Annotated in this window: 66 protein-coding genes and 1 pseudogene (2 of these 67 running past the window's edge); 18 read left to right on the top strand and 49 right to left on the bottom strand. The window is 45.9% G+C overall.

The window, feature by feature from the left end; translation table 11 throughout:
* From ACI77B_RS08440 to eno, 3 genes are all read right to left on the bottom strand, one after another.
* Positions 1–1,096: the 5' portion of an IS1634 family transposase gene (locus ACI77B_RS08440; RefSeq protein WP_409336407.1), read on the bottom strand. It extends 617 nt beyond the left edge of the window; the window shows 1,096 of its 1,713 coding nt (coding positions 1–1,096); the start codon lies at positions 1,094–1,096; the stop codon falls past the left edge of the window.
* A gap of 536 nt (positions 1,097–1,632) precedes the next feature.
* Positions 1,633–1,944, bottom strand: coding sequence for a hypothetical protein (locus ACI77B_RS08435; protein ID WP_409336406.1), 312 nt, complete (start codon positions 1,942–1,944; stop codon positions 1,633–1,635).
* A 348-nt stretch (positions 1,945–2,292) separates the two neighbouring features.
* Positions 2,293–3,594, bottom strand: a complete 1,302-nt coding sequence (eno, locus tag ACI77B_RS08430) for a phosphopyruvate hydratase (protein ID WP_409336405.1) — start codon at positions 3,592–3,594, stop codon at positions 2,293–2,295.
* A gap of 142 nt (positions 3,595–3,736) precedes the next feature.
* Between eno and ACI77B_RS08425 the strand changes: the two genes are divergently transcribed.
* Positions 3,737–4,048 (top strand): hypothetical protein, encoded by a 312-nt coding sequence (locus ACI77B_RS08425; RefSeq protein WP_409336404.1) that lies wholly within the window; start codon positions 3,737–3,739, stop codon positions 4,046–4,048.
* Here the strand turns inward: ACI77B_RS08425 and ACI77B_RS08420 are convergent.
* The 3 genes from ACI77B_RS08420 to ACI77B_RS08410 form a co-directional block, all read right to left on the bottom strand.
* Positions 3,970–4,494 (bottom strand): flavodoxin family protein, encoded by a 525-nt coding sequence (locus ACI77B_RS08420; protein WP_409336403.1) that lies wholly within the window; start codon positions 4,492–4,494, stop codon positions 3,970–3,972. The genes ACI77B_RS08425 and ACI77B_RS08420 overlap by 79 nt on opposite strands.
* A 76-nt stretch (positions 4,495–4,570) precedes the next feature.
* Positions 4,571–5,917, bottom strand: coding sequence for a sensor domain-containing diguanylate cyclase (locus ACI77B_RS08415; protein WP_409336402.1), 1,347 nt, complete (start codon positions 5,915–5,917; stop codon positions 4,571–4,573).
* Entirely contained in the window at positions 5,901–7,745 is a 1,845-nt protein-coding gene (locus ACI77B_RS08410) for an EAL domain-containing protein (protein ID WP_409336401.1), read from the bottom strand. Before ACI77B_RS08410 ends, ACI77B_RS08415 begins: the two co-directional genes overlap by 17 nt.
* A 369-nt stretch (positions 7,746–8,114) precedes the next feature.
* Here ACI77B_RS08410 and ACI77B_RS08405 point away from each other — a divergent pair, with 369 nt between their 5' ends.
* Positions 8,115–8,720: a class I SAM-dependent methyltransferase gene (locus tag ACI77B_RS08405; protein WP_409336400.1), complete on the top strand. Its 606-nt coding sequence runs from the start codon at positions 8,115–8,117 to the stop codon at positions 8,718–8,720.
* Positions 8,721–9,129: 409 nt separating this feature from the next.
* On the opposite strand, the gene ACI77B_RS08400 is transcribed toward ACI77B_RS08405, so the two are convergent.
* Together ACI77B_RS08400 and ACI77B_RS08395 are read right to left on the bottom strand one after the other, a co-directional pair.
* On the bottom strand, positions 9,130–9,717 hold the full coding sequence (locus ACI77B_RS08400; RefSeq protein WP_409336399.1) for a DNA-3-methyladenine glycosylase I: 588 nt from the start codon (positions 9,715–9,717) through the stop codon (positions 9,130–9,132).
* A 205-nt stretch (positions 9,718–9,922) separates the two neighbouring features.
* A complete protein-coding gene (locus tag ACI77B_RS08395; protein ID WP_409336398.1) occupies positions 9,923–10,057 on the bottom strand; it encodes a hypothetical protein in 135 nt (44 codons plus the stop codon).
* A gap of 247 nt (positions 10,058–10,304) precedes the next feature.
* On the opposite strand from ACI77B_RS08395, the gene ACI77B_RS08390 reads away from it, so the two are divergent.
* Together ACI77B_RS08390 and ACI77B_RS08385 are read left to right on the top strand one after the other, a co-directional pair.
* Positions 10,305–10,811 carry a DUF2798 domain-containing protein gene (locus tag ACI77B_RS08390; protein ID WP_409336397.1) on the top strand — a complete coding sequence of 169 codons (507 nt, stop codon included), beginning with the start codon at positions 10,305–10,307 and terminating at the stop codon, positions 10,809–10,811.
* A gap of 535 nt (positions 10,812–11,346) precedes the next feature.
* Entirely contained in the window at positions 11,347–11,967 is a 621-nt protein-coding gene (locus ACI77B_RS08385) for a DsbA family protein (RefSeq protein ID WP_409336396.1), read from the top strand.
* A gap of 96 nt (positions 11,968–12,063) precedes the next feature.
* Here the strand turns inward: ACI77B_RS08385 and ACI77B_RS08380 are convergent, their stop codons facing one another.
* From ACI77B_RS08380 to ACI77B_RS08365, 4 genes are all read right to left on the bottom strand, one after another.
* Positions 12,064–13,215: a DUF362 domain-containing protein gene (locus tag ACI77B_RS08380; protein ID WP_409336395.1), complete on the bottom strand. Its 1,152-nt coding sequence runs from the start codon at positions 13,213–13,215 to the stop codon at positions 12,064–12,066.
* A gap of 131 nt (positions 13,216–13,346) precedes the next feature.
* Entirely contained in the window at positions 13,347–14,030 is a 684-nt protein-coding gene (locus ACI77B_RS08375; protein WP_409336394.1) for a dihydrofolate reductase family protein, read from the bottom strand.
* A 44-nt stretch (positions 14,031–14,074) separates the two neighbouring features.
* On the bottom strand, positions 14,075–15,073 hold the full coding sequence (locus ACI77B_RS08370; RefSeq protein ID WP_409337718.1) for an alpha/beta hydrolase: 999 nt from the start codon (positions 15,071–15,073) through the stop codon (positions 14,075–14,077).
* On the bottom strand, positions 15,073–15,327 hold the full coding sequence (locus ACI77B_RS08365; RefSeq protein ID WP_409336393.1) for a hypothetical protein: 255 nt from the start codon (positions 15,325–15,327) through the stop codon (positions 15,073–15,075). The genes ACI77B_RS08370 and ACI77B_RS08365 overlap by 1 nt, the downstream gene beginning before the upstream one ends.
* A 148-nt stretch (positions 15,328–15,475) precedes the next feature.
* On the opposite strand from ACI77B_RS08365, the gene ACI77B_RS08360 reads away from it, so the two are divergent.
* Positions 15,476–16,369, top strand: a complete 894-nt coding sequence (locus ACI77B_RS08360) for a LysR family transcriptional regulator (RefSeq protein WP_409336392.1) — start codon at positions 15,476–15,478, stop codon at positions 16,367–16,369.
* A gap of 138 nt (positions 16,370–16,507) precedes the next feature.
* On the opposite strand, the gene ACI77B_RS08355 is transcribed toward ACI77B_RS08360, so the two are convergent.
* From ACI77B_RS08355 to ACI77B_RS08305, 11 genes and pseudogenes are all read right to left on the bottom strand, one after another.
* Positions 16,508–17,161 carry a vWA domain-containing protein gene (locus ACI77B_RS08355; RefSeq protein ID WP_409337717.1) on the bottom strand — a complete coding sequence of 218 codons (654 nt, stop codon included), beginning with the start codon at positions 17,159–17,161 and terminating at the stop codon, positions 16,508–16,510.
* 128 nt (positions 17,162–17,289) lie between these two features.
* Positions 17,290–17,670 (bottom strand): annotated as a pseudogene (locus ACI77B_RS08350) (RNase III inhibitor); the annotation flags it as partial.
* A gap of 164 nt (positions 17,671–17,834) precedes the next feature.
* A complete protein-coding gene (locus ACI77B_RS08345; RefSeq protein WP_409336391.1) occupies positions 17,835–18,767 on the bottom strand; it encodes a GNAT family N-acetyltransferase in 933 nt (310 codons plus the stop codon).
* A gap of 214 nt (positions 18,768–18,981) precedes the next feature.
* Positions 18,982–19,683, bottom strand: a complete 702-nt coding sequence (locus tag ACI77B_RS08340; protein WP_409336390.1) for a DUF4116 domain-containing protein — start codon at positions 19,681–19,683, stop codon at positions 18,982–18,984.
* 419 nt (positions 19,684–20,102) lie between these two features.
* Positions 20,103–20,444, bottom strand: a complete 342-nt coding sequence (locus ACI77B_RS08335; RefSeq protein WP_409336389.1) for a hypothetical protein — start codon at positions 20,442–20,444, stop codon at positions 20,103–20,105.
* A gap of 8 nt (positions 20,445–20,452) precedes the next feature.
* Positions 20,453–21,025 carry a hypothetical protein gene (locus ACI77B_RS08330; protein WP_409336388.1) on the bottom strand — a complete coding sequence of 191 codons (573 nt, stop codon included), beginning with the start codon at positions 21,023–21,025 and terminating at the stop codon, positions 20,453–20,455.
* A 294-nt stretch (positions 21,026–21,319) separates the two neighbouring features.
* Positions 21,320–21,712, bottom strand: a complete 393-nt coding sequence (locus tag ACI77B_RS08325; RefSeq protein ID WP_178263615.1) for a hypothetical protein — start codon at positions 21,710–21,712, stop codon at positions 21,320–21,322.
* 72 nt (positions 21,713–21,784) lie between these two features.
* Positions 21,785–22,141 (bottom strand): hypothetical protein, encoded by a 357-nt coding sequence (locus ACI77B_RS08320; RefSeq protein ID WP_409336387.1) that lies wholly within the window; start codon positions 22,139–22,141, stop codon positions 21,785–21,787.
* Between the two features lie 88 nt (positions 22,142–22,229).
* Positions 22,230–22,373, bottom strand: a complete 144-nt coding sequence (locus tag ACI77B_RS08315) for a hypothetical protein (protein WP_409336386.1) — start codon at positions 22,371–22,373, stop codon at positions 22,230–22,232.
* Positions 22,374–22,390: 17 nt separating this feature from the next.
* Complete coding sequence (locus ACI77B_RS08310) at positions 22,391–22,816, bottom strand: pyridoxamine 5'-phosphate oxidase family protein (protein ID WP_409336385.1); 426 nt, start codon at positions 22,814–22,816, stop codon at positions 22,391–22,393.
* 293 nt (positions 22,817–23,109) lie between these two features.
* On the bottom strand, positions 23,110–23,748 hold the full coding sequence (locus tag ACI77B_RS08305) for a fibronectin type III domain-containing protein (protein WP_409336384.1): 639 nt from the start codon (positions 23,746–23,748) through the stop codon (positions 23,110–23,112).
* Positions 23,749–23,751: 3 nt separating this feature from the next.
* Here ACI77B_RS08305 and ACI77B_RS08300 point away from each other — a divergent pair, with 3 nt between their 5' ends.
* On the top strand, positions 23,752–24,039 hold the full coding sequence (locus ACI77B_RS08300; RefSeq protein WP_409337716.1) for a hypothetical protein: 288 nt from the start codon (positions 23,752–23,754) through the stop codon (positions 24,037–24,039).
* Here the strand turns inward: ACI77B_RS08300 and ACI77B_RS08295 are convergent.
* From ACI77B_RS08295 to ACI77B_RS08260, 8 genes are all read right to left on the bottom strand, one after another.
* Complete coding sequence (locus ACI77B_RS08295; protein ID WP_409336383.1) at positions 23,964–24,317, bottom strand: SIMPL domain-containing protein; 354 nt, start codon at positions 24,315–24,317, stop codon at positions 23,964–23,966. The genes ACI77B_RS08300 and ACI77B_RS08295 overlap by 76 nt on opposite strands.
* Positions 24,318–24,445: 128 nt before the next feature.
* A complete protein-coding gene (locus ACI77B_RS08290; RefSeq protein ID WP_409336382.1) occupies positions 24,446–24,829 on the bottom strand; it encodes a hypothetical protein in 384 nt (127 codons plus the stop codon).
* 519 nt (positions 24,830–25,348) lie between these two features.
* Positions 25,349–27,046, bottom strand: coding sequence for a GNAT family N-acetyltransferase (locus tag ACI77B_RS08285; protein ID WP_409336381.1), 1,698 nt, complete (start codon positions 27,044–27,046; stop codon positions 25,349–25,351).
* A 53-nt stretch (positions 27,047–27,099) separates the two neighbouring features.
* On the bottom strand, positions 27,100–27,729 hold the full coding sequence (locus ACI77B_RS08280) for an esterase (protein ID WP_409336380.1): 630 nt from the start codon (positions 27,727–27,729) through the stop codon (positions 27,100–27,102).
* Positions 27,730–27,865: 136 nt separating this feature from the next.
* Positions 27,866–28,828, bottom strand: a complete 963-nt coding sequence (locus ACI77B_RS08275) for a hypothetical protein (RefSeq protein ID WP_409336379.1) — start codon at positions 28,826–28,828, stop codon at positions 27,866–27,868.
* A gap of 263 nt (positions 28,829–29,091) precedes the next feature.
* Positions 29,092–29,625, bottom strand: a complete 534-nt coding sequence (locus ACI77B_RS08270; RefSeq protein WP_409336378.1) for a GNAT family N-acetyltransferase — start codon at positions 29,623–29,625, stop codon at positions 29,092–29,094.
* 32 nt (positions 29,626–29,657) lie between these two features.
* A complete protein-coding gene (locus ACI77B_RS08265) occupies positions 29,658–30,212 on the bottom strand; it encodes a flavin reductase (protein ID WP_409336377.1) in 555 nt (184 codons plus the stop codon).
* A 219-nt stretch (positions 30,213–30,431) separates the two neighbouring features.
* Positions 30,432–30,854 (bottom strand): transposase, encoded by a 423-nt coding sequence (locus ACI77B_RS08260; RefSeq protein WP_409336376.1) that lies wholly within the window; start codon positions 30,852–30,854, stop codon positions 30,432–30,434.
* 207 nt (positions 30,855–31,061) lie between these two features.
* On the opposite strand from ACI77B_RS08260, the gene tnpA (ACI77B_RS08255) reads away from it, so the two are divergent.
* The 7 genes from tnpA (ACI77B_RS08255) to ACI77B_RS08225 all read left to right on the top strand — a co-directional run bounded on the left by tnpA (ACI77B_RS08255) (position 31,062) and on the right by ACI77B_RS08225 (position 34,169).
* Complete coding sequence (gene tnpA, locus ACI77B_RS08255; RefSeq protein WP_409336375.1) at positions 31,062–31,436, top strand: IS66 family insertion sequence element accessory protein TnpA; 375 nt, start codon at positions 31,062–31,064, stop codon at positions 31,434–31,436.
* Positions 31,426–31,620: an IS66 family insertion sequence element accessory protein TnpB gene (gene tnpB / locus ACI77B_RS08250; protein WP_409336374.1), complete on the top strand. Its 195-nt coding sequence runs from the start codon at positions 31,426–31,428 to the stop codon at positions 31,618–31,620. Before tnpA (ACI77B_RS08255) ends, tnpB (ACI77B_RS08250) begins: the two co-directional genes overlap by 11 nt.
* A gap of 191 nt (positions 31,621–31,811) precedes the next feature.
* Positions 31,812–32,084, top strand: coding sequence for a type II toxin-antitoxin system RelB/DinJ family antitoxin (locus ACI77B_RS08245; RefSeq protein ID WP_409336373.1), 273 nt, complete (start codon positions 31,812–31,814; stop codon positions 32,082–32,084).
* Positions 32,081–32,362 (top strand): type II toxin-antitoxin system YafQ family toxin, encoded by a 282-nt coding sequence (locus ACI77B_RS08240; RefSeq protein WP_227102574.1) that lies wholly within the window; start codon positions 32,081–32,083, stop codon positions 32,360–32,362. Before ACI77B_RS08245 ends, ACI77B_RS08240 begins: the two co-directional genes overlap by 4 nt.
* A gap of 213 nt (positions 32,363–32,575) precedes the next feature.
* Positions 32,576–32,950, top strand: a complete 375-nt coding sequence (gene tnpA, locus ACI77B_RS08235) for an IS66 family insertion sequence element accessory protein TnpA (protein ID WP_409336372.1) — start codon at positions 32,576–32,578, stop codon at positions 32,948–32,950.
* Positions 32,940–33,914 (top strand): IS66 family insertion sequence element accessory protein TnpB, encoded by a 975-nt coding sequence (gene tnpB / locus ACI77B_RS08230; RefSeq protein WP_409336371.1) that lies wholly within the window; start codon positions 32,940–32,942, stop codon positions 33,912–33,914. Before tnpA (ACI77B_RS08235) ends, tnpB (ACI77B_RS08230) begins: the two co-directional genes overlap by 11 nt.
* A 120-nt stretch (positions 33,915–34,034) precedes the next feature.
* Positions 34,035–34,169, top strand: coding sequence for an integrase (locus ACI77B_RS08225; RefSeq protein ID WP_409336370.1), 135 nt, complete (start codon positions 34,035–34,037; stop codon positions 34,167–34,169).
* A 56-nt stretch (positions 34,170–34,225) separates the two neighbouring features.
* Here ACI77B_RS08225 and ACI77B_RS08220 read toward each other — a convergent pair whose 3' ends face one another.
* The 4 genes from ACI77B_RS08220 to ACI77B_RS08205 form a co-directional block, all read right to left on the bottom strand.
* Positions 34,226–34,492 carry a hypothetical protein gene (locus tag ACI77B_RS08220; RefSeq protein ID WP_409336369.1) on the bottom strand — a complete coding sequence of 89 codons (267 nt, stop codon included), beginning with the start codon at positions 34,490–34,492 and terminating at the stop codon, positions 34,226–34,228.
* A 645-nt stretch (positions 34,493–35,137) separates the two neighbouring features.
* A complete protein-coding gene (locus ACI77B_RS08215) occupies positions 35,138–36,082 on the bottom strand; it encodes a Fic family protein (protein WP_409336368.1) in 945 nt (314 codons plus the stop codon).
* Between the two features lie 25 nt (positions 36,083–36,107).
* Entirely contained in the window at positions 36,108–36,800 is a 693-nt protein-coding gene (locus ACI77B_RS08210; protein ID WP_409336367.1) for a hypothetical protein, read from the bottom strand.
* Positions 36,801–36,816: 16 nt separating this feature from the next.
* Positions 36,817–37,809 carry an NAD-dependent protein deacetylase gene (locus ACI77B_RS08205; protein ID WP_409336366.1) on the bottom strand — a complete coding sequence of 331 codons (993 nt, stop codon included), beginning with the start codon at positions 37,807–37,809 and terminating at the stop codon, positions 36,817–36,819.
* 206 nt (positions 37,810–38,015) lie between these two features.
* Between ACI77B_RS08205 and ACI77B_RS08200 the strand changes: the two genes are divergently transcribed.
* On the top strand, positions 38,016–38,612 hold the full coding sequence (locus ACI77B_RS08200; protein ID WP_409336365.1) for a TetR/AcrR family transcriptional regulator: 597 nt from the start codon (positions 38,016–38,018) through the stop codon (positions 38,610–38,612).
* Here the strand turns inward: ACI77B_RS08200 and ACI77B_RS08195 are convergent, their stop codons facing one another.
* From ACI77B_RS08195 to ACI77B_RS08130, 14 genes are all read right to left on the bottom strand, one after another.
* Positions 38,613–38,969 (bottom strand): hypothetical protein, encoded by a 357-nt coding sequence (locus ACI77B_RS08195; RefSeq protein ID WP_409336364.1) that lies wholly within the window; start codon positions 38,967–38,969, stop codon positions 38,613–38,615.
* Between the two features lie 524 nt (positions 38,970–39,493).
* Positions 39,494–40,402, bottom strand: a complete 909-nt coding sequence (locus tag ACI77B_RS08190; protein ID WP_409336363.1) for a radical SAM mobile pair protein B — start codon at positions 40,400–40,402, stop codon at positions 39,494–39,496.
* On the bottom strand, positions 40,390–41,079 hold the full coding sequence (locus tag ACI77B_RS08185) for a radical SAM mobile pair protein A (protein ID WP_409336362.1): 690 nt from the start codon (positions 41,077–41,079) through the stop codon (positions 40,390–40,392). Before ACI77B_RS08185 ends, ACI77B_RS08190 begins: the two co-directional genes overlap by 13 nt.
* Entirely contained in the window at positions 41,076–41,513 is a 438-nt protein-coding gene (locus ACI77B_RS08180) for a radical SAM mobile pair system MarR family transcriptional regulator (RefSeq protein WP_409336361.1), read from the bottom strand. Before ACI77B_RS08180 ends, ACI77B_RS08185 begins: the two co-directional genes overlap by 4 nt.
* Positions 41,514–42,081: 568 nt before the next feature.
* The gene (locus ACI77B_RS08175) at positions 42,082–42,900 is read right to left on the bottom strand and encodes an ExeA family protein (RefSeq protein WP_409336356.1); all 819 of its coding nucleotides are present in this window, start codon (positions 42,898–42,900) and stop codon (positions 42,082–42,084) included.
* A complete protein-coding gene (locus tag ACI77B_RS08170) occupies positions 42,897–44,300 on the bottom strand; it encodes a DDE-type integrase/transposase/recombinase (RefSeq protein WP_409336355.1) in 1,404 nt (467 codons plus the stop codon). Before ACI77B_RS08170 ends, ACI77B_RS08175 begins: the two co-directional genes overlap by 4 nt.
* Positions 44,218–44,919, bottom strand: coding sequence for a DUF6431 domain-containing protein (locus ACI77B_RS08165; protein ID WP_409336360.1), 702 nt, complete (start codon positions 44,917–44,919; stop codon positions 44,218–44,220). Before ACI77B_RS08165 ends, ACI77B_RS08170 begins: the two co-directional genes overlap by 83 nt.
* 460 nt (positions 44,920–45,379) lie before the next feature.
* Entirely contained in the window at positions 45,380–46,138 is a 759-nt protein-coding gene (locus ACI77B_RS08160; RefSeq protein ID WP_409336359.1) for an ABC transporter ATP-binding protein, read from the bottom strand.
* Positions 46,139–46,298: 160 nt separating this feature from the next.
* Positions 46,299–48,260: a hypothetical protein gene (locus ACI77B_RS08155; protein WP_409336358.1), complete on the bottom strand. Its 1,962-nt coding sequence runs from the start codon at positions 48,258–48,260 to the stop codon at positions 46,299–46,301.
* 234 nt (positions 48,261–48,494) lie between these two features.
* A complete protein-coding gene (locus ACI77B_RS08150; RefSeq protein ID WP_409336357.1) occupies positions 48,495–48,701 on the bottom strand; it encodes a hypothetical protein in 207 nt (68 codons plus the stop codon).
* A gap of 347 nt (positions 48,702–49,048) precedes the next feature.
* On the bottom strand, positions 49,049–49,867 hold the full coding sequence (locus tag ACI77B_RS08145; protein ID WP_409336356.1) for an ExeA family protein: 819 nt from the start codon (positions 49,865–49,867) through the stop codon (positions 49,049–49,051).
* Positions 49,864–51,267 carry a DDE-type integrase/transposase/recombinase gene (locus tag ACI77B_RS08140; RefSeq protein WP_409336355.1) on the bottom strand — a complete coding sequence of 468 codons (1,404 nt, stop codon included), beginning with the start codon at positions 51,265–51,267 and terminating at the stop codon, positions 49,864–49,866. The genes ACI77B_RS08145 and ACI77B_RS08140 overlap by 4 nt, the downstream gene beginning before the upstream one ends.
* Entirely contained in the window at positions 51,185–51,886 is a 702-nt protein-coding gene (locus tag ACI77B_RS08135) for a DUF6431 domain-containing protein (protein ID WP_409336354.1), read from the bottom strand. Before ACI77B_RS08135 ends, ACI77B_RS08140 begins: the two co-directional genes overlap by 83 nt.
* 213 nt (positions 51,887–52,099) lie before the next feature.
* Complete coding sequence (locus ACI77B_RS08130) at positions 52,100–52,471, bottom strand: hypothetical protein (RefSeq protein WP_409336353.1); 372 nt, start codon at positions 52,469–52,471, stop codon at positions 52,100–52,102.
* Positions 52,472–52,711: 240 nt separating this feature from the next.
* Between ACI77B_RS08130 and ACI77B_RS08125 the strand changes: the two genes are divergently transcribed.
* The 4 genes from ACI77B_RS08125 to ACI77B_RS08110 all read left to right on the top strand — a co-directional run.
* The gene (locus ACI77B_RS08125; RefSeq protein ID WP_409336352.1) at positions 52,712–53,407 is read left to right on the top strand and encodes a MerR family transcriptional regulator; all 696 of its coding nucleotides are present in this window, start codon (positions 52,712–52,714) and stop codon (positions 53,405–53,407) included.
* Positions 53,408–53,758: 351 nt separating this feature from the next.
* Complete coding sequence (locus tag ACI77B_RS08120; RefSeq protein ID WP_409336351.1) at positions 53,759–54,763, top strand: recombinase family protein; 1,005 nt, start codon at positions 53,759–53,761, stop codon at positions 54,761–54,763.
* Positions 54,764–54,767: 4 nt separating this feature from the next.
* Entirely contained in the window at positions 54,768–55,184 is a 417-nt protein-coding gene (locus ACI77B_RS08115) for an integrase (protein ID WP_409336350.1), read from the top strand.
* A gap of 3 nt (positions 55,185–55,187) precedes the next feature.
* Positions 55,188–55,281, top strand: the beginning of a protein-coding gene (locus ACI77B_RS08110; protein ID WP_409336349.1) for a recombinase family protein. It continues 1,475 nt past the right edge of the window; the window shows 94 of its 1,569 coding nt (coding positions 1–94); its start codon is at positions 55,188–55,190; the stop codon falls past the right edge of the window.

Below are 55,281 nucleotides of genomic sequence, written 5' to 3'. Positions count from 1 at the left end.
TGTATTTCAGAGAGTAGGAGACGATCAGTCTCTGCTCGAGTCCGTTCTCATTGATCCATCTTTCCTTAAAGAAAATATCGTGGAAATGGCTTTTCTCGTCCAGTTCCTCCAGATTGTATTCTTTTGGGTCGTCCATACGTCTCCATCCGGAAGGATCAAGTGCCCACTCTTTCAGGTGCTTTTTCAGGCTTTTCAGAGACTGCGTCACGATGAAGGAGCGGCCGCTGATGTTATTGAAATGGCGGTTTGTCCGGGAAGCAAGCCCGGCATCTGTGCATACGATGAACCGGGAAAGGTTAAAATCGGACAGAACCGTTTTCTCTAACGGGATCAGAGATGGCTGCTCGTTCTGGTTCCCGGGAAAAACGGTGAGTGCAAGAGGCAGTCCGTTTTCATCCATGAAAAGTCCCATCTGAACGATTGGATTAGGACGATGTTCCTTGCTTCTTCCATATTGACGCAGTCCGTCTGCCTCTTCTGTTTCGAAAAAGAAATTGGTGCAGTCGTAATAGAGAACGGATGTGTTGTGCATGCCCTGATTGTTGTTATACAGGGAGGCCTGGATGAAAGAGGACTCCTTTTGGAGAACATCCAGAGCACGGTAAACATCATGCAGTTCATATCCGGGAGTTTCCAACAGACTTCTGCAGTATTCCAGCGTGGATCGCTTGGAGCAGGGATCCAGAATTCTGGCGTAGAGCAGATCACGGACGATTTCACACAGGTCAAACTTGAAACGGTACTTTTTCTGTATTCTGCGGCAGGTCTTATCGATCCCAAGTTCGTAAAATGCTTTCTGAAGGAAGAGATATCCACCATTGAATGTTGTCATCTTGTCCGGCTCCAACTGCCTGCTTCCGGAAAGGTCAATGGAAACATCAAGAGTGCCCTGTTTCTCTGCTTCCGTATATTTGCGTGCCTGCTCCTTGGCCCAGGCAATAACAGCGTCACGGTCGTTGTTGTGCTCCGGAAGCCGTTCCTGCATCGTACCGAGCTTTTTAAAAATCCGGGTTGTTGATTTGCCGTCCTCCTTGCGATAGGACTTGATGATGTACAGCTGTTCAGCATTCTTGGACTTGACGATATTGAGGCGCATAATATCTCTCCTGTGTACTGGAATTGCAACGTTCTCAAGTGGTTACACTTAAGACTATTATATCACACAATACCGAACAATACCACAACTATTTTTACGAAATTTGACAAAAAAGAAAGCCATTGCAAGGCTTCCAGCGATTTTTGTGCTTTGAAACTGTCAAACTCCCGGGCAGAATGATTTTTCCAGAGAGATGACGGTGAATGTGGAATTATTCTGGTTGCGGCGGAGCCGATAGTTTGATACAATAATCATGGTTTGAGGAGATCTCAGAGAGAAACGATGGGTTTAGAATGTTACTCTCTGGGGTCTTTTCTTTTTTGAAAAATGAAGTTCAGGTTTCTATGGACATTGTATCGGGCAGTTCCTGGACATGCAAGCAAATCAGATCATGGACGTTTTAATAGAGGCGAAACACTTGGATGCCAGAAGATATAGTCTTTTTGCTTCTGCGACAGTTCCTGGTAAACTTTCCTGGCAGTATTTCTTATAAATCCCTCTTCAACTTCCCTGTTCATTTTACTTCACTCCGCCAGTTACTTTATTTGATGCTTCTCCATCTTCTCCCTGAAGATATCTGTGATAATCTTCCGCAGCTCTTCCTTTTCTTTTTCCGGAATATCGCCTTTCTTCCTGGCGGCGGCGTAAAGCTCCGGATACTGCTTCGCGATGCGTTCGATGGTCTTGATCGTGGCATGCTTTCTCACGAAGAATGGAATTTTCTTAATCCAGCCTTCCGGCAGCAGCGCCAGGATCTTGTCAGCGGCTTCTTTGTCGCTGATTTCAGCGGTGGAAAGCCCCCTGCTGATCTGCTTTTGTTCGTTCTCTGTAAAGTCTTTTAATTCCATGATTTTCCCTCCTATCGCTTTTGCACAATTCAATTCCGTGAAATGTATTTTACACCAAAATTACAGCAAGTCAACCAGGATTTACGCCCCGAAAAATCTCCCCGGATTCTTTTCCGGGAAAGTGTCGATCAGATCTTGTGTTTCCGCACATGTGTCCGATTGCAGCTTTCGACGGGTCGCCCCTTGCTCAATTAAGATTTTTGCCTGCTGAGTCTGTTACACGTGTTCCTCTTCGCTTCAGGAAAATAAAATATTATAGCACTTCAAACTTATGTAAAAATAAGCAGAAGGCCGCCCTCCGACCCGCAGAAACAGATCAGAGAACGGCCATCCTGAAACAGAATCCTGTTATTTATTAAAGTTAAACGCACCCTTTCCCGGATATACCGCAGCATTTCCGAGAGACTCTTCGATTCTCAGAAGCTGGTTGTACTTCGCGGTACGCTCGGATCTGGACGGTGCGCCGGACTTGATTTCTCCCGCATTCAGCGCAACGACAAGATCGGCGATGGTTGTGTCAGCCGTTTCACCAGAACGGTGGGATACGATCGCGCGCATTCCCGCATTTTGCGCCATCTTGATGGCATTCAGCGTTTCGCTGACAGAGCCGATCTGATTCAGCTTGATCAGAATCGCATTTCCTGCGCCGAGTTCAATGCCCTTCTGAAGACGCTCTGTGTTGGTGACGAAGAGGTCATCCCCGACCAGCTGCACCTTGTTTCCTAGTTTCGCTGTCATTTTCTGCCAGCCTTCCCAGTCTTCCTCATCCAGACCGTCTTCAATGGAATAAATCGGATACTTATCGATCAGACTCTCCCAGTGGGCGATCAGTTCATCGCTGGTATAATCCTTTCCGGATTTTGGCTGATGGTAGAAGCCCTTTCCTTTCTCACTTTTCCATTCTGATGCTGCCGCGTCAATCGCCAGGACAAAATCCTTTCCCGGTTCATAGCCGGCATTCTGGATGGCCTTAAGAATGTGTTCAATCGTATCTTCTTCGCTCTTAAGATCCGGAGCAAAGCCGCCTTCATCACCAACAGCCGTGGTCAGCCCTTCCTCTTTCAGCAGTTTCTGCAGTGCATGGAAGACCTCAGACGCCCACTGAAGACCTTCCTTAAAGCTCTCTGCGCCCGCCGGCATAATCATGAATTCCTGTGTATCCACAGAATTCCCTGCGTGCGCACCGCCATTTAAGATGTTCATCATCGGAACCGGCAGGGTGTTCGCGTTTACCCCGCCGAGAAAGCGGTAGAGCGGGATATCCAGAGATTTCGATGCCGCGCGGGCTGCTGCAATGGATACCGCCAGAATCGCATTGGCGCCCAGATTGGACTTATCTTTCGTTCCGTCCAGATCCAGCATAATCTGATCCACTGCATAAGTATCTGACGCATCCGCACCCTTCAGGGCCTCTGAAATCTTCTCATTGATGTTAGAAACTGCTTTGGAAACGCCTTTTCCTCCGAATCTGTTCTTGTCACCGTCGCGGAGTTCCAGGGCCTCAAACTCTCCCGTAGAGGCACCGGATGGAGATGCGCCCCTTCCGACCGTTCCATCCGCCAGTGTCACTTCTGCCTCAACCGTCGGATTTCCGCGGGAATCCAGAATCTCACGGCCGTAAACATCTGCTATTTTCAAATATTCATTCATTGCTGTTCTCCCTTCTTATCTTGCTTTGTCCCCTTTGTCCAAAACATCATGTCTAATATTTACCCCGATTTCCGTCTCAATTGATACGTTTCTGTAAATTTCCGGTATAATATTGGCAGATGTTTAATGAAGGAGGCAGAACATGATTAAGAAACAATCGAAAACTCTTATTTTTCTCTTGTCGGCGGCGATGATTCTGGTCTTCATGCCGCAGCTGGTGCTCCCTTCCGACGCAGCAGTGAAGCCGGGCCGGGTAACAGGCCTTCGGATCGTGAAACAGACCCGCACTTCCGTTTCCCTCTCCTGGACAAAAGCCAGAGCCGCAAGGAAATACCAGGTCAGCTGCACATCCGGCAGCAGCGGCACCGGCTTTGATTACAGATTCCGTCCGAGTGTTTCCAGTTCTTCCATGGCATCCGCATTTTTTTCCATCTCGTCCCTGGCATTTGCATAGTAGGATTTCATAAAGCGCATGTCCCAGGATAAATAAGCGGCCATGAATTCAAACTGTCTTCCGATCAGTTTATATTCCTCATTATCAGTTGGCGCGCCGCCCACAATAATAACTCCGGTCTTCTTATTCTTCAGCTGCATTCCACGGCAGTAGCATTTATCGATCACCTGTTTCAGCTGCGCAGTCATTCCCCACCAGTATACAGGAGTTGCAAACAGAATCATGTCTGCTGCCGCGATTTTGTCGATTGTCGGGTTAGTGTCGTCCTTATCGACGCAGCCTTTATAGCGCTGACAGGCGCCGCAGCCCTTGCACGGAGCGATCTTCAGCTGATCCGGCTGGATGATTTCGATCTCATTTTTCACCGATGCGCCTTTGCAGAAGGCATGAATTGCGGTCAGCGTATTCCCTTTTCTTGCACTTCCATTGATGATTACGATTTTCATTTATGGTCCTCCTTAATTGATATTTTATCGACAAATATAGCCCGTTCAAGACCGAAAATCGGATCCGACGACCTGCCTAATTCCGCCTCCGGTCATGGACCTTGTAATACTCTGCTTTATTCATGTACATCTGCTGTTCCGCCCGGTGGATGGTCTGTTTCAGATGGCCTGCATCTTCATCCCAGGCGGACCCGGCAGCAATACAGGTATCGCTCTGCGCCTTAATGCGGGTCAGCAGCAGCTGGTATTTCTCTTCAAACTGCTGCCTGGAGATTCCCGGAAGAAGAACGGTAAATTCGTCTCCTCCTTCCCGGTAAACATGATCCGGGCCGAAGACTTCTGACATGGTTTCTGCGGCAAAACAGATGGCCTGGTCGCCTGCGTGATGACCCTGCTCGTCATTAATTTTCTTAAGATCATTGACATCTGCATAGACAACGCCGATGCTTTCCTTCTGCGCGGCGATCTCACCGGAAGCTTCGATCATAGCATTTCGGTTGTGCACACCGGTCAGCATGTCGTAGTGACTCATATGCTCCAGTTTCAGGATGAGCCTCTGGTCCATGATTTTTGCCCCGACGAAAAAGGACACCATCTCAAGGATTCTCTGGGTGTTGATCCGGTCGCTTTCTTCGTAATTATCCGCTGCGAGATAGCCGATAAGACGCCCTTTCTGATGCATTGGAACAGCAATCAGACGTTTGATTCCCTGTCGCTGCAAAATCTCGTAGTTCTGCGGATCCTTTTCACGAAGCACGGTGATGTCCGGAAGAACAACACTAGCCTGATCTGCAGAAAACTTCTCCCAGCCCTGAATCGATGTCCTGTAATCCATATTCTGCAGGGTCATGATTTCCGGATTAACGCCCGGTGCGCACCACTCGAAGGTATTGCTTGCGGTAACCTGATCGGTCTCCAGAATATAAATACGGTCCGGGTGAATGATATGGGAAAGTTCACGCAGTACATGATTCAGGCTGGTCTCATAATCCTCTTCTCCATTCAGAATTCTAGACATGCGGAGTATAATCTGCCCGGTCTGTCTGTCTCTTCTTTCTGCTGCCAGCAATTCCTGTTCTCTGTCTACAACGGTAAAGGTATACGCTACACAGTCTGGTTTTGCCACCGGTGCAACCGTAAAATCCAGCCAGTGACCAATCAGGGGCTCATACAGACGGTCATGGACAGTCTCTCCCCTGACCGCACGGTAACAATAGTCAAACCAGTGGTCTCCTGCGTCCGGATAAACGGATTTAAATGTCCTGCCAAGGAACTCTTCCCGCCGCTTTCCACCTATTTCACAGTATTTCTCGTTGACGAAAATATATCTTGTATTAACAATCCGGTTTCCGTCTTCACTCATGATGATTTCAAAAACAGCGTACGGAACCGGTATTTCATGAAAATCATCGGGATGATACATCGCCCTGCTCCCCTGTAAATTTCCCAATATCCTCGCATTCCTTCCTTACATGCATAAATATCTCTATATATGTATTATAACTGTTATCTTTAATATTCTGAAGAGGATATTTTTTCTGTTCAGTCCAAGCAGGCAGTCTGATTCTTGCCCTGTTTTTTTCCATGTACATTGCACGGTCCGCCTGTGTATATATCTCCCATGTCTCGTCAATTTTCCGGCGGAGCCGTTCTTTTTCCGCCCGGTCCTGCCGGCGCTCTTTTTCAAGCTCTTCGATATGGGTCTGTTCTTTTGAGATATCAACCCCGTAAATTATGCTTTCCACATGATCCGTATTTGGATTTTCTATGATGTGGGCGGTGATTCTGGACCAGCGTATGGTCCGGTCATCGTAATAGGATTCGGTTTCCAGAACGATCTGCCGCTTATTCACTGCATAGGCACGCACCTGAGATTCCCTGCTGAAGGTGCGGAAAAACCGCTCCTGTCCTTCTTTATCCGGCACGAAGGATCCGATCTTCCGGATCAGTGTATCGACATCCGGAAGATCCTGGATATCCCTGGCGTTCTGCGCAGCACCTCCTGAACTGATCCATTTATCCGCAGTCAGGTCCATATGGAACACGCCCTGACCTTCCGGAATATTTTCCAGAATACCCCGGATCTGATCCGCATAACGGCGCTGACCCGCTTTAGTATCTGTAATATCACGTCCGTATTCGATAAATACTCTGATGCCATTCCAGGTCGTATATCTCGCCTTGAGAGAAAATATGTGAGAACCGTCATCCACTTCAATGACTTTCTCGTCCTCACCGTCTATAAGTTTCATCGGACAGTGCCCGCAGGGAGCATCCAGGCCAAGCATGTAGTGGTAACAGCGTTCCCCCTCATAAGGCAGGTCCGGGTGGCCGGAGATGTCCAGCGTCATTTCATTCGCATACACCATGCTGTAATCTTCCGGACGGCAGACCTGAATGAACTGGCCGGAGTGGTCGACAAGATCCATGATATTGTCAACATCCACTTCCTTCGGACGTTTCTGTGTACTAATCGAAAAGCCGTGGGCATCCGCAATATGAGACTGCGTCAGGAACTCCCGAAAATCCTCTTCCGGCATCGGACGGGCGTAATAATATCCCTGGATGCAGTCACAGCCGCATTTTCTCAGGAAATCCAGCTGTACACGGGTTTCAACACCTTCTGCAATGGTACGCAGACCGATATTATGACACATGCTGATTGTTGACTCGATGACCGCTCTTACTGCCGGTTTCGTCTCCATCTGACTGATGATGGACTTATCGATTTTCACCGCATCAAAAGAATAATCTCCGATCATGGCAAGCGAAGAATATCCGCTTCCGAAATCGTCGAGAAGAACCTTTGCGCCGATCTGACGGAGCTGCTGAAACAGATATTCACAGTTTTCCCGGAGCACAGCGACTGCCGTCTCCGTAACTTCATAGTTAATACAGGATGTCGGCAAAGGACACTCCTGCGCAAGGCTGAAAATTTCATTCATAAACGTGTCGCTGTAAAAATCCTGCCGGGAAAGGTTCACCGACACCGGAACAAGCGGGAAGTCCGCTTCCTGCAGAGAACGCTGAAACTGATAGACGTGCTTTAAGACATAAAGATCCAGCCGGGTGATAAACCCGCCGGACTCCAGTGCCGGAATAAAGCGGTCCGGTCCGATAAACCCCTGCTCAGGATGATTCCAGCGGACCAGGGCCTCAGCAGCGCATACTTTCCCGGATCCCGCATCAATGATCGGCTGATACCAGACCTTGAATTCTTCTTTTTTCAGACTGTTGTTAAAGCTTGACACAATTTCTGCCTGGTCGATGTAGGCCTCTCGCATCGCCGGTTCAAACACGGCATAGCTGTCACGATCGACTTTCTCCGCATAGACGATCCATTCAACTCTCGCAAACCGCTGCCGCGGCAGATTTCTTTCTTAATAATCGTGATAATATCATTATAGTAATCTGAAGTTCAGCCGTCAAACAGAGAAATGCCAGGGATGGTGCCAAGAGCTAGTGGGAGTTTTGGTTGACAGATCTTCAGGTTATTTTGTGATCTGCATTTATTGAAATTATCGTCAGATTATACTTTACAAGAGAGATGGAACAAAGGTATATTGTAGTTAGATATAACTAACATCCGCGCTATCATTATAATATTATGGAGGTACGACATGTCATTTTGGGATAATACCCGCAGGCCGGAAGGTCAGGGCGGGAAAATTATGGCCGCAATGATGAATCTCTGCCACAGCCCTGTCGCGCGCTGGGCGCTTCAATTTCTGGATGTTTCAGAATATGCTGCAATTCTGGATTGCGGATGTGGCGGCGGAGCCAACATTAAACGGCTGTTGAAAAAATGCCCCCGCGGCATCGTTAAAGGCATCGACTATTCTCCCGTCAGCGTAGAGAAAGCGCTGGATCTGAATAAGGAAGCCGTATCTTCTGGCCGCTGCGCCGTGATTCAGGGCAGCGTGGCGGACATAAAATTTAAAGATGCCTGCTTCGATGCGGCAACAGCCTTCGAAACCGTCTACTTCTGGCCGGACCTGCCCCAGTGCTTCAGCGAAGTCCGCAGAGTGCTCCGCCCTGGCGGCACATTCTTTATCTGCAATGAAAGTAACGGCGACAGCGATAAGGATGATAAGTGGACAAAAATCATCAGCGGCATGAAAATCTACAAGGATACTGACCTGAAAGCCCTTCTGGAAGAAGCCGGATTCCATGATATAAAAATCCATAAAACAAAACGCTGGCTATGCATGACAGCAAAGAAATAACTAATCCTATTGTCTTAAAGCTGATGGGTTCCGCCCCTTTATCTGCGGTATGAGCTTTTGGGGCTTTCGATGTGATAAAGACGGAAATTAGAATCAGGCAGACCACCGGTCTTTTTCGTCTGATCGAACATAAATGTTCCTTTCCTGTCTTTAAGGCGCTGTTTTATTTCTCCTTCCGATATCTTCCAGACAAATACAACACGCCAAGGGTAAAACCTGCACTGATAAGAAATACTGTCGAATGTACCAGCAGATTTCCTTCATCCCCGCTTGAAAGCCGTAACAGACCATCAACGAGTGCGCCAATTATGATACTAAGTATGATATTCATTTTATTCATCTTGCAGCGCTTCCTTTCTCTGACATGATACAATCTGAAAACCGCAAATGCAGCAGACCATTTTCCCAACTATCGGGAAAGTGCCTGCCCCTGCATAATTTCTTTATAGCAGAAGCAATCCTTCGTGTGAGAATTGATCACCCCGACTGCCTGAAGATAAGAGAAGAGGCTGACCGATCCGGCAAACTTCATCCCGCGTTTCTTCAGGTCAGCTGACATCTGGTCGCTGTATGCATCAGTCGTGACTCCCGGTCCCTCATAAACGGTCTTCCCGTCCGTGAAATGCCAGACATAGGAGTCGAAGGAGCCGAACTCCGGCAGAATCTGGTCGCGGATAATCCGTGAATTGATGATGCTTCCCCTGATTTTCCGCTCTGAACGGATAATTCCCTTATCCTGCATCAGAGAATTGATTTTCTCTTCACCATAGTCCGCGACCTTCATCAGGTCGAAATGATCATAGGCTTTTCTGAAATTCTCCCGCTTGTGCAGAAGGGTCCTCCATGAAAGGCCGGCCTGAAAAAGCTCGATGACGAACATCTCATAGAGCTGCCGCTCATCGTGGCAGGGTCTTCCCCATTCTTCATCGTGATATTTCAGATAGAGCGGATCTTTCTGATAGTCTCCCGGGCAGCGGATTATTGTATTTTTATTCATCTTGCTGCGGCTCCTTTCTGAACTGTCCCCGGCATTACGCAGTCACTTTTTCCAGCAAAGCCATCATCGCACGCTTTTCACAGACAGCATCTTCCAGATGAAAGACGGCGAAGTGATTTCCGCTGCCCTCCCATTACATGAGCACAGTGTACCACAAGAAATGTAAATCTGACAATTACTAAAGCAAATCCGATGGTGTCAAGAACTAGTGGGAGTTTTTGTTGACCGATCTCCAAGTGGTTTCGTGGGCTGTACGCAGCCTGATGCCTGGAACGCCTTCCGGCTCTACAGTCGCATTCCGATGGGTACCGATCGAACGGATCCCTTCTGTTACGTTCACTAGTGGAACAATCCTGCTCCACTTTCCTGGCTTCCTGCCTGCTTTCTTCTTACGGTATAATACAGAGTGGAAATAGGATAACCAGAAAAAAATCATAATTGATTGTTCGCAATTAAAAACAGCTTGCACGCGCGAATTTTCTTGTGTATAATGGGTAGGAATTTTGAATTTCATACTGGTTTTATTGGAAACGCACACTCCCCGTAGTGATAACGAACAACACAGTCATCACGAAGGGAGTTTTTTTATGCCAGAAAATAAGCTGGAAAATATTGTATTTACTGTACTGATGACCTTTGCAATGGTCTACGCGATGATCTGTTATAATATCGCACTGAATATTGGCAGGCTGCACGATGGTGTATTTGCCATAGCTCTTGGAAAAGAGCTGTGGATCATGTGGCCGCTTGCCATCGTCCTGGAAATGTTCGTTTTTGAGCGCCTGATTATGTTCCTCACCCGTCGTCTGGTAACCAGGGAGATGCCGGTACTCTGGATAATTCTGATCCGCAGTTCACTCACGGTCTGCCTGATGTGCCCAGCGATGAGCTTTGCCGCATCCTTACTCTTCAAGGACTTTAGTGCGGCAGGTTTGATCAGCACCTGGCTGCAGACCGCAGCGATGAATTTCCCAATGGCACTTGCCTGGCAGATCTTTTTCGCAGGCCCTCTGGTCAGACTGATCTTCCGTCTGGTTTTCCGCAGAAAGTCAGCAGAAGCTGAAAAGTCGTCCCGATCTGCCGAAGCAGCATAAGTCATCCCTGACGCAGACAAGTACAAATAAAAACAGCCGCAGGAATTGTATTCACTTACATTCCTGCGGCTGTTTTTTTGTCTGCCCGTCAGACGACAACAAGGTTCCCGGGCACCCGCCCGAAGCTTCAGCGTCGTGGAAGGGTGAGGTTCTTATAATCTCGGCTCATCAAAGTATGAACTGTCTTTATGGCATACCGGGCATAAAGACCGCAGATTGCAACTGTTTCTTTATTCGAAGCTTTTGCTAGTCATATTTTAAGTATAGTATTCTCCTTACGAATTTATCAACTGTTTTTTCCCTGTTTTCCGCATGATACCCAGCAGAAGCCCTCATTACGATGATTGAATCCTGCGCCGCTGCGGCTCCTTCCGCACAGTATCTTTCTCTTGACTAAGTCGCATGAAAAAACCTTCTTGTAAATATTTTCTATTCTGATAAGATAAGGATACTTCAAGATGATAACTTTTTAATTGGAGAGGAATCATTTTCAGAGTGGACAAATTACAACGTTCAAGAAGAAAAGAGGTATGATATGAAATTAACATTAATATGGGATGCCTACTGCGGATGGTGCTACGGGTTCGACTCCGTTTTTCATAAATTCATGGCCAGACACCCGGAAATCGAGCTTTCCATCGTTTCCGGCGGCCTGTTCGTAGAAAATAACAGTAAGCCAGCTAATTCCTATGGCTTTTTTGAGCAGGGTAACCAGCAGATTGAAAAATACTATGGCGTTGAATTCGGTTCCGCCTATAATGCCGTTCTCAAGAGCGATATGCAGCTGAATTCTGTTCATCCGGCAATCGCCTGGTCCGTCATCCGCAAGGAGCTGAAGGCGGAGCAGCTTGCCGAGTGTGCCTTTGCCATCCAGAAACAGTTCTTCTACTACGGCAAAAGTCTTAGCGATATCGATACTTATACAGAACTTGCTCCACAGTTCGGACTGGATGCTCAGGAACTGGAAAACAGCCTTAAGGAGGTCTGGAATAAAGAAGATGCGGCTTACGAGGATTTCCGCGAAGCCGGCCGGCTGGGCGCGCACAGTTTCCCGACTCTGCTTGCTGAACATAAAGGAAAAGTATACGACTTTAAAGGCTCTGCCAGAACCGTAGAAGATCTGGAGCAGAATTACCAGATTCTGTTATCCAGGTAAGTAAGGGGGCTGCTGCCCCCTTCATTTCCTGAATGCCTTCCATTTCCAGCCAGATCGAAACGTTCCTCTTCGGAAGCAGCTGCCACCCATCCCTTCTTATTTCATTGTTACAAGCTCATACGCGCGGCTTCCCAGCCCGATCTTTTCCGCGTGTTCCAGGGTTTCCTTCCAGGCCACATTCGGATTATTGTTCAGCCAGACATCATGATGATCATGGAAATCCGAAGCTGCCATATTATCACCAAGCTGGGAGTTTCTGATTGGAACGGCCTTTTCACAGAGATCCACGCAGGCCTGGTCCAGAGCAACCGGATCGAAAGAGGCGAGCATGCCGATATCCGGCAGGATAGGCGCATCGTTTTCACCGTGACAGTCACAGTTCGGTGACACATCGGTAATGAGACTGATATGGAAACATGGTCTGCCATAACATACGGCCTGTGTGTATTCTGCCATACGACAGCCCAGAAGCTGCGGAGCATCCCAGTTTTCATTTTCTATGGCATCAAAGGCGCAGGCTCCTATGCAGCGTCCACAGCCCTTGCAGATATCCGGATCAATCCAGGCCTTTCTGACCGTTCTGCCATCGACCTCCTTCTCAGGATAAGAAATAGCATCGGATCCGCACTCCTTTGCGCATCTCATACAGCCGCGGCAATTTTCCTCTATGACATGTGGATGACCTGACTGATGCTGCTGCATCTTTCCGGCCCGGGATCCACATCCCATTCCGATGTTCTTAATAGTCCCTCCGAAGCCGGCCTGCTCATGCCCCTTGAAATGCGTCAGGGAGATAAGAATATCCGCATCCATTACAGCCCGTCCGATAAAGGCCGTTTTACAGTATTCTCCGTTATGAACGTCCACCTCTATATCATCTGTTCCCCGGAGGCCGTCGCCGATAATGATCTGACATCCGGTCGTAGTCGGGTTAAATCCGTTTAAATTGGCGCAGTCCAGGTGCTCCAGGGCATGCTTTCTTGAGCCCGGGTAGAGGGTATTACAGTCCGTAAGGAAAGGCAGGCCGCCATTTTCCTTTACTACATCAGCCACTGCTTTAGCGTAATTCGGCCGGAGATAGGCCAGATTTCCCAGCTCTCCGAAGTGCATTTTTATCGCGACGAACTTGCCGTCCATATCCATATCTCCGATTCCCGCATTCTTAATGAGCTTCTGGAGCTTCATCGTAAGCGGCACACCCAGCTCCGTCCTGAAATCTGTAAAATATACCTTTGATTTCTCTGTCATATGTTCAAACCTCCCTGACCTGCAGCAAAGCAGTCAAATAATGATATTTTGTTAATAGATTTATTATATAGCGCGGTTTGAAACAGCGCCAAGCAGTGGGTCAAGTCCTTCTATTGGTGTATAATGAAATGTTATTTTACCTGATAACGAATCACCACGTCTCCGTTATCATAAGACTTTACATGTTTAAGCCGGAGCGGAAGCGGACTGGCGTCTTCTCTTCCCTCAAATACAGATGGCATCTCTGTCCTTCCGTCGATTCCCGGACCGATCAGAAGAGCCACTTCATCGAGAAGTCCTGCTGTTAGAAAGCCTGTATTGATCGCGGCACCGCCGACAATGCCCATGCGCTGAACACCGAACTCCGTATTCAGAATTTCGGATGCCCTCTTCAGGTCGATGTGCTCATTTCCGCAGGCAATCCAGGAGATATTCTGCCGGTCCAGATAATCGAGGTATTCCTGCGGGGCGCTGGTGCTGGTAAGAATCAGCAGAGGCTTCTCTGTATCGGTTTCCTTATTCCAAAGCAGCGTACCGTGGGTATCTGCAACGATCACATAACCGGCAGCATCGGTTTTCCTTGAAAAGTTTTCTTTGCCGCAGTCCGTATGATCTTCTGCCTGGAATTTTCCTGGCAGGGACATCTCCAATTCAGCGGTGTGCCGGCCCGTTACAGTTGTCGGGATATCAAGTTCATCCAGGACCTGATAATAGACATCCGATCTGGATGAGCCTCCCGGAAGCTGCGCCGTCATCCCACAGTCGATTCTTCCATCTGCCGATGTCATCATGTAACAAATGATATAGGGTTTCATAACTTAACTCCTATTCGTATATGATATTTTCTCTGATAACCGTACTATTTCAGGTACTCGGTAAAGAAGGCTTCCAGCTTGTCAAACGGGATATAGTCCTTATCTCCGCCATCATACAGATCGGTATGAACTGCCCCTGGAATGCTTAAAAACTCCTTATTTCCCGTATATTTGCTGTCTTTAACCATTGCTTCATAGGCATCTTTGCCAAAGTAATAGCTGTGCGCCTTATCTCCATGCATGATCAGAACCGCACTTCTGATCTCATTGCTGTATTTAAGAATTGGCTGATTCATAAAGGATTCGCAGCCGATCACATTCCAGCCGCCGTTAGAATTCAGCGATCTTGCGTGATAACCGCGGTCCGTCTTATAATAGTCGTAATAATCTTTAACAAAGAATGGCGCATCGTCCGGAAGCGGATCGACTACGCCTCCGCCGAGAGTATATTCACCGGCTGCATAATCTTTCGTTCTCTGCGCGCACATGGCAGCTTTCTTCTCGTAGCGCGCTTCTTCACTGTCTTCAGCATCAAAATATCCATTCGCATTGACTCTGGTCATGTCATACATGGTTGAGGCCACAGTCGCCTTGATTCTGGTATCAAGAGCCGCCGCATTGAGGGCCATGCCTCCCCAGCCGCAGATTCCGATGATGCCGATGCGGTCTGGATCTGCCTTCTCATTCAGAGAAAGAAAATCTACCGCTGCCATGAAATCTTCTGTATTGATGTCAGGAGAAGCCATGTATCTCGGCGTTCCTCCACTTTCACCGGTAAAGGACGGATCAAAAGCAAGGGTAAGGAAGCCCCTCTCTGCCATCGTCTGTGCATACAGGCCGGAGCACTGTTCTTTCACCGCACCGAAAGGTCCGCATACCGCAATTGCCGGAAGCCTGCCCTCTGCCTTCTTCGTAATATACATATCCGCTGCCAGCGTAATGCCATAACGGTTTACAAAGGCTACTTTGCTGTGATCAACCTTATCGCTCTGCGGGAAGGTCTTGTCCCACTCCTTCACGAGCTTCAGTTCTGCTGTTTTCATCATAATGTGTAATTCCTTTCTTTATGCGTCTTGCTCTGTTCAGCTTTACTTTTGCGGATAAGATAGTCCAGGCAGTCGATCCTGCGCTGTCCCTCATGCAGACTTTCCATCAATTTGCAGCGATGGCAGCGAAGGAAGTGCAGAAATTCGCCATCTTGACCCGAAACATAAAGCTGTTCTGCTCTTTGGATTGAACGCTCATCACATCCTGCATCCCTGAGGTTTTCCAGAACACTTTTCCATTCCATTGTCATTCTATTACTCCATAAACAATTTTTCCTCAGCGCTGCTTCTTTCTTCTGACAATATGTAGTATAATCGACGGAAAGAGTTATCGCTAATTGCTATAATTCATATCATGTTATTACTTTTCGTCATATCTTTTGCATAAGGGGTATTATCATGGAAATAAGAACATTGCGCTATTTCCTGGCGATTGCCAGAGAAGAGAATATGAGTCGGGCTGCGGAGTATCTGCATGTATCCCAGCCCACGCTGTCGAAGCAGCTGAAAAAACTTGAAGAAGAGCTTGGAAAAAAGCTGTTTATCCGTCACAGCTTCAGCATCACACTCACCGATGAAGGAGTACTGCTCAGAAAGCGTGCGGAAGACCTGGTATCCATGGCCGATAAGATCGAACAGGAATTCCTGACTCTTGATGATGTGACCGGCGGCGATATCTATTTTGGCCTCGCTGAGTCCTATCAGATCCGCTATCTGGCAAGAGGAATCAAACGATTTAAGGAGAGTTATCCCGACATGCACTATCACATTATGAGCGGCGATACCGAGCAGGTAACTGAGAAGCTGGATAAGGGCTTACTGGATTTCGGAGTCATCTGTGAGACTCCGGACAGCCGTAAGTACGCCTACCTGACCTTCCCGAAGGCAGATATTTTTGGTGCGGTCATGCGTGAAGACGCGCCGCTCGCAAAAAAAGACTCCATATCTGCAGCAGATCTTGCTGGCCTTCCCCTGTTCGTATCCGAACAGAGCTGGGAAAATGACATCCGCCCCTGGGCAGGAAGTCTGTTTGATCAGCTGCAGTTAGAGGGAACCTTTCGTCTCTCCTATAATGCTTCCATGTTTGCCCTGGAAGGCCTGGGGTATTCACTGACCTTTAAGGACCTCTCCAATACCTCCGTCGGAAGCAGCCTAGTCTTCCGCCCTCTGAATCCGGAATTATCCGTGAAACAGTATCTGATCTGGCATAAATACCAGAGCTTCACACCGATTGCAGAGCGGTTTCTGAATCACATCAGGAAGGTCTTTCGGACTACCCCGAACGGAGAATGACGGAATTTCGGAGAAATTAACGACTGAAGGAAGATATATCGACAGTAAAAAAGGGCCATTGCCCTATACCCATTTGAGCTTAGTGCAACGGTCCCGCAGTCCCGCACATGTTCATTACACAGGATTTCTCCTTGCCCCCTATTTCTTTTGTCCGCGCTTCTGATAGTCCTCGTCAATCCGCTTCTTCCAGCCCTTATCGAGAGGTCTGCTCTTCCGGACCGATCGGATCGCTTCACCAAGCACGTGATAGTTGAGGGCGGTTCCTTCACTGTCACAGTTGTAATTAACAGCCCGGTCCTCATCGATTCCGATGTGTCTCGCGGTTTCCACGGCATCAATGTTGGCTCCGAGGAAGAGGAACTCCCAGCCGGATTCCTCTTTCTTCCGCTCGATCATCCGCTTCACTTCGCCGCTGGAATAGCGGCAGCTGGCGTTCTCCATTCCGTCCGTTGTGATCACGAACATCGTATGCTCCGGAATATCCTCTTCCCTCGCGTATTTATAGATGTTATCGATGTGGTGAATCGCCCCGCCGATGGCATCGATCAGGGCCGTGCAGCCGCCCACAGAATACTCTTTCTCCGTAAGATCATTCAGCTTCTGCACATTCACACGGTCGTGAATAACCTCGCTGCTGTTGTTGAAGAGTACGGTAGAAATCAGTGCCTGTCCATCTTCCTTCTTCTGCTTCCGGATCATGGAATTGAAGCCGCCAATGGTGTCGGATTCCAGTCCGCTCATAGATCCGCTTCGATCAAGGATAAATACGATTTCTGTTAAATTCTTCTTCATCATGCTGCCTCCTGGATTTTCCTTCTGACAAATTACAAACTGCAAGTGATTTCTTTTTTCAACTTACAGCCATATTGTAGAAGTTTCCGGCCTCCATCTGGTCGCATGCGAAGCGACATTTCATTTTCTTATCCGCCGATCAGCTTCTGATCAAAAGCGAATAAGGCCTCATTGATTTCAAAGAGATTGTAATTCCCATGCGCGAGGAAATATTCCACGATGATGTCGAATTTACTGGAGTGAGACAGGGCAAAGCCTGCCTTCATCAGCATCTCCTTCACTTCCGGCAAGGGAAGTTCCAGGGCAATGGCAAAAGCCAGAACCGTGGCCTTGGACGGCCTGTAGTTTTTATCCGTACGGATCTTAGAGAAGAGCTTGCGGTCGATATTCGCCTTTTTATAGCACTGGGCATCCGTCATCCCGGATTCATCGATTTTCCGGAGAAGCATTTCAGAAAAACTCTCATCGATCTGGCCCAGGGCGTCTTCAAGCGTTGCGGCCGGTTTTTCTCCTGGGGCTTTTCCCACTGGTGCCTGATCCCGGATGAGAAAATCCTCCAGATCACCCTGCAGTTCTGCAGCCAGATAGTGTTCATCAATGTAATTCTGGATATCTTCATAGAGCTTCAAACTGATCATGCTTTCCCCTTTTCCATTCATATTCTTCCTGCCGATTACAGCTTCTTTTCCAGCAGCACCAGACTCACATCCGGAATTCCATTAAAGACACAAGGTACGATATCCGCTTCCCGGTAACCCAGCCGGGTATAAAAACTCCGCGCATTCCGGTTGCGCTCATTCGTGTCCATTCGAAGATAATTACAGCCATGCTCTTCCGCATACTGTTCGTAAAACTGCACGAAGGCTTTCCCATATCCATGTCCCCTTACCGCAGGATCAATCACCAGAGTATGCAGGACCATGACCTGACTCTCAGGAGCATCATACTGCCAGTCAGCGCCGTCATAGACATCCACCTGCGTCTGATTGATAATCGCCGTACCCACAATCCGGCCGCTATCCGCCATATCCTTCTCCACGAATAAATCCTGCCTGCGCAAGGCCGCTTCCGCCGTAGCGCGAACCGGGTATACCGACCGGATCCAGCCCGTTGTGACTTCTCCTTTTTCCTCCGCATCATGAATTCGGTTATAAACAGACTCTATTGCATCCAGATCAGACGCGGATGCACATCTGATAGTAAGAGTTTTCCATTTTTCAATCTCTTCTCTTACCTCATCATACAGCCATTCAGAATCAGTGTAATTCCCAATTCCATCCTCTTCACTCGCCCTGGTGAGATCATCAGTCAGCATCTCCAGCATCTTTTCCTGCTCGTCCGCATTTTTGAATCTTTTCGCACGTTCAAAACACAGCTCAGAAACGTCTCTAAGAAGAACTGCTCCAAGATCTGATCTCTGATGTTCATATTCCAGAGCCTGATAATAAGAACACTCCCATAGGTCTTTTATATCATCTGCTGTAAAGGCATAATCCGCTGTCAGAATAAACAGCTCCAGCGGGAAATATCCGCTGTCACTGTATTCCAATATCAGATCAACCAGTTCCTCCTTACTCAGACTTTCTAATACTTCTTTTTCTTTCATTAACAGTCCACCTTCCTGGATCCGACACGCCTTCTTTTATCTATATGCACATCACTTTCCGGTGCACACACCCATGCCGCCTCAAGATTTCGGTACGAGGAAACGCGTCGAGATGCTGACGACTCGAACTGAAATAGCGAGCTATTATATCCATGTGTTTAGCCAAGAAACATCTGATCCCACGCATAGATCGGATTCCATCTGGTAATCGACTTCATTTTTTATAGCCAAAAATCCTTTTTATCCGATCACTCATGTATTTTAAACACCAATCATCTGCTCCGTGCACTTCTATTAATTTCTTCGCCACTGTCTTATTATCCTTCAGACTATCGGAATAATATTCAACATCCGGCCTATCAGTGGCAGCATCCAGCAAAGCCAAAGACTGATCATTTTTCAAGCGTTCGCTTAGATATGAATAAACATGATCATATGGATTTCGGTTATCTGCTATCACGATTTTGGCCAGATTATAATCATCCTGAAATTTCTCATCAACGTAAGCAAAGTTTTGTTTATCAACTTTGCAGGCTCGATAAACAATTTCTTTATCCGTTCTGTACGGCATCATACAATCCAGAGACAGGATTGCTCCATCATCTGAATGATCGATAGCGAACATTACCCAATCACGGCTGTCCGAGTATTTCTTATCAACATACTCAATTACAGTACCATCCCTTTCCATAGCATACAGAACCATATCATCATCAGCCTGATATTCTGGTAAGTACTGCATATTATCTGGATACGACAAAACTGCCTTTGCAATTTCACGATCCCGATAATATCTGTAATCAAACTGTTTTGCTAACCAAGGTGTTTCTTCAAGTGCGGTGCAAAGGCTATCCCGGATTACTTTATATTTTTCTTCATCAATCTCTTTTCTATAAGGCAGAAGCACTGATGACATAGGTACTTTTCCCTATATGCCTTCCGCATTGCGATAAACTTACGATCATCAAACAGCCACTCAATAAACCTGTCACCGTAGATATATTCACCAGGCAGCAGCAATGAAAAAATATACGTCATAATATCCGATGACAATTGATCTGGCTCATATGCAAAGTCAAGTTTAGACCCTTCATCATAAATATAATGGTTACGAATATACAAGGCATAACCAAAATGATATTCTATGGAATACGGATTTTCTCTTATATATGCCTTATCCTCTGGCTTCATATGCAGAACACAGTCCTCTGCAACACTTCGTATAAATTTTTTCTTTCCTGATCGATGGCTCATTTTCTTGCTCCTAAATCGATAATCATAATAATGCAGCATATATCCTCTTTTATGGATTCTTTTGTCATTCGCACCCGAAAATCAGGCATAGACCACATAGACCTTCGGCTGCATGGAAACTTCTATCGTCTCATCGAACTCATCTTTATCTTCCCAGTACATGGTCAGTGCCACCGTGTCTTCCGTGCTGTCCGGGTTAATTTCTATATCGACTTCATCAAATATATTATCCCATAGCTGTCCGAATTTACCAGTAAAATTAAAATCCCGTATTCCCTGACCGATCATGGCTTCCGCAAATTCACGGATCTGCTGCTCATCGCTGAGATGATCCGCAATGATGAAAAGCTCCGATTCCACCGGAAGCTGCGGGATGGCATCTGTTTGTGTAAAGGGAATCTCGAGCATCTGCTGTTCCATCATTTCCCCTCCTAATTCTTTCCGGCCTGTACTGCGGGCGGCCTGTCCAGCAGAACAATCCCATCGTAATCGATCTCATAATAACTGCCGAGCCAGTCGTACAGGCAGATGCGGTCTGTTTTCATTTCGAACGCCGGCCCCGGTCTATCATCGGATCGGACAAAGATATCCCGTCCAAGGAAAGACCATTTTACAACGAGATCCTTCGTAACCCTGCAGATTTCCAGTTCGCCATAGAAAATGAAATCCTCCTCAAAAGGTACGATCTTAAAGACATCTCCTAAAATATCCAGTCGCCCGGCAGCGGTATCATCTTCATCGAGAAACAGGAGACGCCCGAAAACAGGAAGATGATCCTCAGAGCATAGAACCAATCTCATTTTCCCGCTCTGAAATATCGAAGCGGTGTCCTGACTGCTGATTTGCTTTAAGGCGTCTATCCGATATTCGACGCTTTGTATGTCATACAGCTTATCATTCAGGTGTAATTTTTCAATGCCGTTTCCTGTAACATCATAATAGGTTCTGTCGTCTGAAATCCGAAGGACAGTTGTTATGATGAAATATGGAAATTTCCTTTCCATAGGACAGACATCCTTTCTCTAGTCGTAAATTAACTAGTAATTTTAACCTCATACCTCATACTTCAAGTGCTTTCTTTAATGCCTCCATCCTAATACAACTCCGATATACATTTTTACAAAAGAACGCCTTTTTTATTATGCTTAGGAACGGCCGCAAGATCAAGCATTCACTGAAACGGCCGCAAGCGTCCATACGCCATATGCAAAAACGGACAAACCCATTGTAATCACATGGTTTTGCCCGTTTTACTTCAAAATAGTTATTCAGAATACTGAGATCAAATACATCTTGAATTATCTCTTTTTCATCCTGTATATGACATGGCCTGCTCCCATTCCGATGAGCGACAGAACTGTGCCTGCTGCAAAAGCAGCTGCATCCGGCATATTCATTCTGCCTGCTGCAATATTATTGGCCAGTTTATAGGTCACATAATCTGCCATCATATACATGAAACCAAATCCAAGTATCCCCAGCCATTTTATATAACTGCCGCAAGCATTCTTACTGAGCAGGAGTGAAAGAACAAACGTGCTGACGGGAAGAACGATCCAGAATACCAGGAATCCGTACGCCATTGCATCTGAATCTCCCGTAAAGCCCCAGAACAATAAAACCGATGCTGTCCAGATTCCGACATACACAGAAATCAGGATATTTCTTGTCCGTTTCCTTTTGTCCTGCATAAGAACAACCTCCCCGTTCTTATTTCCATATCTGAAAACATTCAATACGGCTCTCTATCCTCCGTCTTTCTCTCAAGGCTTAATCAAATCATTCATATCAATGTCTTCCGGTCCTACGATATTCTTCGCCCATTCATCATATTCTGAATGACCATCGTACCCCAGACGAATGAGACTCGTCAGATGATGAACGGTTCTCTCCAATTCTGGGTCATCGGCTGCTTCGTCCAGTGAATCCAGGTCATCGGCTGCTTCGCCCAGTGAATCCGTGGCGTTGTCTTCGAAGTCGTACTCCTCTTCACAGTTGGTACGGTGCTCAATCGTCTGCATGATAGCGGCGGTTCTCACTCCGTTTTCGACCGAACTGAGATGCCCGTCGTCATTAAAATCAAAATTTCTGTCGAATGCACTTAATTTTCTATCTGACATAACTGTTCCTCCTGGGTTTTAACCATCGCCATCTTACTTTACCGAATATTATCAGATTGTTGAGATCAAATGCACAGCTTCTGTTCACCTACCGGATAACATACGCATCCACGATCTGTCCGATATACATGGTATGTGCGTCGCGGTTGGCTATCGGTTCTGATCCGTCGATGTCCTGCGGATACATTTCTTCCGGAATGTTCTCCGGCAGCCATGTCTCCTTTTTGTTCACAGTATTCCCGATATTAGTTATCTCACTGTTTCCAGCACGGCCATCATCGCTCGTTTTTCGCAGACTGCGTCTTCCAGGTGAAATACTGCAAAATGGTTTCCTGTACCTTCTGCATAGATTTTTTTCATCACGGGATATCCCGGCTGCTCTAAAGCCAATTTCGACAGACGGTCGTCCTCTTCAAACACAGCTTTTCCATAATATCTGAAGAACTGCTTTCCGTGTCCCAGAAGTCCACAGATCTCTACCCATGGATTGTCCTGCATCTGTTTATACACTTTCTTCATCGCTCCGACACCAAAATAATTTGTGTCGTCAACGAGCATATGGAAACTTATCGGTCTCGATTTTGGCTTTCCGTCTTCAATCGTATTGAGGAAGAAAGCATCCGACTGCTCTGCACATTCAACCAGCCACTGATTAATTTTTTCTGAATTAGTCATAGTTATTTACCTCACTGATGCTGCATCTTTTTACGATTGATTGTAAAATGAAGTTGAACATTTGAATAGAAGCTCCATAGCAACCTTGCTGATGGTAAAAAAACAATCTACACAGGTGGATCATTATGGATCACTATCATTCTATCACAGGACAGTATGAATGCTAACTAAAACTTCCCACACCGAAAAGGTGTGTTGAACCTTGAAAATACAATAATGCAGACAATTAAAAAGACACAGATGACTTTCCTTTGGTATAATTTACCTGACACCATTTGCTCCGAGCGGAGAACTCATGCCCTTTCGGATGCCGTCTCCGACCATTTCCCGTAATATGTCCCGGATGCGGTTCTCTTAAACGCACGGATTCTCACTTCATATCTTTGACCCGGCTGACAATCGTAAAGAACTGCCGTATCACCACGCCGGGTCATTCTCTTCCAGCGACGGGTTCCGCTTCTGTGCCATGCGACCTGGTAGGAACAGTTTCCGGGCACTTTCCGATAATTGACATTCAAGCCTTTCTTTTGCCTGCGTATGGATTTCACCGAGGTTTTCGACGGTCTGACAACAAAAGAGGTCTTCAGTGTTCCAGAATAACTGCCCTTTCCAACTGCCTTGATGGTTGCTTTTCCGATTTTCCCATTGCCGGAAATAGACGCGGTATAATCCTGCCCTTTCTGAAGTATGATATATTGAATCGTCCGGGTTGCTGTACCGTCCCCGTTATCCGTTTCCACGATCTGTTCACGCGCAATCAGAAAAGCCGGCAGAACCGTTTTCCCCTTGTAAGCATAACTTTGTCTCAGGCGCGTAAAGAAAGCCTGGGAAAGATCCATGCTTCCTGCGTCAGCAAACACAGGAAATGGAATGCATAGAGAAATCAGCAATGCTGCCAGCATGACATATAGTTTCTTTATTTTCCTGTTCATCCAATCACCCCAATCGTCCCTATTATACCTGCCCTGCTCACAGAGCAGGACACTACAACATCCTTTCCGGAAAAATCATGCGTTTTCAGGAACGCCCGCATCGGCGGCGGACTTTCCAGTGAACCGAAGCTCTCCAGGCCACTCCGCCTGTTCGTTCCTCCGGAACGCGCTGTTGATGTGGCTGCCGCAGTCGCATCGATTTTCCGCGACAAAGGCTACCGGGCAAGGAGAAAACACTGTCGCCTGAAATACCTGATCGAAGACAAGGGAAACTCCACCTTCATTTCATGATTATACTGATAGACCGCAAACTGACGCTCATAGGAACCCAGCACCTGAACCTGTTCATACTTAGTATCCAGATAGAAATACGGGGTTTTTAAATCCGTTCCTTTAAATCCCAACTGCATAAGAAGTTCCCGCTGCTTCGCTGTATCCTGCACGCTGTGACGAAGTGTCTCCTGATACTCAGGATAAGTTTCTTCCATGTTAAGGGTGAGCCTGATCGCATCCGGCGTTACCCTGCTCTTTCCTTTACCGGTAACTTTGATCGTTCTCATCGCACTCATAATCATCATCCTCCTAACTCCTCAATTCTTTTGGATGATGAAAGTATAGCCGAAAATAAAAAGAGAGTGGTCGCTTGTCAAACGACAAATCCCACTCTGCAATATCCCGTACATTATCCTAATACCGGCTAGCCATATTTAAACAGTACAGCATTGATTTCAAAGATATCGTACATCCTGTTTGTGATAAAGAATTGAATAATCAGGTCGAACGCATTACTCGGTGAAAACGCAAGCCCGGCCCGGGACAGCAGATCCGCGGTTTCCGGCATATCCAGCTCAAGCGCAACAGCCAGGGCAACTGCTGTCTTCTTCTTAGGTTGGTAATCCCGATTGCAGCGAATCTTGGAAAACACCTTGCGGTCAATATTTGCCCTCTTATACACGGTCACCTCGTCCATCCCGCTGGCATCAATCAACTGAAACAGCTTCTGCTGGAATGTATCTCCGGCGCCGTAGATCACTTCATCTCTGATTTCCCGGATATCCTTTTTTACAATTTGAAAAGGCATGAACTTCTCTCTCAGTAAAAAATCACACAATTTCCAGACGATCCGGCTCCATGTGGCATTTCAGGCATACTACTTTCACACCCTCCTGTTCAGCCTCTTTCAAAACTTTACCGAACTCCGGAGTGTTAGGCCTTCTTTCTCGCCGCAAAATTACCGGATAATATATGCATTCACAATCTGTCCGATATACATGGTGTGTGCGTCACGATTTGCCATCGACTCAGAGCCGTCAACGTCCTGCGGATACATCGTTTCCCGGATATTTTCCGGCAATTTGGAGGAAAGTGCAAAGAATTCCAATACATGGTTTTTACAGGCAACATGCAACGTTACAAATGAATATGGTACCGAGCTGGACGGGTATCGTGAAGCAAAAGTAACTGGAAACAAAGACAATCCGAAAGTAAAAGATTTTAAAGTTTACAAGCTCCACTGATATTTCGGATATGATGTACAAACCTCGTCGCATGGAAGTATATTTTCCATGCGACGATTCTACGATTCATCAAAATCACTATTCTATATCCCGCTTAACTCATCCCACAGAGCCGTTCTCCTCGGATACGTCTGACGGTACTTTTCTGCAAGCCGTTCTGCAGCAGCTTCTCCATCCGGATACCCTTTTATCTTCCGTAATACATTCGCTACATGGCGGTACCCTTTTCTATCTCTTGCCCGATCCATCAGTTCATCAGCATTTCTAATCAGGATCGGCATGCACCGCTCCGGATAATGCTTCTTCAGGATTTTCTCATATCCATCCAGTCTTCCGTCTTTCTCAGCCTCAGCCATCATCAAATCGTACCGTTTTTCCCGCTCAAACAGCGGCATGGCACGATAATATCCGGAAACGACAGGAACGACATTTTGCTCAAATTCTTCCTTCCACTCTGCATCAGAAAACAGGGCGCGGTATTCCTGATAAAGATCTTCATCGTCTGGTAAATCATAAAACATCTGTTTAAGCAGTGCGTTATATTTTTCTTTCTGTCCGGTCGTCTTGTAAAGACTTTTTAATTTCTGTTCATACCGCATGTAGTAATAACTTATGCCGTGTGTATTCTTCTTTTCTCCTGCTATTTTCTGAAGCAGAGCAATTTCTCTTTCCGCTTCACCGCGTTCTTCGTAGATGCGAAGGAGTCTTTCCCTGGTATCGTGTGTATTAATGGTTTCCGCATATCGTTCCACATCTTCAATGTCAGCGCCTTCATCCGATAAGATCTGCAGCAGATAAAGCCTGAGCTCTGAAATCACTATACTCTTCCAATCGTCGCTTTTATCCGATTGTGTTTCCTTCATAACCTTATCTTCCAGGAACTTTCTTTTAATCTTCAGGAGTTCCGGTGTCCGAAAATGCGTGTCCATGAAATCATAAAGATAATCCTCCATGTAGTCAATGACCGTTCCGTCTGTACTCTTCATGAAAAACTCCAGTGCCTGCTTCTGTTCTTTCTCATCCTTCAGGCGACTGACCGCGTCATCCCAGGCACCCGTGACCTCATCCATGACAATCACAGTATCGCCGTCATCATCCATATCGCTAGTGCCCCATTTCAGAAAAATCTCACTCACTACAGTAAACAGAGCCCATCGGTCTTCCGGTGCAGACAGTTCTTTTCTGGCATCATTAAGCAGGTCGAGAACATCACATGTTAAATCTTCCATGTGTTTCCAGTCAACAAATCCCCGTACATCTGCCCAGCTGAAAATTTCCTCGATTCGTGATTCATACAGTTTGTCTTTTACACTGTCAAAAATAAAGGAATGATCTCGCTGTTCTCCATCTTCCAGGAACAATTCCATCCCGACATGCGGTATCCCATCTTCCAGGAACTCATCCGAGCAGACGCTGAATCCTTCCCGTTTATAAAAGCCGGCTGCGTAAGTCTGAGCATCCAGATAGATTTTCTCCGGATTAAAAGCAGTCTTAATCTGCGCGATTCCCTCATGCAGAAGTTTTCCCCCGAGTCCGTTCCCGTGATGAAGGGTCAGAACTCTTCCTACCTGAACCACATGATCTTCTTTAGGAAATGCCCGGAGATATGCGATGACTTTTCCGTCGTATTCATAGAAAATATGAAGACTGCTGTAGTCCTTTTCATCGATATCCTGATACGCACAATTCTGTTCAACAACAAAAATCTCTGCTCGAGCTTTTAATATTTCATACAGTTCTTTTGTAGTTAACTCGTAAAAATACTTTGTTATCAGCTGCATGGTACTTTTCCCTTCTTGATATACATTAGCCTTGAAGAAAGGGTTTTTGTTGCTCACGCTTTCTGCTTCATCACCCAGGAAAACGCCTTTGCTATTCGCAAATCGGCATCTTTGAAGTGATTGCCCTCATTCCACTCCAGGATGCAGTTTATATTCTGTTTTTTCAACAGCTCATACGCTTCCCGGATCCGGTCGCCGACTGTTGCCATAACCGGATTTCTGGCTTTTTCTTCCTTATCGCCAAGACTCAGGTATACATTCTCACTTTTCATTTTCTGTTCGTTCAGATAATCCGTAAACCCAGGGAACCAGACGGACGGAGAGGCTGCGGCAGCTCCTTGAAAGACATCTTTTTGACATGCTGCCCACAGCGCAAACAATCCCGCCAGGGAATAGCCACCGATGTAATAGGTCTTGGATTTGTCTTCACAGAACGTCATGACCTTGGTCAGGGTATCTTTTGCCCCGCCCCCAAAGCCCTGTTTTCCGAAAACAGCTGGCGCCTCCCACGGTGACAGGTTGTTATTCCAGTCATCGACTCTGCAGGCGATCAGCCTGAAGTCAGCACCGGTATAGTCCCGGATCAGTTTTCCCTCATTTTCGATTGTCTCAAGGTCGTGGTCGTCCACCATCTGAATAAGAACAACCTCTGCGTCCTTATTCCCATACTCAAATATGTCCATTGCATTCCTTCCATCTTACTCTGCGGTGCTTAATCAAGGTCATTATAACCCATGTCTTCAGAATTCACTGCACTCGCGTTCTACTTAAAATTAAAGGTATGTATTCCCGGGTATACAGCTGATCTGCGAGCGCGAATTACCTCCCGTGCTTTCCTCTGTATACTCTTCCTCGGAATGGCTCCTCACTGCGGGAACTTCCTCCGTAAGAGTTGCTGTCACTGGACCTGTCTCTAAACGTACTGCCGCCGGAGAATCCGCTGCCAGATGAGTGACTTCCGCTTGATGTCCCTTCTGACCCGTCCTTCTTCCAGAAATTGCTGCTGATCTTATATGCGACAGACATGACGATCAAAAGATACAGCTGCGCGATGAACAAGTTGAAAACGACGCCGTTCGGTGTCATCAGGTAGCCGATCGAAAAACCGACAAACACCATAACAGCTGTGCTTGCCAGCGCCATGGCCAGAAGCGGAAGACAGTTGATCAGATTGTGGAAATTCTTTTTCATTGCGCTGATCGTTGTGTCAAACCCCACAAAACGACCGATCATCAGCAGAATGAAGTACTGAATGATGGAATCGTAATTGTCGTTCTTGTAGCCGAATTTAATGTAGGCAAAAATAATCAGCATATACAGAATTCCAGTCATGTGCAGTGCTTCACGCTCGCCCGGACGCAGTGTTTCCAGCGGGATCAGCGCATGATCCAGCCACGCGTTCAACAGCACCGCAATGATGATCATCAGCAGCAGAACATATGAACTGTACTTTGCCCACACCTGTCCGCCGACGCCAAAATACGTCATCAGAAAATACAGCGAGGTGAAGAGCAGAAAGACCATGCCGGAGACTGTCAATTCGTAGTAACGTTCCACCAGACTCCTGACCTCATACCGCTGAAATTCCGCTTCCGACATCACCGTCAGGTTCCAGTCATCACCGGCAGAAATCGTTCGCCTTTTTCCGGCTGCAGTCAGAATGATCACGATAGGCGCCACAACCGCAGCCGCAACCGCCAGCATGATCACAATCCCCTTCAGATCCAGATAATGCGGCAGAAACTGCGCCAGACTTGTAACGGTTCTTACTGAATTGTTCATATCCATTTTCTCTATATTATCCTTTCCCGGCAGACAAAATGCTGCCTGTCAAGACGATAATATAACATGCCATTATGATGCTCATGTGTTGAACCGAAATACGGAATTCTCTGTTCTGCAAATCCTTTTTTCAATAAGGCGCGTCCAATATTCAAACCTTTGTATCATGTTTCAGGATATAATGCAGATGCTTTATCATTTCCTCCGACAACACCTCTTCCGCGTGGTCGATCACATAGTCAATCGCCTGGAACTGGAATTCGTCAATTCAACGTGTAATGGTAAATCAGCTTATCATGCAGTTTTCCGTCAATTTCCAGGCCATTCTTTTCAATGGCAATTTGCTTCATTCCTGCCTTTTGCATAGCCCGCTTTGAACCAATGTTATCCGCTGCGCACCATGCAGTGATTGTCTCGATTCCTTCATGTTCAGTCAAATATTTCAATACACCGATTAGGGATTCTGTTGCAAATCCATTCCCCCATGAGGCGGCTTCTATGCTCATTCCAATTTCTATCTGGCTTTTCTTCGCATCAAAATCATAAGCACCGATTGTACCAATGAGATGTCCCTGGTATTCAATAGCCCACCCGAAAAAATCTGCTCTTTTATAACTGTCTATATATTGCTGTACGGTATGCTTCGCCATGTCATATGTGGCATATGGATTCCAACCGGAGTATTTGTACATTTGCGGATCGCATCCGAACTTTTCAAACAAAACCCGGGAGTCCTCCATTATATATCTGCGCATCACTAACCGTTCCGTGGTAAATTCTGTTGTTCCTGTCATCATTTCTCCTTACCGAAATCTGGTTTAGTTTCTCTTTATTTCAAATCTCCTTTACTGTCAACTATCTCTCCAATGATTTCATAATGAGGCTCCCACGTATCCGTCGTTCCATCCGGTGTTACATTAGGGTACGCCTCGAAGTTTGTTTCATAATAGTCCTTGACTTTCTCATTCATTGAATCCTTGCAAAACTGATGAAGATAAAGCTTATGGCAAAGGAATGTCATTTTTGCCTCCTCATAGGTCACCCCACTGCCAATTGCGACAGGCGTAAGCCCGGCTTTTTCTGCCTTTTTTTCATCACGGCCGGAATGTGAGCCCATGTATGCAAGTGCCTTTTTATACTGCGGATCATAGAAACTTACAGTAAACGTATCATGCACTTTCATAAAATCGCTGGTATAACGTGCGGGATGGATATAGACGGTGACGATCGGCATACTCTTGCCAGAACTTCCCCATATGGATCCCATGCTGCCCCATCCCACAGTACAGGTGTTGTAGTCCTGCATATTTCCTGCTGTGACAAGCGCCCAGTCTTTCTTGAACATTTCAAAAACTTTATACGATTCTTCTTCAAACGGTTTCATCCCGCACCTCCATTTTCAAATACTTCCGTCGTATTCATTTCTTCCGCTGCTATTTGTTTATTTATTTTACCATATATATACCCCATATGAACTCAACACAGCGGCCGGAAAGATTTGTTGACTGGCTCTTGACAGGAACGATATTTTTGTTACGATCCATCCGAATGCCGGTTGTTTATCCGGCACCATTTCAGATTCATTGTTCCCCGCAGATCATCATCAACGAATAAGAACCCCACCCTTCCACGACGCTGAAGCGTCGGGTGGGTGCCCGGGAACCTTGTTGTCGTCTAACGGCCAGACAATAAAAAGCAGGTGCCCCATCTGGAGTACCTGCTTGGTTCTATGATTCTTATTTCTCCATAATAATGATTGTCTTCCCTTTAGACTTCCCTGACGAACCTTTGGAACCATCAGATAAATCGTTCCCAGCCGGGTATCCAGGCGTCTGGGGCGGTAACCGGATCGATACCCCGATCTCCCATCGGAGCGTTCGCTCTTGTCAGCATTCAGCTTCAACGAAATCTCTGCCTCCACCATCTGTTCGCAGAGCCCTTGCAACATGCTGAGCATGGGATCCGGCTGATTCATAAAACTGAATAGTAAAACGGAAAGATTTGTGTTATTCTGTTTCTGAGCCATTGAGAGTTCTCCTTTGTAGTTGTTTGGTCACAAATCATTCTACATGAGCCTCGATGGCTTTTCCATTGCCTATTCAGCTTTTGCGAACATATTGTACTCTATCTCGAGGATCAGTAAGCGGCAAATAGCACGTGTCTACCACTGAAAACCAGAAGCTTGTAAAATGATGTCAACAAAATGTTACAAGAATTTACAAGGTGGTGTGAAATGGACGTTTCCGAAAAACTGAGATTACAGCAGTGGGCATCCGACATGGCGGATTTCCAGAACAGCCGGCTTTCCAGAAAACAGTGGTGTGAGGTTGATGATATCAAGATCAATACGTTCGGTTACCGCTGCACCCGTGTACGGCATGCGGTAAAGGAATATGAGCGGCAGAAGGAAGAACAGTCGAGATTTGTGATGATTCCTGCTTCTTCCGAATCAGCAGAAATCAATGTTCAGGAAGAACCTGAAGAAACCTCTTCCAAGTCAGAACCCCGTATTGTTGTTTACTTCGATCAGGCAACTCTCGAACTTCCCTATGATGCTCCAGAAAATCAGATCCGGACAATCCTGGAGGTGCTGAGTCATGCTGAATGATCTGAAGACTGATGGGATGACCGTATATATCGCGTGCGAGTATACGGATCTGAGGTATGGCGTAGACAGTCTCGCCGGGATCATCCAGTCTGAAGCCGAGATGAATCCGTTCACGGAAAATACGCTGTTTCTCTTCGTTTCTGCTTCGCTGCGTACAGCTATGCATCTCCGTCCGAGACCTTGACATTCTCACGATCGGTATGGTGAATGACATGTACGCAGAAAGCAGCAATGGTGAGTACAAAGGCTATGCGCAGATCGCTATGCAGATGGATTTTGATGGACTTTAGTAGAAATTATGCGTCTTATATAATGACATTATGTTGACATTAGACGCGTATTTGAATATACTATACTTGAATGGAGGTGTTCTGTATGGCAACAACTAATTTAAATATTCGTACAGACAAGGCAATCAAGGACCAAGCGGAGAAAATCTTCAATGAGCTTGGTCTGAATATGACAACTGCTGTAAATATGTTCCTGAGAACCGCTATCCGTGAGCACGGTATTCCTTTTGAATTAAAACTGGAAGTACCGAATGATACTACAGCCGCTGCCATTGAGGAAGGCAGAAAAATGATGAAAGATCCTTCTGCTCCGCGTTATTCCAGTATGGATGCGCTCAAGGCAGCTCTCGACGTATGAAATATGACATTCAGTTTACCAATCAGTTTAAAAAGGACTTGAAGCTTGCCAAAAAGCAAAATAAAAATCTTGATAAGCTGTTTGAGGTAATCGATATTCTGGCGAATGGCGGTACGCTGGAAGCAAAATACAGAGACCATGATCTTACAGGCAACTATAAGGGCACGCGTGAGTGCCACATTGAACCAGACTGGTTGCTCATTTATGAGATTCAGAACAACGTTTTAGTACTCATGCTTTACAGGCTTGGTACGCACTCAGAACTATTCAAAAAATAGATTTAATAACAGAATAGCAATTCAGAAAGCATCTATCAGAAATGGTAGTGCTTTTCTTATGCCCAAATTCATGAAAGGAGGAGCCTATGGCAGGAAGTAGAATCAACAGAGCAGGCTTGCTCATGGGAAGTAAACGGTAAATAGCACGTACCTACCACTACACTCTAAATTCTTGTAAAATATGGTCAACAAGAATTTACAAGGTGGTGTGAAATGGACGTTTCCGAAAAACTGAGATTACAGCAGTGGGCATCCGACATGGCGGATTTCCAGAACAGCCGGCTTACCAGAAAACAGTGGTGTGAGGTTCATGATATCAAGATCAATACGTTCGGTTACCGCTGCACCCGTGTACGGCATGCGGTAAAGGAATATGAGCGGCAGAAGGAAGAACAGTCGAGATTTGTGATGATTCCTGCTTCTTCCGAATCAGCAGAAATCAATGTTCAGGAAGAACCTGAAGAAACCTCTTCCAAGTCAGAACCCCGTATTGTTGTTTACTTCGATCAGGCAACTCTCGAACTTCCCTATGATGCTCCAGAAAATCAGATCCGGACAATCCTGGAGGTGCTGAGTCATGCTGAATGATCTGAAGACTGATGGGATGACCGTATATATCGCGTGCGAGTATACGGATCTGAGGTATGGCGTAGACAGTCTCGCCGGCATCATTCAGTCTGAAGCCGAGATGAATCCGTTCACGGAAAATACGCTATTTCTCTTCTGCGGCAGACGTCTGGACCGAATCAAGGGTCTGCTCTGGGAAGGAGACGGATTTCTCCTCCTGTACAAACGCTTGGAAGATGAAAACGGAAACCTTGTCATTGATCCTAAGCAGGCCGAGGTGGTGCGTCGGATCTACCGGGAGTATCTCGAAGGCTACTCCATGAAAAGCATCTCGCTGCATCTGGAGCAGGACGGCATTCTCACTGGAGCAGGCAATACCAAATGGTACGATTCCACGATCAACAAGATTCTAAGAAACGAAAAGTATATGGGAGACGCCCTTCTTCAGAAAACCGTCACCACAGACTTTCTAACCAAGAAGCGAGTCAAGAACAACGGTGTTCTTCCTCAGTACTACGTTGAGGACGACCACGAAGCGATTATTCCTAAAGAGCTTTTCATGCAGGTTCAGAAGGAGCTCGTCCGAAGGCGAAACGTCCATCGCTCCCCTTCCGGCAAGAAGCGGGTCTACTCCGGAAACAACTGCTTCTCCCAGATCATCGTCTGCGGAGAATGCGGCGATCTCTACCGAAGAGTCCACTGGTACATCCACGGCAAAACCTCCATCGTCTGGCGCTGCATCAGCCGGCTTGATCCATCTTCGGTAGTCAAAGTCTGCACAAACCGCACCATCAAGGAAGAATGGCTGAAGGACATCACCGTAAGAGCCTTCAATCAGATCCTTACCGGAAAAGACGAATTCCTGCATCAGCTTCAGGAAAACCTGGCGAAAGCCATCCGGGAATCCGATCCATCCGACGCGGAAAGCATCCAGGCCAGACTCGATGAACTGCAGAAAGAGCTCATCAGGAAAGCAAACAGTTAAGAAGACTACGACACCATCGCCGATGAGATTTTCCGTCTGCGGGAAGAAAAGGAAAAGGCCGATGCTTCAGCCAGAAGCCAGGAAGACCTGCAGAAAAGAATCACCGAGCTGCAAGACTTCTTGAAGAGCCAGCAGACCGACATCACCGAGTTCGACGAGCGCATGGTACGAAAGCTCATCCGGCAGATCATTATCTACCAGGATAGAGCCATGATCGAGTTCAAGTCCGGTCTGCAGATCACGGTCAACGAATAAAAGAGCAGGTGCCCCATCTGGAGTACCTGCTCTCTTTTGTAGACAAACTGGAATTATTAGGCTCCAACCCCCATTATAAGCATTACAGCAAATATCAGTATCATAAAACCTGATATTATTGCTCCTATTATCAGCGCAGTTTTCCTCATGAAAGACTTCTCTCTTCTTAAACTGTAAACAGAAAGTACAAGCCCTATAACTGATAAGACGACAACAAGCACCAGTATCCCCAGTGAATTTGTTGGTGTGAACCATTCAAATATCAGAAACCCACATACTATGCCTGCTATAAAAAGTGCAGCGATGCTTGATTTGTTTTTCATATGTACCTCTCCACAAATTCTGATTTGTCTCCCCAACATCCATCCCCTACCCTACATCTAATCACGAGTTGCAACCTGCCCGATTATTTAATCGCGACACACAACCCTGTAAAAACGCCCTGGACAACTTCCCTATGTGCCGTTTTCTGACCAGATTTCGGGTGCTCTAAATTATCTTCGAAAGCGAGAAAACCGCTGTTTATCAGCGGTTTTCGGGCTCGTCTTATTTTTTTTCGACATCAACGCTACCGTCTCGACGTGCGCTCGCGAAAAGCACCTGAATGTCTGGTTCCTGGACACATTTCCGTTCGTTTGCGGAAACATGTCCAAGTGCTATTTCTACCTATAATACAGCGGGCAGGAGGGAGGCCATCGTCTCGACCCTTCCGTAATCGCGAGTGCATGGGGATTTCCACCATCTCAACCCTTATACGGTTTAAAACGATATTTTCCTTTTCCGAGTCCTGTGACTGGTTCGATGAATCCCTTACCTCAATCTCTGTGGATTCTTCTGTACGAAAAGAGTAAATGAATGATACGCAGCGGTCATCCATTTTCAAAAACCTGTAATCAGCCGGAAAATGTATCATTTCCGGCTGTTCCATGATAAGAGACCCTTCTGTCATTTCGCACTCTCCTGAATGATCATGCTCCTGTCAGTTTCATCAGATCTTCAATAAATACATTCAGCCAGAACAGAATCAGTTCTTCATATCTGCCATCTTCTTCAACCTGAGAAAAGGAACGATAATACCGGGCTTCTCTTTTCCGCAGAATCTCACTGAATGTGAGAATGGGAGCCGGAATGATCCCTTTGTCAACCAGATACAGCTGCACAAACAGCCGCCCGACTCTTCCATTCCCGTCAAGAAACGGATGGATCATCTCAAACTGGTAGTGGATCAATGCCGCACGGATGAGCGGATCTGCCCCATCCTCTTCATGCATATATTCTTCCAGTCTGTACAGGCTTCTTTTCATATCTTCCGGAACCGGCGGTACATAAGCCGCTGTATTTAATGTAGTTCCTCTCGGCCCCATCCAGTTCGGCGACCGGCGGAATTCTCCAGGCATATTGTCATAATTATGAGAAGCATGGAGCGCATAATCATGTATCTCAGAAATGAATCGGAGAGAAAGCGGAAGTTCCTTCATGCGTTCCATCGCGTACGAAACGGATTCCCTCAGCCATTCCAGATCCTTCACGTCCTTCGGCGAAAGGACCGATTCTTTTGCATTTCTCATAAATACACCGGGATCCCCCATTAAGTCGAGCTTCAGAAGCGCTCCAGAGTGTATGCCGCCTGCCATTGGCTCTGCCTCTTTCCCTGTGTCTATGGAAAGACGGACGGATGCCTCTGTCTCCATGGAGGCGGCATCCGTCCATTGCGCTTTCCGTTCCTCTTCACTTAATTGATTCCATTTTTCTGTATATCTTCCCAGAAGCAGATACGCCTTTCCGAGAAGCCTTACCATTTCATCTGTATATTGTATCCGAATATCCTGCAGGTCCGCCGGGACAAAAGAAGAAAATGCCAATTGCCCCGAAAGATTCTCCCTGATTTTTCCGGATCGTCCATTTGATTTCATAGTCTGTAACCTCATGTTCAGGCTCTCATTCATTCAAAAGATTCCTTAAGTTTTCTCCGATATCACCTGTCAGGGCTACTGTCCTGTCTGCCAGCGCATCCGGAACGTTGATTTCTCCCGGCATATTCATCGTAATGAACTTCCAGGAAGGATATTCCGCTGCCATTCCCATCGTCGGGGCTTTGATCAGCTGGTTCCGGCTCCCAATGCCAAGCTCAAAGAGCAGAGCATTCTGCCCGGAATACTCCTGAAGGAATGCGTAAAATCTCTGCCGCTGGCCGTTCCACTCCTCAGACCCCTCCGTAAGGCCTTCGAAGTTACCTTCCACTTCGAAGATTCTGTCCCGGTCAAAACCATTCATCTGAAAATGCGCGTCGCCGTTACTGGTCACGATAAAATATGGTTTATTCCTGACAATTGAAAGCAGGTTTTTTATTACCTCACTGCCATGGTAGTCGTCAATTAAATACTGATGAACCGTCTGCATATATTCCTCATGATCGGCCGCCGTCATCGGCGTGAACACACCGCGGATCAGGCAGTCTGCGCCGTACTTCTGACGGAACTTCCCAAAGTACCTTCTGAACGACCCATTATCCGCAAAAATATGATACCCCTCCGCGATGGAAAGCCCGTTGCTCGCCGTAATCAGAATGGCGTCCGTGTTTTTCAGCCAGTCTTTTGCCTCTTTATAATCGTTTACTTTATATTCCATCATTTTTCACCCTCTACGATCATACAGCTGTGACTTTCTTCTCCATTTCACTTCTTACAGCCTCCAGCACTTTCCCAATATCGGCCTGGATAGCCAGTCCCCTGTCTTCAATTGCCTCCGGCAGGAACGCATAATCCTTGTTCACAGAAATATACGTCGTCTGTGGCAAACTGTTCACCAGTGCCCAGAACGGCTCCTGGATGAACATCGGTGTGAGTCTTCCGACGCCGAGTTCCAGGAAAAGAATCTTCTCGTCCTTATGCGCGAGAATGTAATCTGATATCTTCTGATATTCCTCTTCGTATTTCTTACCGGTCAGGAAATTTCCATAACCCCGGACCCACGGAAACGCCTCAGCGCCGCAGTGCGGGCAGCGCGGGATCAGTTCCTTCGGCACTTCCGTGCCCTCACCCATGGCATCGATCATCTCCTGCACCGGTTTCACGGCATCCCATACCTCATCCGTGCAGCACCTGGAGCACTGGAAGAAGCGATGGTCGCCCTGAATCTGGGCGACTTTCGACTCCGGATACAGCTTTACGAACTGCGTGTCCTGATTTGTGGTCAGTACAAAGAATTCTTTATCCGCGAGGACCGCATCCAAATCCAGGTACGGCTTCCGAACCTCCGCATGCTGGGTGGTATGCAGGAATGTTGCCATATACCCCCAGAACTCCTCACGGGAATCCCAGTGGGCAAACGTACCGGCAAAAGCACCTTTGAATCCGTATTTCTCCGCATACTTTCCGAAATATTTCCGGTAGGAGGCGTTGTCTTCATAATAGAAATCCCCGCCGCCTGCCGCGGAAAGGCCGGATGCTCCTCCAACGATCACGCAGTCCGCGTCCTTCACTTTCTGAACAAAATCCTGAATCTGCTCTTCATAAGGGAGCGGCTCTTTCTTTATCAGCGGAACCACAGTCCCGCCGGATGCATATACGTTGTAATATCTGGAATAATTGCTCATCTGTACTTCATTTACAATCTGCTCATAAAAGGTCATGATTTTCATTCCTCTCTCATTTTTGATTCTGCGATACAAGGTTCGCAACAGTTTATTGACGCCCTGTCTATAAACTAATATACTTAAATTTGGAAAAATGAGAAGAACACATTCTCTCAAAAGAATAACTCCCGTACAGAATCGCAAAACTGTACAGGAGTATCTCATGATCGGGAATATTCGATTGCAGATATCAGAGAAAGATGGTGAATAAAATGAAGTCACCAAATCAGAAAAAGACTGACCGAAGAACGTTATACACACAGATGGTCATCAAAGACGCGCTTCTAGAACTGAATAAAGAGACCGCCTATGACAAGATCAATGTCACCATGGTCTGCAGGCAGGCTGAGATTGCCCGTTCTACCTTTTACCTGCATTTTGACAACCTGGATGAAGTACTGGACAGTGTCATCGATGACGCCCTCCTCTTTTCAGAGAGCGGCTCCGAAACGGTTGTTGATGTACTCGATATTATCCGCAGCGGCAGGTCAGATGTGCTCCGTGAGAACGAAACCGTCCTGCCCGCCTGCCAGCGGATCGCTGATTCTGATAAATATCATCACTTGTTTATGGACGTATCTGTCAGCGACCATATCATCCAGAGGATTGCCGCTCATGAGCATGACAAAGTTGTCCCGGATCTTATGGCGCATACCGGCCTCGCCACAGATGAAGCCGAGATACTTTTTAAGTTCATCCTTAACGGATCTTTCGCTGTAAACAGGAGCCTTAGCTGGGAGAAAAATGAACGATGGTACAGGTACCAGCAGATCCTTGGCAGATTTATTAATGCCGGGATAGAGAGATAATCACATCGCCACTTCTGTCACCATCCCGGTCTTCATGGTGAACCGCATCATCTCTGGGAAGACCTCAATCTTTTCGATGAAGTCCCGGACGAGCTTGTCATCATAAGCCAAGGCATCACCCTTACTGGCCTCCAGCTCCTTGCGCAGGGCCGCGATGCACTCCTCGTTACGGGTGAAGAGCGCCTGCTCCTCTGTTAGCTTTACTTTCTGCTCCCGGAGCTCCTGGATCTCATCCACCAGGCTGTTGTACTGATCGTTATCCTTCGCCTTTTCGACCACCAGCGCCTGCAGGTCGGTAAGCTTCTGGTCGATGGCTTCGATCTGCTTCATAAACCCAATACATTCTCCTTGCCCCACTTTTATTGTTTTCCAGATAGGACTGCCAGACCTTCATTCCGTAGCGTCTTGATAAAGTCCTCTATTTCATGAGATCTAAGACTGGGATACATAGGATCCTCTGACAATTTCTTTAATACATTACCCCATTTCTTATACAGCTCCTATCCTTCCTTTTCTATTCCCGCTCATATTGCGTTCCCACAGTCTCAACTTCCGAAAAAAAGCCTTCCAATAGTCTCGCCCCCCCAAAATAGCAAAACCACAGTCTCGCCAGAGCAATATCCTCATTTTCCCGGACAGAAAAAGCGGCACCGTCCTCTCCTCTCGAGAAGACGGATGCCGCAGAAATGGCTTAAACACGGGCTTTTACAGCCCTCCTTCAATTTGTTCTTGTTAGCAGAGCCACGGTCTCCTCGCGCGTTGAGATGTCTGAACTGCTCTCTTTTTACCTCATCGGTTTGTGGAAACATGTCCAGTGCCTCATCGGTTTGCGGGAACTTATCAATAGTTACCGCCTCTGCTTTGCATCAGCAAACAGGAAGTTAGCGATTTCTTTTTCCGGTATTCTCTGTCCCACGGATTTCTTCATGATAGAAATAATCTACGATCACCGGATGCCCCTGTGGGACTCTGCCATAAGGCATTTCATTATCTACAAAGGCACAATCATACTTCTTAGCCATTTTCTCAGCTTTTACTTCAAGTGCTTCAAAGTAGCTGCGTTTATGCTTGTTATAGATCTCATCGTAAAGCGGTACAAGGTCAGGATATTTTCCGGCGATATAATCCATAATCGTCTTCTTGAAGCCGCCCCGAAGATTGAGGTTTTCGAGCCAGAACAGATCACACTGATCCTTTACCCGCTCAAAAATTGCTTCAAAATCCGTGATACCGGGGAATACCGGGGATACGAAACAGACTGTACGGATACCTGCTTCATATACCTGCTTCATAGCAGAGATACGGCGCTCAATGCTCGAAGCAGAGTCCATATCGTTCTTGAAATTTTCATCTAGTGTGTTGATCGACCATGAAACGGTTACACGTCCAAGCTTCTTCAGCAGATCAATATCCCGTACCACAAGATCCGACTTTGTGCAGATCAGAATATCTGCGTCACTGCCGATCAGCTGCTCCAGAAGTTTTCTGGTATTCCCGTATTGCTCCTCCTGTGGATTGTAGCCATCTGTCACAGAACCGATGACCACCCGCTGTCCGGCATATTTCTTCGGATTTTTGATTTCCGGCCAATGCTTCACATCAAGGAAAGTGCCCCATTCCTCCTTGTGCCCGGTAAAGCGCTTCATAAAAGAAGCATAGCAATACTTGCAGGCATGTGTACAGCCCACATAGGGATTGACCGAGTAACCGCCTACCGGCAGACTAGACTTAGTCATGATGTTCTTTGTTTCCACCTCACGAATGAGGATTCCATTTATTACTTCTTCCATGATTTCTGTACCTCTAACACTTTATTAAATTCTTCCGGCATTTCCTGAATCATATTTTCATCCCCTATGATAGGGACAAGATCTTCCTTCATAAACACCGGAATGCCGAGCTTATGTGCCTGGTCCGCCAGAGACCATGCCCATTCCGGCTTCGTATAAATCTTCCTGCTCTGAGCTCCGGTCATGGTGCCCACAACGATCCAATTGATTCTGGAAAGGTCAACTGTGCCGGGATCGTCGAATAACGGCTCAAAGGTAACATGGTAATGTTTTGCTCTGACGTTTTTCCGAAGTGCATCGATACGCCACAGTTCTGCTTTCCTCGTCACCGTAACGCCAAACCATGCGTTTTCCAGATCGGTATCAAAATCCAGAAATTCAGGTCGCTTGGTAAGGAACAGGAACTGATGTTGTGGATTTTCACGGATCTTTGCAAACACCTCGTCTCTCCATTCCGGCTTCCATCCAGAGAGATCGCTCATGCCGGTGAGAAGAAAGTTCTGCGGACGTTTCTTTTCCATCATCCTGAGCTTGCCTGGAAAGAACTCAGGATCAGAGAAGTCATCAATCATATGCCAGCGTTTCACATTGTTGCGGGCATAGCAATATGTACACCCCACTTTGCAGCCAATGACGATATTCATGTTCTGAATCTGATCTTTGATACAAATACTCATGACTTCTGCCACTCCTCAAGATTCTTTCTGATGCGGTCGAGGTATTCCTCAAACTGGGTAATTTCTTCCTCAGAAAAACCTTTGTAGTAAATACTGCCCATCTCATCAGATACAGAATCGTACTCGCCCTTTAAGGCACGTGCTTTCTCAGTCAGAAACAGGAGTGTTTTTCTTTTGTCCGTTTCAGATTGAACACGGCTTATCAGCCCTTGATTTTCCATTCTTTCCAGCATCGTAGTAAGAGATGTTATCGCTAATCCGCATTTAGTCGAGAGTGACCTGATTGAGATACCATCCTCCTGCCACAGCACATAAAGAATACGTCCCTGGGCTCCATTAAACGCATCAATATTCTTTTCACTGAGAATCTTCTCGAAAATCCGGTCTCCAAGTTGTTTTATTTTGGTGACAAGAAATCCTCCATTCATGTCCATACAAAAGCTCCTATATAGTAATTTATTAAAACATACTATATAGGAGCTTTATTGTCAACAATTTATATGTCTTAATAGGTAAATTCCGATTTCACGGCCAGTTCGACCGCGCTGTTTTCTTCCTCGGCAGACTCTCCTCTGCCTCCCTTTTCACATAGGTCAATCCTGATTTATATCTTGGAATACGTATCTTGTCTTCTTCCAAGTGGCTTTGAAATCAGTAGTAATGGTATCCATTTCACACCACCTTGTAAATTCTTGTAACATTTTGTTGACATCATTTTACAAGCTTCTGGTTTTCAGTGGTAGACACGTGCTATTTGCCGCTTACACAACTTCACAGTTCATTGGAGAATGAAATCTCTCTATCATATACCTGAATTTCGCAAACTGTCTCGAACGCTCAGAAAATGGAAACAGCCAATTGTTGCAAGTTTTAACACCTATGAAGTGTTTCTGATTAGCTTCTAAGTCCAGGAACTGCCCTTTCTGAATGTCCACATCCTGCTTCTTCGCCTGTCCAATTCACCGTCTCAAAAGGCCGCCGATTGGATGGCGGCCTTCGTCTCTACATTACGATGATGTTCTCATGTTCGCTGACGTATTTCACCATATGATCGTCAATCAGCCGTTTCCTCTGCTGATAGGCGTACATCAGGCTTTTTTCGCAGAATCGGTTGATCATACGCGGTATTCCGCAGGATTGTTTGTAGATTTCCTCCACAGCTCCATCAGTGAATATCTCCTGTCTGCATTCCGCGTAACTGAGGTGTGCGCGTATATATTTTTCTGTCTCCGCCCGGTCCAGATGATGCAGAACACAGCTGATATCAATGCGCTGACGAATCGCTGCATACGCAGGCTTACGGAGTTTCTGATCCCATAATTCACTCTGTCCGGATAAAATCAGCGCCAGAGGACTTTCCGAATCAAAGCGGTAATTTAGGAGAAACCGGAATTCTTCAATGGTTTCTTTTCCAAGAAGGTGCGCTTCATCCAGAATACAGACCAGCTTTTTATGCTGAACGCCGCGGATAATTTCAATTTCCTTCAGCAGCATTCTTTTGGCATCTCCCCGGTAGAATCCCGCTTCCAGTCCCAGCTGATCCAGAAGCCCTTTGTAAAACCACCGCGGAGTAAGTTTGGAATCCGAAAGATACAGAAGAATATACCGGTCCTTCGGCAGTGTCATCGCAAACCGCCTGATTAATGTGGATTTTCCACAACCTGGATCAGAGGTAAGAACCGCGAACAGCTGCTTTTCTGCTGCGTACCTCAGCCTGCCGAGTGCTTCATCCAGCTTCGGGGACTGGTAGAGCTGTTCTACAGGGACGTTACGGACAAACGGTGTATGCGTCATTTCAAAGAATTCTTCATACATGATCATTCACCATCCTTTCCGTAATCTGCAAAGGAAATGGCGTCGGTTTTCTTTTCGACAGTCTGCTTCCGTTTCTTCCGCAGAACCTTAAGAAAACGTGAAGCTTCCGGCTCTTCAGGAAGAAGGGCGGCAGGAACCGGTTCCGATGAGTCGCAGTAGGAACCGATCTGAATCGGTTTTGCCTGGATCGGATCCATGTTTCTGCTGTAGACGGTAATCTGATCCCGGCTGACAGGATCATAACCGATTTCTACTTCCGCACCGATCAGAGATGTGCTGACCTCGTAGGTGATCCCGTGGAATTTCAGGCATCCTGCCGAATCAACACGCCGCTTTTCACGATGCTGGAACGCTTCTCCAATGACCGATGCATCAAGGAAGGTCAGACGCCTCTGGTCCCGATGCCACTCCACTTCCGGACTAATTCCAAGAAGAGATACCGGAATTCCCTGACTTTCATAGTATTCCCGGATACCGTCATGCGGCCGTTTCTGGTAATATTCTTCCAGATAGGCAGTCCAGGCCGCGTTCAGTTTTTCCAGAGTCTTTATCTGATCGGCTTTTGCTTCTGCAAGAAAGTCGTCTGTGACCTGATGGAACTTCTCGATCTTTCCTTTGGATTTCCCTGAATACGGCGGTGCATACCGGACCCGGATATCCAGCCGCTGAAGTGCACGGACAAGTTGTTTGGAGCGGTACTGGGCTCCATTATCGATATATACGCTGTCAAAGCGTCCATGCTTGAGAATGGCCTGACGGAAGGTATCTTCCACAATCTGCGCGCCCTCATTGTCGTAAAACTGCGAGTGCAGGATGTAGCGGGAATGGTCATCCAGTACAGAGGAAAGATAGGTCTTTTTCTTCTGTCCGTTTTTTCCAATTGGAAGATAGATGCCTTCTTTGATATCCGCCTGCACAAGCATCATCCGGTTCGGCTTACAGAAGCGCTTGGAGGAAGTTTTCCTGCTTTCCATGTATCTCTGCATCTGACGCCGCCCAAATCCCGCATCGTAAAGGTGCCTCTGAAGCGTTGAACGTTTTAATTTCCCAGGTTCTGCTTTTCCTTCCCCTTCCAGGATAAAGATAATCTGCTCAACACTGCGTCTTGGAACTTCCCGTTTCAGCTGGATTGCTTCCTGCAGCAGCTCATCAAAATTCTCCGGGAGTTTCCTGCTCCTATGATTATCTCTGCTTCTGGGCTTCAGGCCGTTAAATCCTTCTTTCCGGTAGGCCTGTTCATATCTGCGGATGGTCCGCTCACTGCAGTGTGCCTGCCTGGCAATTCTATGCCTTATCTGCACCCGCATGGACCGGTCCATGCTTTCAACCAGAAGAGGGGCTATGAGCATCAGGCGCTCCTGTGCCTGCTCTTCCTTCCAATCGTGAACTTCTTTTTTTCGATTCATTGTTCTTCACCTCCTGCCTCAAGAGTACAGCAGATGAAGAAAGGACACCGGACAAGTCAGGTGCACATTTTGGACCCTCTGGCTGCAGCATCATTTTTCCTGCAGCATTAATCATGATCCGGTTCAATTTAGCCAGCCACTGCTGGCCTTCCTGACGAAGCCCGTCGAAAAGAGAAACAGAAGAATACAGCAGCTGCTCAGGATGCGGCAGGATGGATGATACGGCTGCTTTCAGAAGTCCGTTAATCTGGCTGTGGTTCTCTCGGATCCAGGAGATCCAGCGTTTCATGGTACGTTCACAGGGTGCTGCGCAGGTTGTGCTGTCATTGATCGTAGAAATGCCATCGACAACATTTTCAATGATTTCCGTTTTGAACTGCTTATACGGAGTAACACAGTCCGGAAGTTCAACATGCAGATGTCTGCAGCTGACGCACTTCAGACGCCGGACCATCAGAAAATCAACCTCTTCCGAATATCCGCGCATGATTCTGCGCCGCCGGTCGCGGTAGACCAGTTCGCCTCCGCAGAAAGGGCAGATTGATTTTTCCAGAGAGATGACGGTGAATGTGGAATTATTCTGGTTGCGGCGGAGCCGATAGTTTGATACAATAATCATGGTTTGAGGAGATCTCAGAGAGAAACGATGGGTTTAGAATGACTCTCTGGGGTCTTTTCTTTTTTGAAAAATGAAGTTCAGGTTTCTATGGACATTGTATCGGGCAGTTCCTGGACATGCAAGCAAATCAGATCATGGACGTTTTAATAGAGGCGAAACAGTGAAGGTCGAAGGATATCGAATGGGCCTGTCGAATCAGTGAATAGGCAGGATAAAACGCATTAAACAAAACACTAGCGGTTATGGTAATTTTAAACGATTCCGTCTTCGAGTACTTTATTCATTAAATGACGGACCATCCGTTGTATTTTAATTAAAACTGATGAATAAATGCGAAGTATGCATAGCAGAAACGGATTTCAAAACTAAAGACCTAGTTCTGGAATCTGTTCTGTAATTTTGGTCAGTACCCCCGTCAAAGTTACGCGTTACGAAACGTTCAACTCCTATGAAACCCTATTTATAATAGTGACATATGCTCGATAATTTGTTTATAAAAGATATTTCGATCATCCGTTTTCTGTAAGTGATAGATAACCTTCCCATCTTTTAGAAACAAGATTCGATCCGTATAACTTGCCATTTTCGGATCATGGGTAACCATAATCACAGTCTGTCCGTATTCCTGATTCATTTTTGATAAAAGTCGAATGACCATTGCCCCGGACTTCGAATCCAGATTACCTGTAGGTTCATCTGCAAGGATAACTTCCGGATCATTGGATAGTGCCCTGCATATTGCTGCACGCTGCTTTTGTCCGCCTGACAGTTCATAAGGAAAAAATTCCAGAAGCGATTCAATCATAAGCATTTTCGCTAATGCTTCTATTTTAGCCGAAATCTCAGCAGGGGATTTTTTGTCGAAAATCATCGGAAGACTGACATTTTCACGTATCGTTAAACTTGGCATCAATTCATAATCCTGAAAAATAAATCCTATATTTCGGCGTCTCAATTCTGTACGTTTGCTGCTATGAAAGCACCTGGCAGATTCTCCGTTAAAAATCATTTTTCCTTCATAATCTCTGTCTAAAAGTCCCAATATGTTCAACAGCGTCGTCTTTCCACATCCCGATCTACCCATAATACAGACAAATTCCCCTTGTTCAACTGAAAATGATGCTCCTGTAAGGGCCTGAACATCCTCACCACTTGAATTTCCGGACCATTGATGATAAGTTTTCACAAGATTTTTCACTTCGTATACTAGATTTGACACTACAATTCCTCCCTATTCTTTCAGACTAACATTTACCTCAACGACATTATTCGCTCTTCATCGGGTGGACACGGATGACGATTGAATTGTCCGTGCCTAGTTGGTCTCCTTTAAACATATATAAAACTGGCATATTATTATATTTACTTCAACACTTAAACTAACTATGCATTTTAATCGACCGTTCAATTCTGCGCCTCAACATTAAGACCACCAAGAAATGAATGCATATGTACAGAATAATAAAAATTATCCACCATACAATAATGTTCTGGTAATCAAGGATATTGGGAATCTTACTTGCACAGAACAGATACGGAATCATAATAAGCATACCCAAAATCACTCCAATTAAGGCTGGCGCTCCAATTTCCCAAAACAGATCCTTTCGATTGATACAATCATCTAATCCTAATGACTTAAAGAACCTGTATCTGTGTTCAATGCGCTCTTTTTCTATTTCGAACTTAAGAACTAATATAAATAATGAACAAAAGAGGAACACGACTGTAATTATCATCGATATTACGAACGTCTGAGTATACATCATCGAAATAAGGCGCCGCGCTTCAATTGTAATATAATAATTGTTCTCCTGAAATGTGTCCGGATCTTCTTCAGTTTGTATTTTATCGTTACGATTTATATATGATTCCAATGCGTGACAGGCTTGTTCACCTTTTTCAGGAAAATTAAACCCCAAAAAATACGTAGGTTCCTGATCCATCTTAAGAAGTATTTTTCGTACTTCACGGAATTGACGATCAGATAGAAAGGCCACTGACTCACTAAAATACAATCCTAACGGAGAATATTTACCTAATACGTTCCCTGTGATTACTTTAACTGAAGATATCGGCAGATATGATTCCTGAAATCGAGAACCTGATCTGCCCGCATGAAGATTTTTCGCAAGCATACCATAAGTACTCTTTTCGAGCTCTTTGGTATCTTGCTTCCCCCACTTTTCAATCACAACTACTGCTTCTCTGTATCTCAATTTTAATTGTTTCCCAGTCAGTATCTTATACGCAGAATCTGGCAATCCAATGCATTCCTCCCCGTTACCCACAGTAAGTCTCACCATCGGAAAAGTTTCGTTTATTCCTTCGTATTTTTCAGCCAGCTTTATAATAGGCTGAATATGCTTATCGGTTGTCATATAAACCATATCGTATCGATATCGAATATCTTCTGACGCATCCGTTCTATATAAAGCAATGGATGGTATAGCGGTTGAAAAAACAGAAAACGTAATAATACAAAGAACACCGATTAATACCAAGTTGTGATTAAAATTCTGATTAATGCTATCTGCAATAAGAAGCTGAACACATTTTTTTGTATCTTTGTTTCTACACAAAAATAATCCATAGTTAATAAACGCCCAGCCAGCGAGCAACGTCCCCGCTATCATCAATATCTGAGAAAACTGCTGTATATATATATACCGGGTCAGAAAATATTCGATGCATCCAAATAGTACAAACGAAACTCCGATAATCCCTAATAATATAAGATTTCGATTATTCAAATATATTGGAATGAGCATTTTCGATCGAATCAGTGCATTCAGAGGTTTTGCATCCATCCAGATAAACGCAGCGGTCAAAGAGATAATTAATACAATACATTCTGTAAAGAATAATTTTTTTATCACCCACATATTAGCCCCTTGACATGCCTGAATGTACACATTCCATACATGCGCGGACTTAATAATCAATCCTCCAGCAATCCCTACCACAAAACCAATGCAAGTGGAAATCAGGCAGCCTGTCAGGGATTCCAGCATGAGATATAAATACGCCTGATTTTGTGACATTCCAAAAATCAGAAAACTAATATACTCCGGTACTCTCATCAGTATATATGATTGTATACAATAAAACAGAAATGTCACAAAAACCACCGTCATGAGCAGTTGACTCTGCTCGCTCTGTGCAGAAATAACGGAACGAATCATAGATGAATACCCATTGGTGCCTACTGACTCACGGACAGCATAAATAATACTGTAATATAAATAAAATAGCGCGATAATCAAAGCATTTCCGGCAAAATATGCAATATTTTTAATATGATTCCTATTATATAATTCCAGCATTAATTTTAGTAACATTCAATCACCTTATTAAATTTTATATTTAGTCGGTTAGTCGGTAAATTCACGTGTGTCTAAATTGATATATATTTTCAAAAACCTCTCTGTTGTAATCGTATTGTAACAGAGAAGTAAAATACAACATAATACTCTGTATCTATTATGAATGATCGGCCTATTTACCTGTTATTTTTGTGTACAAATAAGTAATTCCTATAGTTTTTCTGTTTATTTGTACGCTAAAATGCCTGATCATACACATCTTCTCATTATATTAACCTCAACAGATTCTTTCTTATGACAGCAAGCACTCGTCATTCCTGTCGTTGGTGACTCTACAGATTTACATTTATTCTTTAAAGTTAGTGTTATTGGAATTGTAATAGAATGTGTCTCCATTCCTTCGATCGATTTTTGAGCAATTTTTATATCCAAGTCAAAGTCGTTCATCTTATTCATGTGAATATCCTCCACTCTTCTTCAGAACAAATTGTATTATGATGTATTCTTTAACGATATTATAAACGTTAAAGCAAGTTCAACGTCAAGTAGATACATTCCAAAATCATTCATTTTCATCTGATAGTGTAAAATAATTTGTGTAAACGATAGTTCCCAGTTCAGCAATAGAAAAAGGAATCGAGACAATTCTGATATGTCATAACAAAAACTTCCCACACCAATTATGGTGTTTCTGATTAGCTTCTAAGTCCAGGAACTGCCCTTTCTGAATGTCCACATCCTGCTTCTTCGCCTGTCCAATTCACCGTCTCAAAAGGCCGCCGATTGGATGGCGGCCTTCGTCTCTACATTACGATGATGTTCTCATGTTCGCTGACGTATTTCACCATATGATCGTCAATCAGCCGTTTCCTCTGCTGATAGGCGTACATCAGGCTTTTTTCGCAGAATCGGTTGATCATACGCGGTATTCCGCAGGATTGTTTGTAGATTTCCTCCACAGCTCCATCAGTGAATATCTCCTGTCTGCATTCCGCGTAACTGAGGTGTGCGCGTATATATTTTTCTGTCTCCGCCCGGTCCAGATGATGCAGAACACAGCTGATATCAATGCGCTGACGAATCGCTGCATACGCAGGCTTACGGAGTTTCTGATCCCATAATTCACTCTGTCCGGATAAAATCAGCGCCAGAGGACTTTCCGAATCAAAGCGGTAATTTAGGAGAAACCGGAATTCTTCAATGGTTTCTTTTCCAAGAAGGTGCGCTTCATCCAGAATACAGACCAGCTTTTTATGCTGAACGCCGCGGATAATTTCAATTTCCTTCAGCAGCATTCTTTTGGCATCTCCCCGGTAGAATCCCGCTTCCAGTCCCAGCTGATCCAGAAGCCCTTTGTAAAACCACCGCGGAGTAAGTTTGGAATCCGAAAGATACAGAAGAATATACCGGTCCTTCGGCAGTGTCATCGCAAACCGCCTGATTAATGTGGATTTTCCACAACCTGGATCAGAGGTAAGAACCGCGAACAGCTGCTTTTCTGCTGCGTACCTCAGCCTGCCGAGTGCTTCATCCAGCTTCGGGGACTGGTAGAGCTGTTCTACAGGGACGTTACGGACAAACGGTGTATGCGTCATTTCAAAGAATTCTTCATACATGATCATTCACCATCCTTTCCGTAATCTGCAAAGGAAATGGCGTCGGTTTTCTTTTCGACAGTCTGCTTCCGTTTCTTCCGCAGAACCTTAAGAAAACGTGAAGCTTCCGGCTCTTCAGGAAGAAGGGCGGCAGGAACCGGTTCCGATGAGTCGCAGTAGGAACCGATCTGAATCGGTTTTGCCTGGATCGGATCCATGTTTCTGCTGTAGACGGTAATCTGATCCCGGCTGACAGGATCATAACCGATTTCTACTTCCGCACCGATCAGAGATGTGCTGACCTCGTAGGTGATCCCGTGGAATTTCAGGCATCCTGCCGAATCAACACGCCGCTTTTCACGATGCTGGAACGCTTCTCCAATGACCGATGCATCAAGGAAGGTCAGACGCCTCTGGTCCCGATGCCACTCCACTTCCGGACTAATTCCAAGAAGAGATACCGGAATTCCCTGACTTTCATAGTATTCCCGGATACCGTCATGCGGCCGTTTCTGGTAATATTCTTCCAGATAGGCAGTCCAGGCCGCGTTCAGTTTTTCCAGAGTCTTTATCTGATCGGCTTTTGCTTCTGCAAGAAAGTCGTCTGTGACCTGATGGAACTTCTCGATCTTTCCTTTGGATTTCCCTGAATACGGCGGTGCATACCGGACCCGGATATCCAGCCGCTGAAGTGCACGGACAAGTTGTTTGGAGCGGTACTGGGCTCCATTATCGATATATACGCTGTCAAAGCGTCCATGCTTGAGAATGGCCTGACGGAAGGTATCTTCCACAATCTGCGCGCCCTCATTGTCGTAAAACTGCGAGTGCAGGATGTAGCGGGAATGGTCATCCAGTACAGAGGAAAGATAGGTCTTTTTCTTCTGTCCGTTTTTTCCAATTGGAAGATAGATGCCTTCTTTGATATCCGCCTGCACAAGCATCATCCGGTTCGGCTTACAGAAGCGCTTGGAGGAAGTTTTCCTGCTTTCCATGTATCTCTGCATCTGACGCCGCCCAAATCCCGCATCGTAAAGGTGCCTCTGAAGCGTTGAACGTTTTAATTTCCCAGGTTCTGCTTTTCCTTCCCCTTCCAGGATAAAGATAATCTGCTCAACACTGCGTCTTGGAACTTCCCGTTTCAGCTGGATTGCTTCCTGCAGCAGCTCATCAAAATTCTCCGGGAGTTTCCTGCTCCTATGATTATCTCTGCTTCTGGGCTTCAGGCCGTTAAATCCTTCTTTCCGGTAGGCCTGTTCATATCTGCGGATGGTCCGCTCACTGCAGTGTGCCTGCCTGGCAATTCTATGCCTTATCTGCACCCGCATGGACCGGTCCATGCTTTCAACCAGAAGAGGGGCTATGAGCATCAGGCGCTCCTGTGCCTGCTCTTCCTTCCAATCGTGAACTTCTTTTTTTCGATTCATTGTTCTTCACCTCCTGCCTCAAGAGTACAGCAGATGAAGAAAGGACACCGGACAAGTCAGGTGCACATTTTGGACCCTCTGGCTGCAGCATCATTTTTCCTGCAGCATTAATCATGATCCGGTTCAATTTAGCCAGCCACTGCTGGCCTTCCTGACGAAGCCCGTCGAAAAGAGAAACAGAAGAATACAGCAGATGCTCAGGATGCGGCAGGATGGATGATACGGCTGCTTTCAGAAGTCCGTTAATCTGGCTGTGGTTCTCTCGGATCCAGGAGATCCAGCGTTTCATGGTACGTTCACAGGGTGCTGCGCAGGTTGTGCTGTCATTGATCGTAGAAATGCCATCGACAACATTTTCAATGATTTCCGTTTTGAACTGCTTATACGGAGTAACACAGTCCGGAAGTTCAACATGCAGATGTCTGCAGCTGACGCACTTCAGACGCCGAACCATCAGAAAATCAACCTCTTCCGAATATCCGCGCATGATTCTGCGCCGCCGGTCGCGGTAGACCAGTTCGCCTCCGCAGAAAGGGCAGAATGATTTTTCCAGAGAGATGACGGTGAATGTGGAATTATTCTGGTTGCGGCGGAGCCGATAGTTTGATACAATAATCATGGTTTGAGGAGATCTCAGAGAGAAACGATGGGTTTAGAATGACTCTCTGGGGTCTTTTCTTTTTGAAAAATGAAGTTCAGGTTTCTATGGACATTGTATCGGGCAGTTCCTGGACATGCAAGCAAATCAGATCATGGACGTTTTAATAGAGGCGAAACATTATGGGATCTGTTCCTTGAAAATTCAATAATGCAGATGACAAAATAGGTCCGGTTATCCTTCTGGTGTAATTTTAGGTAATGCGTTCCGTAAATGTTCTAGAATACGTTCGACTTCAACAGCTTTCTTAGAAAGAAGCGAGGTAAAGCGCAGCCAGTTAGTCTTCGGGTTGTTCAGGAATCGATAAAAGGTATTCTTTGAAAACGATTCCCTGAAGGAACCGGTTTTCTGCTGCATATACATGCTGCGGCCAGAAAAGACATTGCAGAGCTTGTATTTGAAGATATCGGTGACAGGAACGCCCTTCTCCTTCTGTGCGTTGCATTTGCGGAGAAGCTGTCCAATCTTAAAAGTATGAAAGAATGAAGAAATTGCGGTAAAAAGTTCCTGTCCGTCCTGATCTTGTGGTAAAATTGAAATTGGCATAGATGACTCCTTTTGTATGGTTATATACGTTCAATTCAATTATATCAAAGGCAAGTCATCTGTGCCTTTTTAATTGTCTGCATTATTGAATTTTCAGGGTTCAACACATCTTTCCGGTGTGGGAAGTTTTAGGTCATAATTAATCATGTACAAAATAATGAAATACAGCATAATTCATTCAGTTCAAAGACTTAATTATATGTTATACTGATAATATATTTATGCGAGGAGGACATAGCGATGAATATTCATGAAGTAGAGCAATTGCTCGATATTTCAAAAAGCAGTATCAGGTATTATGACCGAATCGGACTCTTAACACCTGAAAGGAAGGACAATGGTTATCGTGACTTTTCACAAGAAGATATTCAACGTCTTCGTTCTATAATTGTCCTTAGAAACGCGATGGTTCCCCTAAAAACAATACATGAGTTATTGGATGAACACCAGGAATTACAGCCAGTTCTCGAAGCACATAAATCAGAACTTCAACGTAAAACCAAGCAACTCATTACCGCAGAGAATCTATGCAATACAATTATTTCAGATCTTCACGATGGCATAAAATTCGATGCCGATCGTTATTTACACACTCGTAACAATAACCGCGATATGGATAATGATTGGACATTACAGATTGCTTTTCAGCAAATGTACAATTTACGTCCTTTTGGACTACCTATGCTGCAGACTGAAAATAAAATCTTTGCTGTGTTCTCTCAGTTAATGCTTCTTATTCTCATTCGCACCACATTATTTACAGCGTTCTTTGGAATGGGAATTGGAATTGGCCTTGGTACCTGCATACCTGTTATATATTTTCTTTCTTCCAGTTTTCTTGTAATACTCTCGAAGCGAAAGAATAATTCCAGTATAAATTATTTCATTAATTATCATCTATCCGAACTCGGTCTACTGTTCTGCGTGCTTCTATAGAATATTACTATTTTTTCACTGTCACAGCCGTCAAAAAAAGACCAATCGGGAGTGCGGATAAAATACGAGGTATAATTGCAGGCACAAATGCTATCTTCGATTACTGCCTTTCTATTAATGAGATCGAAAATATTTTGAAAGACAGAATACCTTCAACTAGGTCTCAACTTAGTAATACAGTTAAATATTTTCACGACGAGATCGTCAGAATGCCTCCGGTTCATGATAGCCCTGGAGGCATTCACTTGTTTAAAGGAAACATTCTAATATCCTTACAATTTCCACCTGATAGAACCCTAGTGCTATGTCATAATTAATCATGTACAAAAGTTCTGGAATTAATATGTACAAATGATATCATCGACTAAGTTATCAAGGAGGCTTAGCGATGATCATCAAACCACCAATCACAACAGAACCGGAAGCGATACAATCGCCGATCTTCTAAACGGCAAAGGCATCCCGGCAAGAAACGGACGTGCCTGGCGGCGCTCCACTGTCCACTGCGTGCTAACCAATGAGAAGTACACCGGAGACTGTATCTTCCAGAAGACCTGGACGGACTCTTCCTTCAAGCGCCACATAAACCACGGTGAAAAAGATGCGGTCCTCGTGAAAGACCACCACGAGCCCATCATCAGCCGCGAGGACTGGGAGAACGTACAGCGCCTGATCCAGCAGCGTTCGCAGGAAAAGAATATCGAAAAGAACAGCCAGAAATACTTAAGCCGCTACACCTTTACCGGAAAGATCCTCTGCGGATGCTGCGGAAACACGTTTAAACGCCGCATCGCCTACTCCTCTTCCGGAAGTCCTGTGATCTGGGTGTGCAAGACACATCTGCAGGGAAAAACGAAATGCCCGATGCAGTCCATCAAAGATGAGGACCTGAAGCGTTCGTTTCTTACCATGATGAACAAACTGATCTACTCCTACCGGCTGATCTTAAGGCCCTATGCAAACAGCCTGAAGGATAACGCAAAAAAAGAAACGCTGGATCAGATTGATGCCCTTAAGGGACGGCTTTCGGAAAATGCCAGAAAGCGACAGACCTTAACCCGCCTGATGACACAGGGAATCATCGACCAGACGCTCTACAGTAGAGAAACTGCAGATCTTTTTGCGACTTCAGAAGGCATCCAGAAGGAGATTGACCGCCTGGAGAACTCCGCTTCCGATGTCACAGAGGTACTGCTAAAGGCAAGAGCCCTTCTTCGCTTCGCCGAGAAAAGCGAAATGCTTCAGGAGTTTGACGACGAACGGTTTGATGAGTTCGTCGATCATATCACGGTGCATTCCCGTCATGAGATCACCTTCTGCCTGAAGTGCGGGCTTGAGCTCAAAGAAAGGATGTGAGGTTATGAGAACCATACCATACGGCTACCGGATCGAAGGCGGCAAAGCTGTCGTCTGCAAAGAGGAAGCAGAAAAACTGCAACAGCTTTTTAAGAACTACCTTGCCGGGATGTCTTTGGCAAAAGCGGCATCCAGCGCAGGAATCAAGGCTACGCACTCCTCGATCAAGCGGCTGCTTGAAAACAGACACTATCAGGGCGATGACTTCTACCCTGCCATTACTGATAAAGAAACACTCGACCGGATCCACGAGGAACGGATTCAGCGGGCCAAGAAAATGGGACGACTGCACCCAGGCAGGAAGCCCAAAGCAAAGAAGCCTGCAGCGACGTCATTCACCATCTCTGCTCCTGAGCAGACGATCGGAAGCCCAAAGCAGCGGGCTGAATACCTGTACAGTCTGATTGAAAGTGAGGAATAACAAATGGGAAATATTACAATCATTCCTGCCAGAAGACAGATGGGAAACAACGTCAAACAGGCAGAAAAACCGAAGCTGCGGGTGGCAGCCTACTGCC

Origin of the sequence: Eubacterium sp. F2 (assembly GCF_046244355.1) — a bacterium.
In the GTDB taxonomy this organism is placed as follows: domain Bacteria; phylum Bacillota; class Clostridia; order Peptostreptococcales; family Anaerovoracaceae; genus Aminicella.
This window is presented reverse-complemented; position numbering and strand designations above follow the sequence as displayed.

What these genes read in the sequence shown, in the direction of transcription:
- ACI77B_RS08190 (WP_409336363.1), bottom strand. Translation starts at nt 40,402, where the DNA reads ATGGAAGAAGTAATAAATGGAATCCTCATTCGTGAGGTGGAAACAAAG.
- ACI77B_RS08385 (WP_409336396.1), top strand. Translation starts at nt 11,347, where the DNA reads ATGAAATTAACATTAATATGGGATGCCTACTGCGGATGGTGCTACGGG.
- tnpB (WP_409336371.1), top strand. Translation starts at nt 32,940, where the DNA reads ATGCTGAATGATCTGAAGACTGATGGGATGACCGTATATATCGCGTGC.
- ACI77B_RS08135 (WP_409336354.1), bottom strand. Translation starts at nt 51,886, where the DNA reads ATGATTATTGTATCAAACTATCGGCTCCGCCGCAACCAGAATAATTCC.
- ACI77B_RS08220 (WP_409336369.1), bottom strand. Translation starts at nt 34,492, where the DNA reads ATGAAAAACAAATCAAGCATCGCTGCACTTTTTATAGCAGGCATAGTA.
- ACI77B_RS08290 (WP_409336382.1), bottom strand. Translation starts at nt 24,829, where the DNA reads ATGCCTTTTCAAATTGTAAAAAAGGATATCCGGGAAATCAGAGATGAA.
- ACI77B_RS08200 (WP_409336365.1), top strand. Translation starts at nt 38,016, where the DNA reads ATGAAGTCACCAAATCAGAAAAAGACTGACCGAAGAACGTTATACACA.
- ACI77B_RS08435 (WP_409336406.1), bottom strand. Translation starts at nt 1,944, where the DNA reads ATGGAATTAAAAGACTTTACAGAGAACGAACAAAAGCAGATCAGCAGG.
- ACI77B_RS08260 (WP_409336376.1), bottom strand. Translation starts at nt 30,854, where the DNA reads ATGGCTCAGAAACAGAATAACACAAATCTTTCCGTTTTACTATTCAGT.
- ACI77B_RS08405 (WP_409336400.1), top strand. Translation starts at nt 8,115, where the DNA reads ATGTCATTTTGGGATAATACCCGCAGGCCGGAAGGTCAGGGCGGGAAA.
- ACI77B_RS08265 (WP_409336377.1), bottom strand. Translation starts at nt 30,212, where the DNA reads ATGAAACCGTTTGAAGAAGAATCGTATAAAGTTTTTGAAATGTTCAAG.
- ACI77B_RS08175 (WP_409336356.1), bottom strand. Translation starts at nt 42,900, where the DNA reads ATGATCATGTATGAAGAATTCTTTGAAATGACGCATACACCGTTTGTC.
- ACI77B_RS08370 (WP_409337718.1), bottom strand. Translation starts at nt 15,073, where the DNA reads ATGAAAACAGCAGAACTGAAGCTCGTGAAGGAGTGGGACAAGACCTTC.
- ACI77B_RS08185 (WP_409336362.1), bottom strand. Translation starts at nt 41,079, where the DNA reads ATGAGTATTTGTATCAAAGATCAGATTCAGAACATGAATATCGTCATT.
- ACI77B_RS08380 (WP_409336395.1), bottom strand. Translation starts at nt 13,215, where the DNA reads ATGACAGAGAAATCAAAGGTATATTTTACAGATTTCAGGACGGAGCTG.
- ACI77B_RS08130 (WP_409336353.1), bottom strand. Translation starts at nt 52,471, where the DNA reads ATGCCAATTTCAATTTTACCACAAGATCAGGACGGACAGGAACTTTTT.
- ACI77B_RS08205 (WP_409336366.1), bottom strand. Translation starts at nt 37,809, where the DNA reads ATGAAAATCATGACCTTTTATGAGCAGATTGTAAATGAAGTACAGATG.
- ACI77B_RS08165 (WP_409336360.1), bottom strand. Translation starts at nt 44,919, where the DNA reads ATGATTATTGTATCAAACTATCGGCTCCGCCGCAACCAGAATAATTCC.
- ACI77B_RS08420 (WP_409336403.1), bottom strand. Translation starts at nt 4,494, where the DNA reads ATGAAAATCGTAATCATCAATGGAAGTGCAAGAAAAGGGAATACGCTG.
- eno (WP_409336405.1), bottom strand. Translation starts at nt 3,594, where the DNA reads ATGAATGAATATTTGAAAATAGCAGATGTTTACGGCCGTGAGATTCTG.
- ACI77B_RS08355 (WP_409337717.1), bottom strand. Translation starts at nt 17,161, where the DNA reads ATGAAGAAGAATTTAACAGAAATCGTATTTATCCTTGATCGAAGCGGA.
- ACI77B_RS08310 (WP_409336385.1), bottom strand. Translation starts at nt 22,816, where the DNA reads ATGACTAATTCAGAAAAAATTAATCAGTGGCTGGTTGAATGTGCAGAG.
- ACI77B_RS08150 (WP_409336357.1), bottom strand. Translation starts at nt 48,701, where the DNA reads ATGAATAAGATGAACGACTTTGACTTGGATATAAAAATTGCTCAAAAA.
- ACI77B_RS08295 (WP_409336383.1), bottom strand. Translation starts at nt 24,317, where the DNA reads ATGAGTGCGATGAGAACGATCAAAGTTACCGGTAAAGGAAAGAGCAGG.
- tnpB (WP_409336374.1), top strand. Translation starts at nt 31,426, where the DNA reads ATGCTGAATGATCTGAAGACTGATGGGATGACCGTATATATCGCGTGC.
- ACI77B_RS08330 (WP_409336388.1), bottom strand. Translation starts at nt 21,025, where the DNA reads ATGGAAAGGAAATTTCCATATTTCATCATAACAACTGTCCTTCGGATT.
- ACI77B_RS08245 (WP_409336373.1), top strand. Translation starts at nt 31,812, where the DNA reads ATGGCAACAACTAATTTAAATATTCGTACAGACAAGGCAATCAAGGAC.
- ACI77B_RS08400 (WP_409336399.1), bottom strand. Translation starts at nt 9,717, where the DNA reads ATGAATAAAAATACAATAATCCGCTGCCCGGGAGACTATCAGAAAGAT.
- ACI77B_RS08335 (WP_409336389.1), bottom strand. Translation starts at nt 20,444, where the DNA reads ATGATGGAACAGCAGATGCTCGAGATTCCCTTTACACAAACAGATGCC.
- ACI77B_RS08270 (WP_409336378.1), bottom strand. Translation starts at nt 29,625, where the DNA reads ATGATGACAGGAACAACAGAATTTACCACGGAACGGTTAGTGATGCGC.
- ACI77B_RS08425 (WP_409336404.1), top strand. Translation starts at nt 3,737, where the DNA reads ATGATTAAGAAACAATCGAAAACTCTTATTTTTCTCTTGTCGGCGGCG.
- ACI77B_RS08375 (WP_409336394.1), bottom strand. Translation starts at nt 14,030, where the DNA reads ATGAAACCCTATATCATTTGTTACATGATGACATCGGCAGATGGAAGA.
- ACI77B_RS08240 (WP_227102574.1), top strand. Translation starts at nt 32,081, where the DNA reads ATGAAATATGACATTCAGTTTACCAATCAGTTTAAAAAGGACTTGAAG.
- ACI77B_RS08360 (WP_409336392.1), top strand. Translation starts at nt 15,476, where the DNA reads ATGGAAATAAGAACATTGCGCTATTTCCTGGCGATTGCCAGAGAAGAG.
- ACI77B_RS08340 (WP_409336390.1), bottom strand. Translation starts at nt 19,683, where the DNA reads ATGTCATCAGTGCTTCTGCCTTATAGAAAAGAGATTGATGAAGAAAAA.
- ACI77B_RS08170 (WP_409336355.1), bottom strand. Translation starts at nt 44,300, where the DNA reads ATGAATCGAAAAAAAGAAGTTCACGATTGGAAGGAAGAGCAGGCACAG.
- ACI77B_RS08365 (WP_409336393.1), bottom strand. Translation starts at nt 15,327, where the DNA reads ATGACAATGGAATGGAAAAGTGTTCTGGAAAACCTCAGGGATGCAGGA.
- ACI77B_RS08125 (WP_409336352.1), top strand. Translation starts at nt 52,712, where the DNA reads ATGAATATTCATGAAGTAGAGCAATTGCTCGATATTTCAAAAAGCAGT.
- ACI77B_RS08215 (WP_409336368.1), bottom strand. Translation starts at nt 36,082, where the DNA reads ATGAAATCAAATGGACGATCCGGAAAAATCAGGGAGAATCTTTCGGGG.
- ACI77B_RS08390 (WP_409336397.1), top strand. Translation starts at nt 10,305, where the DNA reads ATGCCAGAAAATAAGCTGGAAAATATTGTATTTACTGTACTGATGACC.
- ACI77B_RS08275 (WP_409336379.1), bottom strand. Translation starts at nt 28,828, where the DNA reads ATGAACAATTCAGTAAGAACCGTTACAAGTCTGGCGCAGTTTCTGCCG.
- ACI77B_RS08180 (WP_409336361.1), bottom strand. Translation starts at nt 41,513, where the DNA reads ATGGACATGAATGGAGGATTTCTTGTCACCAAAATAAAACAACTTGGA.
- ACI77B_RS08280 (WP_409336380.1), bottom strand. Translation starts at nt 27,729, where the DNA reads ATGGACATATTTGAGTATGGGAATAAGGACGCAGAGGTTGTTCTTATT.
- ACI77B_RS08155 (WP_409336358.1), bottom strand. Translation starts at nt 48,260, where the DNA reads ATGTTACTAAAATTAATGCTGGAATTATATAATAGGAATCATATTAAA.
- ACI77B_RS08120 (WP_409336351.1), top strand. Translation starts at nt 53,759, where the DNA reads ATGATATCATCGACTAAGTTATCAAGGAGGCTTAGCGATGATCATCAA.
- ACI77B_RS08325 (WP_178263615.1), bottom strand. Translation starts at nt 21,712, where the DNA reads ATGCAGGACAAAAGGAAACGGACAAGAAATATCCTGATTTCTGTGTAT.
- ACI77B_RS08115 (WP_409336350.1), top strand. Translation starts at nt 54,768, where the DNA reads ATGAGAACCATACCATACGGCTACCGGATCGAAGGCGGCAAAGCTGTC.
- ACI77B_RS08140 (WP_409336355.1), bottom strand. Translation starts at nt 51,267, where the DNA reads ATGAATCGAAAAAAAGAAGTTCACGATTGGAAGGAAGAGCAGGCACAG.
- tnpA (WP_409336375.1), top strand. Translation starts at nt 31,062, where the DNA reads ATGGACGTTTCCGAAAAACTGAGATTACAGCAGTGGGCATCCGACATG.
- ACI77B_RS08285 (WP_409336381.1), bottom strand. Translation starts at nt 27,046, where the DNA reads ATGCAGCTGATAACAAAGTATTTTTACGAGTTAACTACAAAAGAACTG.
- ACI77B_RS08345 (WP_409336391.1), bottom strand. Translation starts at nt 18,767, where the DNA reads ATGAAAGAAAAAGAAGTATTAGAAAGTCTGAGTAAGGAGGAACTGGTT.
- ACI77B_RS08305 (WP_409336384.1), bottom strand. Translation starts at nt 23,748, where the DNA reads ATGAACAGGAAAATAAAGAAACTATATGTCATGCTGGCAGCATTGCTG.
- ACI77B_RS08145 (WP_409336356.1), bottom strand. Translation starts at nt 49,867, where the DNA reads ATGATCATGTATGAAGAATTCTTTGAAATGACGCATACACCGTTTGTC.
- ACI77B_RS08210 (WP_409336367.1), bottom strand. Translation starts at nt 36,800, where the DNA reads ATGATGGAATATAAAGTAAACGATTATAAAGAGGCAAAAGACTGGCTG.
- ACI77B_RS08320 (WP_409336387.1), bottom strand. Translation starts at nt 22,141, where the DNA reads ATGTCAGATAGAAAATTAAGTGCATTCGACAGAAATTTTGATTTTAAT.
- ACI77B_RS08415 (WP_409336402.1), bottom strand. Translation starts at nt 5,917, where the DNA reads ATGTATCATCCCGATGATTTTCATGAAATACCGGTTCCGTACGCTGTT.
- tnpA (WP_409336372.1), top strand. Translation starts at nt 32,576, where the DNA reads ATGGACGTTTCCGAAAAACTGAGATTACAGCAGTGGGCATCCGACATG.